This window comes from Salinarimonas rosea DSM 21201 (assembly GCF_000429045.1).
GTDB lineage: Bacteria > Pseudomonadota > Alphaproteobacteria > Rhizobiales > Beijerinckiaceae > Salinarimonas > Salinarimonas rosea.
This window is the reverse complement of the sequence record NZ_KE386843.1, coordinates 1-57,671: the sequence shown is the minus strand read 5'-3', so window position 1 is coordinate 57,671 and position 57,671 is coordinate 1. Positions and strand designations below refer to the sequence as shown.

38 protein-coding genes and 1 pseudogene (1 of these 39 running past the window's edge) are annotated in these 57,671 nt (G+C 71.1%); 15 read left to right on the top strand and 24 right to left on the bottom strand.

The window, feature by feature from the left end:
• Positions 1–910: the 3' portion of a D-alanyl-D-alanine carboxypeptidase family protein gene (locus G407_RS29995; protein WP_052341871.1), read on the top strand. 122 nt of this gene lie to the left of the window's left edge; only the last 910 of its 1,032 coding nucleotides appear in the window; its start codon lies off the left edge, out of view; its stop codon occupies positions 908–910.
• Between the two features lie 161 nt (positions 911–1,071).
• Here the strand turns inward: G407_RS29995 and G407_RS0124630 are convergent.
• The 4 genes and pseudogenes from G407_RS0124630 to G407_RS29990 form a co-directional block, all read right to left on the bottom strand.
• Positions 1,072–1,308, bottom strand: a pseudogene (locus tag G407_RS0124630) (cation transporting ATPase C-terminal domain-containing protein); the annotation flags it as partial.
• Positions 1,309–1,664: 356 nt separating this feature from the next.
• The gene (locus tag G407_RS0124625) at positions 1,665–2,255 is read right to left on the bottom strand and encodes a TerD family protein (protein ID WP_280742989.1); all 591 of its coding nucleotides are present in this window, start codon (positions 2,253–2,255) and stop codon (positions 1,665–1,667) included.
• Between the two features lie 87 nt (positions 2,256–2,342).
• Positions 2,343–2,486, bottom strand: a complete 144-nt coding sequence (locus G407_RS31965; RefSeq protein ID WP_156917720.1) for a hypothetical protein — start codon at positions 2,484–2,486, stop codon at positions 2,343–2,345.
• Positions 2,477–3,325, bottom strand: a complete 849-nt coding sequence (locus tag G407_RS29990) for a calcium/sodium antiporter (protein ID WP_052341870.1) — start codon at positions 3,323–3,325, stop codon at positions 2,477–2,479. The genes G407_RS31965 and G407_RS29990 overlap by 10 nt, the downstream gene beginning before the upstream one ends.
• 635 nt (positions 3,326–3,960) lie before the next feature.
• On the opposite strand from G407_RS29990, the gene G407_RS29985 reads away from it, so the two are divergent.
• The gene (locus G407_RS29985; protein ID WP_169728836.1) at positions 3,961–4,353 is read left to right on the top strand and encodes a metal ABC transporter substrate-binding protein; all 393 of its coding nucleotides are present in this window, start codon (positions 3,961–3,963) and stop codon (positions 4,351–4,353) included.
• On the opposite strand, the gene G407_RS31960 is transcribed toward G407_RS29985, so the two are convergent.
• From G407_RS31960 to G407_RS29965, 6 genes are all read right to left on the bottom strand, one after another.
• On the bottom strand, positions 4,350–4,508 hold the full coding sequence (locus G407_RS31960; RefSeq protein WP_156917719.1) for a hypothetical protein: 159 nt from the start codon (positions 4,506–4,508) through the stop codon (positions 4,350–4,352). The genes G407_RS29985 and G407_RS31960 overlap by 4 nt on opposite strands.
• Before the next feature lie 71 nt (positions 4,509–4,579).
• Entirely contained in the window at positions 4,580–5,257 is a 678-nt protein-coding gene (locus G407_RS31460; protein ID WP_169728835.1) for an exopolysaccharide biosynthesis protein, read from the bottom strand.
• Positions 5,254–5,559: a hypothetical protein gene (locus G407_RS32220; protein WP_043540529.1), complete on the bottom strand. Its 306-nt coding sequence runs from the start codon at positions 5,557–5,559 to the stop codon at positions 5,254–5,256. Before G407_RS32220 ends, G407_RS31460 begins: the two co-directional genes overlap by 4 nt.
• A gap of 27 nt (positions 5,560–5,586) precedes the next feature.
• Positions 5,587–5,919 carry an ATPase inhibitor subunit zeta gene (locus tag G407_RS29970; protein WP_084327795.1) on the bottom strand — a complete coding sequence of 111 codons (333 nt, stop codon included), beginning with the start codon at positions 5,917–5,919 and terminating at the stop codon, positions 5,587–5,589.
• 1,392 nt (positions 5,920–7,311) lie between these two features.
• Positions 7,312–8,040 (bottom strand): endonuclease/exonuclease/phosphatase family protein, encoded by a 729-nt coding sequence (locus G407_RS0124590; RefSeq protein ID WP_029032933.1) that lies wholly within the window; start codon positions 8,038–8,040, stop codon positions 7,312–7,314.
• A complete protein-coding gene (locus tag G407_RS29965) occupies positions 8,037–8,837 on the bottom strand; it encodes a helix-turn-helix transcriptional regulator (RefSeq protein WP_052341867.1) in 801 nt (266 codons plus the stop codon). Before G407_RS29965 ends, G407_RS0124590 begins: the two co-directional genes overlap by 4 nt.
• An 18-nt stretch (positions 8,838–8,855) precedes the next feature.
• Between G407_RS29965 and G407_RS31955 the strand changes: the two genes are divergently transcribed.
• From G407_RS31955 to G407_RS30865, 3 genes are all read left to right on the top strand, one after another.
• The gene (locus tag G407_RS31955; protein ID WP_156917718.1) at positions 8,856–9,413 is read left to right on the top strand and encodes a hypothetical protein; all 558 of its coding nucleotides are present in this window, start codon (positions 8,856–8,858) and stop codon (positions 9,411–9,413) included.
• Positions 9,410–9,772: a hypothetical protein gene (locus G407_RS0124575; protein WP_156917717.1), complete on the top strand. Its 363-nt coding sequence runs from the start codon at positions 9,410–9,412 to the stop codon at positions 9,770–9,772. The genes G407_RS31955 and G407_RS0124575 overlap by 4 nt, the downstream gene beginning before the upstream one ends.
• 322 nt (positions 9,773–10,094) lie before the next feature.
• Positions 10,095–11,186 carry a COG3904 family protein gene (locus tag G407_RS30865; RefSeq protein WP_156917716.1) on the top strand — a complete coding sequence of 364 codons (1,092 nt, stop codon included), beginning with the start codon at positions 10,095–10,097 and terminating at the stop codon, positions 11,184–11,186.
• Positions 11,187–11,247: 61 nt separating this feature from the next.
• Here the strand turns inward: G407_RS30865 and G407_RS0124565 are convergent, their stop codons facing one another.
• From G407_RS0124565 to G407_RS29935, 8 genes are all read right to left on the bottom strand, one after another.
• A complete protein-coding gene (locus tag G407_RS0124565) occupies positions 11,248–11,766 on the bottom strand; it encodes a hypothetical protein (RefSeq protein ID WP_029032931.1) in 519 nt (172 codons plus the stop codon).
• 221 nt (positions 11,767–11,987) lie between these two features.
• A complete protein-coding gene (locus G407_RS0124560) occupies positions 11,988–13,295 on the bottom strand; it encodes an McrC family protein (RefSeq protein ID WP_029032930.1) in 1,308 nt (435 codons plus the stop codon).
• Positions 13,292–14,797 (bottom strand): AAA family ATPase, encoded by a 1,506-nt coding sequence (locus G407_RS29955; protein WP_156917715.1) that lies wholly within the window; start codon positions 14,795–14,797, stop codon positions 13,292–13,294. Before G407_RS29955 ends, G407_RS0124560 begins: the two co-directional genes overlap by 4 nt.
• Positions 14,798–14,906: 109 nt before the next feature.
• Entirely contained in the window at positions 14,907–15,152 is a 246-nt protein-coding gene (locus G407_RS29950) for a hypothetical protein (protein ID WP_043540528.1), read from the bottom strand.
• 44 nt (positions 15,153–15,196) lie between these two features.
• A complete protein-coding gene (locus G407_RS0124550) occupies positions 15,197–18,373 on the bottom strand; it encodes a UvrD-helicase domain-containing protein (protein WP_043540527.1) in 3,177 nt (1,058 codons plus the stop codon).
• Positions 18,373–21,039 carry a PD-(D/E)XK nuclease family protein gene (locus G407_RS29945; RefSeq protein ID WP_043540526.1) on the bottom strand — a complete coding sequence of 889 codons (2,667 nt, stop codon included), beginning with the start codon at positions 21,037–21,039 and terminating at the stop codon, positions 18,373–18,375. The genes G407_RS0124550 and G407_RS29945 overlap by 1 nt, the downstream gene beginning before the upstream one ends.
• Positions 21,040–21,170: 131 nt before the next feature.
• Positions 21,171–22,424, bottom strand: a complete 1,254-nt coding sequence (locus tag G407_RS32410; RefSeq protein ID WP_210163161.1) for a PGN_0703 family putative restriction endonuclease — start codon at positions 22,422–22,424, stop codon at positions 21,171–21,173.
• Between the two features lie 93 nt (positions 22,425–22,517).
• Positions 22,518–23,186, bottom strand: coding sequence for a recombinase family protein (locus G407_RS29935; protein ID WP_084327793.1), 669 nt, complete (start codon positions 23,184–23,186; stop codon positions 22,518–22,520).
• A gap of 90 nt (positions 23,187–23,276) precedes the next feature.
• Between G407_RS29935 and G407_RS29930 the strand changes: the two genes are divergently transcribed.
• The 8 genes from G407_RS29930 to G407_RS31950 all read left to right on the top strand — a co-directional run bounded on the left by G407_RS29930 (position 23,277) and on the right by G407_RS31950 (position 44,076).
• Positions 23,277–25,196: an ADP-ribosylglycohydrolase family protein gene (locus G407_RS29930; protein ID WP_245259174.1), complete on the top strand. Its 1,920-nt coding sequence runs from the start codon at positions 23,277–23,279 to the stop codon at positions 25,194–25,196.
• Positions 25,197–25,414: 218 nt separating this feature from the next.
• A complete protein-coding gene (locus tag G407_RS0124525) occupies positions 25,415–32,959 on the top strand; it encodes a sacsin N-terminal ATP-binding-like domain-containing protein (RefSeq protein ID WP_029032928.1) in 7,545 nt (2,514 codons plus the stop codon).
• A complete protein-coding gene (locus G407_RS0124520) occupies positions 32,956–35,628 on the top strand; it encodes a DEAD/DEAH box helicase (RefSeq protein WP_029032927.1) in 2,673 nt (890 codons plus the stop codon). The genes G407_RS0124525 and G407_RS0124520 overlap by 4 nt, the downstream gene beginning before the upstream one ends.
• An 84-nt stretch (positions 35,629–35,712) precedes the next feature.
• Positions 35,713–37,839, top strand: coding sequence for an anti-phage ZorAB system protein ZorA (zorA, locus tag G407_RS29920; RefSeq protein ID WP_043540523.1), 2,127 nt, complete (start codon positions 35,713–35,715; stop codon positions 37,837–37,839).
• Between the two features lie 12 nt (positions 37,840–37,851).
• Positions 37,852–38,715, top strand: coding sequence for an OmpA/MotB family protein (locus G407_RS0124510; RefSeq protein WP_029032926.1), 864 nt, complete (start codon positions 37,852–37,854; stop codon positions 38,713–38,715).
• Positions 38,712–40,094, top strand: a complete 1,383-nt coding sequence (locus tag G407_RS0124505; RefSeq protein ID WP_029032925.1) for an EH signature domain-containing protein — start codon at positions 38,712–38,714, stop codon at positions 40,092–40,094. The genes G407_RS0124510 and G407_RS0124505 overlap by 4 nt, the downstream gene beginning before the upstream one ends.
• Positions 40,095–40,098: 4 nt before the next feature.
• Positions 40,099–43,062, top strand: a complete 2,964-nt coding sequence (locus tag G407_RS29915; protein ID WP_052341863.1) for a DEAD/DEAH box helicase — start codon at positions 40,099–40,101, stop codon at positions 43,060–43,062.
• Positions 43,063–43,092: 30 nt separating this feature from the next.
• Complete coding sequence (locus G407_RS31950; RefSeq protein WP_156917714.1) at positions 43,093–44,076, top strand: ASCH domain-containing protein; 984 nt, start codon at positions 43,093–43,095, stop codon at positions 44,074–44,076.
• Here G407_RS31950 and G407_RS0124495 read toward each other — a convergent pair.
• The 3 genes from G407_RS0124495 to G407_RS32930 are packed head-to-tail and all read right to left on the bottom strand — an operon-like array spanning position 44,003 to position 48,546.
• Entirely contained in the window at positions 44,003–46,120 is a 2,118-nt protein-coding gene (locus G407_RS0124495; RefSeq protein ID WP_029032924.1) for a UvrD-helicase domain-containing protein, read from the bottom strand. The two genes, G407_RS31950 and G407_RS0124495, sit on opposite strands and share 74 nt — an antisense overlap.
• Before the next feature lie 35 nt (positions 46,121–46,155).
• Positions 46,156–48,243: a UvrD-helicase domain-containing protein gene (locus G407_RS0124490; protein WP_029032923.1), complete on the bottom strand. Its 2,088-nt coding sequence runs from the start codon at positions 48,241–48,243 to the stop codon at positions 46,156–46,158.
• 15 nt (positions 48,244–48,258) lie between these two features.
• On the bottom strand, positions 48,259–48,546 hold the full coding sequence (locus tag G407_RS32930) for an HNH endonuclease (protein ID WP_425337525.1): 288 nt from the start codon (positions 48,544–48,546) through the stop codon (positions 48,259–48,261).
• Here G407_RS32930 and G407_RS32705 point away from each other — a divergent pair.
• The gene (locus tag G407_RS32705) at positions 48,445–48,705 is read left to right on the top strand and encodes a hypothetical protein (RefSeq protein WP_245259173.1); all 261 of its coding nucleotides are present in this window, start codon (positions 48,445–48,447) and stop codon (positions 48,703–48,705) included. The two genes, G407_RS32930 and G407_RS32705, sit on opposite strands and share 102 nt — an antisense overlap.
• Before the next feature lie 360 nt (positions 48,706–49,065).
• Here the strand turns inward: G407_RS32705 and G407_RS0124485 are convergent, their stop codons facing one another.
• The 3 genes from G407_RS0124485 to G407_RS29900 form a co-directional block, all read right to left on the bottom strand.
• Positions 49,066–51,696 (bottom strand): site-specific DNA-methyltransferase, encoded by a 2,631-nt coding sequence (locus G407_RS0124485; protein ID WP_245259172.1) that lies wholly within the window; start codon positions 51,694–51,696, stop codon positions 49,066–49,068.
• Positions 51,697–52,037: 341 nt separating this feature from the next.
• Positions 52,038–52,952, bottom strand: a complete 915-nt coding sequence (locus G407_RS30855) for a hypothetical protein (RefSeq protein WP_052341862.1) — start codon at positions 52,950–52,952, stop codon at positions 52,038–52,040.
• Positions 52,949–55,993 (bottom strand): BPTD_3080 family restriction endonuclease, encoded by a 3,045-nt coding sequence (locus tag G407_RS29900; RefSeq protein ID WP_043540522.1) that lies wholly within the window; start codon positions 55,991–55,993, stop codon positions 52,949–52,951. The genes G407_RS30855 and G407_RS29900 overlap by 4 nt, the downstream gene beginning before the upstream one ends.
• Before the next feature lie 479 nt (positions 55,994–56,472).
• On the opposite strand from G407_RS29900, the gene G407_RS0124470 reads away from it, so the two are divergent.
• A complete protein-coding gene (locus G407_RS0124470; RefSeq protein ID WP_029030530.1) occupies positions 56,473–57,654 on the top strand; it encodes an IS110 family RNA-guided transposase in 1,182 nt (393 codons plus the stop codon).
• The last annotated feature ends 17 nt before the right edge of the window (positions 57,655–57,671 follow it).

Sequence of the window (57,671 nt, the reverse complement as noted above, 5' to 3'; positions counted from 1 at the left end):
CGTCGACGGCGTCACCGGCGGCACGCTGCACGCGGAGGACGCCGACGCGCCGCGCTATCCGGCGTCCCTCACCAAGGTCATGACGCTCTACCTCGTGTTCGAGGAGCTCGAGTCCGGTCGCCTGCGGCTCGACACGCCGCTTCGCGTTTCCGCCGAGGCCGCCGCCGAGCCGCCCTCGAAGATCGGGCTCGAGCCCGGCGAGACCATCGCCGTCGAGGACGCGATCCTCGCCCTCGTCACCAAGTCCGCCAACGACGTCGCCGCCGTGGTCTCGGAGAATCTCGGCGGCTCGAAGGAGGCCTTCGCGCGGCGGATGACGGCGCGCGCGCGGGCGCTCGGCATGCGCAACACCACCTTCGCCAACGCCTCCGGCCTGCCCGACCCGCGCCAGGTCACGACTGCGCGCGACATGGCGCGGCTCGCGCTCGCCTTGCAGGAGCGCTTCCCCGAGCAATACCGCTATTTCTCGACGCGCTCGTTCTCCTTCGAGGGCGAGCGATACCGTAACCACAATCGCCTGCTCGGGCGCGTCGAGGGCGTCGACGGCGTAAAGACGGGCTTCATTCGCGCCTCCGGCTTCAACCTGATGACGAACGCCAAGGCCGACGGCCGCCACGTCGTCGCCGTGGTGATGGGCGGGCGGACCGGCGCGCATCGCGACGGCGTCGTCGCCGATCTCGTCGGGCGGTACCTGCCGGAGGCCGCGTCGGAGATCGCGTTCGTGCGTCCGCCGCAGCGTCCGGAGGGGCTCGGCGTCGCCGAGGCACCGTTCGCGAAGGTCGCAGCCGCAGCGGGCGCCGGAGGGCGGCCCGCGGCGCGCTCGCTGCGCAGCGGCGGCGCGGCGCCGCCCTCCGCGGCGCGCGCCTATGCGGCGGACGGGCGGCCCGTAGCGCCGGAGCCGGCGCCGTGAGCGCCGGCGTTGGCTGCTCGACCCTGAAGACCCCGCGCGCAGCCTCTCGCTCCCGGCCGATGACCCCGGGACATGGACGCGCGCGGCTCGAGACGCTCGGCGACTGCACGGCGAGAGCCGGGCCGGCATTCCGGACCCGTGAAGCCGGCGACAGTGCCTCACTAGGTCGGCTTCGCCCCCCGCCGCAGCCGGCGCCCGAGCGCCTTCTCGAACTCGAGCGCCGCGAAGAGCAGGATGCCCGCCGCGAGGACGGCGAGGCCCTCCACGATCCCCAGCGGGCGCGTCGCGAACACGGCATTCATGAAGGGCGCGTAGGTGAACACGAGCTGGAGCAACGCCACGGCGGCGATGGCGACGAGGACCGCGCGGGTTCCGAGCACGCCGCGCCAGCGCCTCGGCGCGGTCCGGCATGTCGCTGTGGCAGACTACGTTTAGGTTCTGGTCGGAGGCTGCGGTGCGACAAGCGGTCGCGCCCTCGTTGTCGATCCCGGCACGACTTGGTTTCGCTCGGCGCTCGCGAGAACACCTGCGCCTCGAGAACGGCGCGCGCCCTGCCTCGCCCGCGTGACGATCTCCGGGCGGGCGGTGTCGGGCGAGCCGCCGGGGAACGGCGGCTCGCGTCCGTACTCTGAGATCAGCAGGGATGCGCTTGGCCTCATCCCGGACCGCCATCTCGGCGATCAGCGCGATGCCGAGCACCGGCCGGGTGACCACGGACCCGTCGCGCACGAACCGACTCAAGGTCGAACCCGCGTCAGGCTATGGCGACGCCGTGATGCGCCGCGAGCGGCCCGAGCCCGCCGGCAAAGCCCTGGCCGACCGCCTTGAACTTCCAGTCGGCACCGTGCCGGTAGACCTCGCCGAAGATCATCGCGGTCTCGACGGAGGCGTCCTCGGAGAGGTCGTACCGGGCGATCTCGGCGCCGCCGGTCGCGTTCACGACGCGGATGAACGCGTTCGAGACCTGACCGAAGTTCTGCTTGCGGCTCTCGCCTTCGTGGATCGTCACGGCGAACACCAGCTTGGCGACCTCGGCGGGCACCTGCGAGAGGTCGATCCGGACCTGCTCATCGTCACCCTCGCCCGCACCGGTGCGGTTGTCGCCCGCGTGCTCGACCGAGCCGTCGCCGCCCACCTTGTTGTTGTAGAACACGAAGTCGCCGCTGTTGCGGACCTTGCCGTCCTCCTTGACCAGGAACACGCTGGTGTCGAGGTCGAAGTCGGCGCCGTCGGTCGCGCGCGCGTCCCAACCGAGACCGACGATCACCTTGGCGAGGCCGGGAGCCTCCTTGGTCAGGGAGACGTTCCCGCCCTTGGCTAGTGAAACACCCATGTTGTCGTCCATTCTGCTCGAAGGCCGCCGCTCGCGGCGCCTTCGTCCGGGGGAGAGGAGCGCCGAGGCGCGCCGTTCGACGCCGCAGGACCGCGCTCGTCAGGCGAGAATCAGGTCCTGGTAGGCGAAGGCGACGAAGCCCACATAGGCCGCGATCATCAGGATGCCGGCTGTGCGCCCGATCCGGGAAACGGTCAGCATCCAGGCCGCGAAGGCGACCGTCACGCCGGCCATCACCCACATGTCGAGATCGGCGAGGCCGGGTCGACGGCGAGCGGCTTGAGCATCGCCGTGATGCCGACGATCGACAGGATGTTGAAGGCGTTCGAGCCGACGATGTTGCCGATGATCATGTTGGTCTGACGCTTCAGCGCCGCGGCGATGCAGGTCGAGAGCTCGGGCAGCGACGTCCCGACGGCGACGACGGTAAGACCGATCACGGCCTCCGGCACGCCGATGGCGTTGCCGGCGGCGACTGCGCCCTGCACCAGCATCTCTGAGCCCGCGACGAGGGCGGTCAGGCCGGCGACGAAGAAGCCGAGGCCCTTGCCCATCGTGTCTATGCCCTTCGCGTCGGCGTCCTCGTCGTGCTCGTCCGCCTCCCCCGCTCCCGCGTCGGTCCAGTACTGGTAGGCGACGAAGGCCGCGAGGATGGCGAACATGCCGAAGCCGGCCCAGCGGGGCACGACGCCGTAGATCATCAGCGCGACCAGAATGATCGTCGCGCCCACCATGATCAGCACGTCGCGCATCAGCTCGGACGGCTTGCCCCTGATGGTGAACACGATCGCGGTCGCGCCGAGGATGAGCAGGATGTTGGCGATGTTCGAGCCGACGACGTTGCCGAGCGAGATGCCCGGGAAGCCGGTGAGGTTGGCGTTGACGGAGGTGAACAGCTCGGGCGCCGAGGTGCCGAAGGCGACGATGGTCGCGCCGATGAAGAGCTTCGAGAGGCCCGCGCGCTCCGCGATGAAGGCGGCCGCGTCGATGGTCCAGTCGCCTCCCTTGATGAGCAGGTAGAGACCGAAGGCGATGGCGCCGAAGGAGAGGACCGTGAGCTGGTAGTCGCCGAGCTCGTTCATGGAGGACTCCGTGGGAGGAGAGCGGGGAAGTCGGGGGTGCGAGCGCCAGGCGCACTCCGGCCGATGTTCGCCGCCGGGCACGGGATGGTTGCGGACGCGGGCGCCATGCGCGGCCTATGCCGTCCGTCCCGGGGTCGGGCCCCGTCGATCCCAACCTCGCGGGACCGCGGCTGAGCGGATCGCGATGTCGAGGTCGCGGGTTCGTCGCGGAACGGGACCGATCGATGGGCGCCCATACCTAGACAGGCGAGCCGGGCGGCCGGCCTGCCGAGCGGGACCGTGCGACGGGTTGCGATGCGCCTCTCCTAGCCGGTTGTGCGATGTCGATACGGTCCGACATCGCGAGTGCGCCGGCAGCGCTCGCCAGAGGGGCCCGGACCCAAGGTGCGCTGCAGATGGAGACGACCACGCTTCCGCGCAAGAACCTCCCGAAAATTCCTTCTAGCGCCCCGTGTGGCCGAGCAGGCGAAGCCGTTTCCGACCCCGCCCCTCACAGACCCGGACGTGCGGATTTCCCGCGTCCGGTTCTTCGCATCCGAGGTTCGCTCAGGGCGCATCGTATCGAATGACGACTTGGCTCTCGGGAGGGCATGCCGCTGGAGCAACGCGTGGAAGCGCGCCCACGGGAGGTTGCCTTGTCATCCCCGCCTCCTCAGCCATTCGCGGTGGGCGGCGAGGCGGTCAAGGTCCGCGCCCTGATGGGGCCCGGCGTCGACCCGCACGCCTATCGCCAGACCCGCACCGACACCGCCGCGCTCGCCGGCGCCGACCTCGTCCTGTGGAACGGCTCTATCTCGAGGCGCAGATGGAGGAGTTCCTACTCGACCTCGCCGGGCGCCAGCCGATCGTCGCCGTGGCGGAGGCGCTGCCGGAGAACCTGCTCGTCGACCACAGGCCGCTACGACCCCCACGTCTGGATGAACCCGAACCTCTGGTCGCGCGTGGTGATCGCCGTGCGCGACGCTCTCGTCGCCGTCGTGCCCGAGCAGGAGGCGACCCTTGTGACGGCGAGGGCCTGCCGCTGCTAGCCGAGCAGGTTGAGCAGAACCTGGCGCAGCGCGTCCGCATTCGCCGCGATCGATTGCATCGCCTCGATGTCCCCGTCGAGCGCGAGACGCCGGCGGCGTGCCTCAGGGGCGACGAGGAGCTGGATGTCGAGCAAGTCCTCGCTGGAGAAGCGCATGCGACCCGGCGCTTGAGAGGGCGGCCGCCCTCCAGCTTGCCGATCTAATAGTTACGAGCGCCCTCAGAGACTTACCAGAAGTTGGCAACTGCGCCCTCGATCAAGGCCGCTCCGGCAACGACGAGGATTCCCGTCCATCCGAGGGCGAAGAGGCTGACGACGAGGCCGGCGAGGATCATCAGGCCGTCGCGCGCCATAATGCCGAGGCTCAACGCGACGAGGGCCAGCGCTGGCGCGATATTCCCGAACGGGATCGGCAGTATGATCGCCACCGCGAGCAGGAGGACCGGGATCGCGAGGGCGACCCGTGCCCGCCGCCCGGCGAGGGGCGCCAACCGGCCCTCTTCGAGCAGGAGCTCGGCGCGGGATAGCCCCGGCAGGGTGCGCCCAATCACGCTACGCAACGCGCGGCCGGGCACCCCGCGCCGGCGCAAAAACGACGGCACACAAAGGGTCCGCGCCCCCACCATGATCTGGAGCGCGACGAAGGCGATCAGGCACCCGAAGGTCATCCCGAATGGCCCCGGAACCGGAATTAGGGTCGCAAGGGTCAGGAGCAGCAGCGCGAGACCGAGGCCGTCCTCGCCGAGGCGATCGAACAGGGTGCCGATAGTCGTATGGGGGCCGCGGAGCAGGCGTGCCGCATCGAACACGCGTGTCGTGACCGGACCGCGTCCGACGCGGATCCTGCGGAGTCGCCCAGCGCCGCGGTGAGGAACGCCGAGCGCCGGATCCAGCGTGCTCGTCACGCTTCGGGCTCCGCCAGGAACGGGCGAGCGGCCTCGAGGGCTGCCGAACAGTCCGGGGCGACCTCGGCGAGCAGGCGCACGGGATCGCTCGCCCCGATCCAGACCTCGTAGACCTGCGACAGCGCCCGGACCGGGTCGCCGGCCACTCGGTCCACGACTGATGGGATCGCGCCCTGCGTGCAGCCCGCGATTACGCTCACGATCTCCTGCGGCGCCTGCGCAGCGGAGAGTCGTTCGGCGAGTTCGGCCTGAATCGGATCGACGAGGAAAAACGAGATTAGAGCGGCGAAGATGGAGTCCATGGCGAGTTCCTCGATCGGAGACGGCGGTCAATCGGTGACGTGGGTTTGCTGCAGCGCCTCGCGGTGGGCGCGATTGAGCCGCTCTCGAACCTCACCGGATCTTTCGGGCATGCCGGAAAGCCGGAGGTCCTCGACGATCTTGCGCACGACGTCCTCGTCGCCCGGCACCTCGAGATCGCTCATGTGGACCTTCGCCGAGTAGGCGGTCAGGTCGGAGCCGGACAGGCCCATCAGCCGACCCGCCCAAAGGGTGACGAGCACGTTGCTGCGGGCGACTACGTTGTCGCGCGTGCCGTCGTCCGTGCACCAGGACGTCGCGGACGAAGCAGGCGGGATCATCGATGGTAAATCGACGGGCATCTGGCGATGCTCCAACGGGGCACCCGGCTACAGGCGACGAGACGGGTGGAAGGCGCGGACATGCGAGAGCGTTGCGACGGGCGAGGCGGCCCACGCGTCGAAGCACCATTGAGGAAGGGTGACATCACGTGGTCCTCGAAGCCGGCAAGCGATGTCGATATTGGTCCGACATCGCGAGCGCGCCGGCAGCGCTCGCCAGAGGGGCCCGGACCACGGGTAAGACGGAGGTGGTCATTGCGGGGCGATCCGTCAAGCTGTGGTGACACGCCTTGCGCCGCGCACGCGGATGCGCGCGGCGCGACAGACCGCCACAGGCGCGATGATGCTTAGTGTGCCGGTTCAGATCGTGGAGACGTCTGGGCCAAACGGAACGCGCGGTGGGGCCGCGGAACGGGTCGGAGCGTTCGGTGCAGGTTCGGGTGATTTAGCGCCGTGTGGCTCGTAAGCGCCGCCTCGACGCTGTCGATCACCGGCGGGTTGTGAAACGAGGCCGCGCATGGCTTCGCCGGCGCGCAGCACGCGCCGGGCGCCGATGACGATGATCCAGGCGTCCTTCGGCAGGGCCGCGTCCGCGAGCGCGGTCGCCAAGCGACGAGCCCCGCTGCGAATGCGAACTCCATGAAACGAGTGGCGCTACGCGGAGCAAGCGGAATGCGCGTCCGCGAGTTCCACGCCTCCCGGAACTCCCGGTGCCCGCGCCCGCGCGGACCTACGGTCGGGAGTGTTCCCCTTGCCCGAGGCGGTGGCCGTGACAGCGCCTACGGCGCCGCCGGTCGATGGAGCCTGCCCGCTGCCATCTCCGGCGTGGTCCCTTCGAACGGAACGCAGCGGCAGGGCGCCTGTTGGGATGGCGCAGCTGTCCCCTCGAGACCGGCACGAGACGAGCGCTGCGCCTGAGAATTCAGAAGAGGAGAAGACCGATGCGACGGAGGGACTCGCTACTCCGATCGCCCGCAAACCCTTGCGGATCAACGGATCACGGTTGGCGACACTCGCCACCGTGAAACATAACACGGATACACCGGCTCGACGATTGAAGCAAGACGGGCGGCTCGGAAACAGCAGAGATTGACCGATCAAGGTTGCCGAGTGGTTCGCGATCGGCCAGACCAGCTCGGTCCGATCCGAGCGGCCTCTCGGATCGCCGAAAACCGCGGCGCCCGCTCGGAGAACATGGTGATTGCCGAGCTTCGGCAATAGGGACGGATGACCTGTCGTTCGGATAAGGTTAACAAATCATACCGGGCGGCCTGAGCGCTACCAGCTCCTGTCCGCGGCCTGCCTGCCTCGCCTGGTCTTGCCCGGGAGCAAGGTACCTGCGCCCACCGCAGGCATAAGGATGCATCTCTTCGCGGCCACGGAGAAGCGTTCGCTCCGGCACAGGCGCGGCGTTCACGGACCCGATACGGAGACCGCGATCCCGCTGTGGTCGCTCAGCACCGCCCCGTCCCGCCGCCCCTCCCAGGCGGCGCACACCTGCGTGCGCTCGGCCCAGCCCTCCGGCACGAGCACGTGATCGATCGGCGGATGGGCCAGCCGCCCTGGCGGCACGAGCGGCGTGCGCGTCGCGCAGGCGAGCCCGCAGCCGCACATGGCCTTCTCCAGGGCTGCGCGCCCCTGACGGGTCCCGTAGTAGTGCGCGCCGCCGAGATCCGTGTTGAGGTCGCCCGCGACCACGAGCGCGGCGTCCGGCCAAGCGTTCCGCAGCGCCTGCCATTCCCGGCCCTGCTCGGGGATCACGCGATGGTGCTCGCTCCAGTTCCGAACGGGGACGCCCGGCGGAGCGCGGCCCCGGTCGGAGTGCCAGGGCAGGACGGTCCCGAACACCAGAAGGTCGCCCGACGGCGCGGCGAGGACGGCCGCCGCGGTGCGCTCGGGATCGGCCGTCGCCGGTCGCGCGCGGACGGGAAAGCGTGTCCAGATCGTGACCCAGCGCTCGCCGGCGCGGCGATCCGGGCGGGGGGCGGCGTGCACCGGCTCGTGGGTCGGCCCGAGATCGACCGCATCGTGCGTCTCCGTCAGGACCCACACGTCGCAATCCGCCTCCTCAAGAATGCGTCGGCGCAGCGCGTTCTTCGCCGCGCCCATGGCGTAGCTCAGGTTCCAGGTGCCGATCCTCACGTCCCCGCCTCCTCGCCGTCCGCAGAAGCGCGGCGCGCGCGCTCGATGAGCGCGCGGTAGCGCGCGGCGAGCTCAGGCGGCTCGACCACGCGCACGGCGTCGCCCCAGGTGAACAGGTGCCAACCCATCTCGTCGAGCCCCGAGGCGCGAAAGCGCACGAGAAGCGAGCCGTCCGGCTCGTCCTCGAACGTCTGCGTGGCGTGGAACAGGAAGGCGCGCGCGTCGGCCGCGGCCGAGGGCGCGAAGCGCCAGGCCACGTCGAAGGCGCGCCCGTCCCAGAAGACGCCGAAGGAGCGATCGACGAAGGCGGCGAGATCGAAGGCGAGGTCGGGCGCGAAGGCTTCGTCGAGGAGCTCGACCGCCTCGATGTTGGCCAGGACGTAGGTGCGCGCCTCGTTCACCTTCGGATGCGGGTTGGTGGCGACGAGATAGCGGCGCGGTCCCCACAGGAAGCCGTGGGGATGCAGGATCGGCCTTGAGACCGCGCCCGTGTCGCGGCGCCGATAGCGCAGGCGCACGGTCCGCATCTCGAGGACGGCTCGCTGCAGCGCCTCGAAGATGCCCGGCCCGATCGCCTCGCGTGGGCCGGGGCGCAGGCCGAAGCCCGCCGCGGCCGCGAGCGCCTCGACGTCGGGCTCCATCCGCCGCAGCGCCGCGCGCGGGGTGATGGCCTCCAGCTTGAGGAGGAGGCGCCCGAGAACGGTCGCCTCTCGCCCGGCCCCGTCGCGCTCCAGGCGCGCGATCGCCCGCCGAAGCTCCGTCAGCTCCTCGACGCTCGGGCCGGCGAAGGCCGCCAAGTCGCGCGCTCGCCCGAGATGCTGTCCGCTGCCATTCCGCTAATCGCCTCCGGCGATCGTCTGCGTTCTGCGTTGATCGAGAACTTCAAGGCACAGTTGCTGGCCGCAGCCGCCGAGCGAGGCTGGTCGTTGCTTCCCGAAGACACCGGCAAGATCGCATGGTCCGGCTTTGAAATCCGCTTCGGGGCTGCGGATCGCGTGGGCTTTCGTTTGCGCTTCAACGACGAGCGTCGAGCTGCAGCTGATTTCGGCGTGCGGGGGTTAGGGCCGGACGACGCGGATTACGCCAAAGTCCGAGAGGCCATGAACGCCGCTTTCGGAGCGGGCCAGAACAATCAAGCGTGGCCCTGGCTCCGGCGAGCAGATTCGAACGATGCTCTTCTACCGGTCGAGCCCAACTGGCACTCGAACGCCGCGCCCTGGATGAGCATCGCCGACGGTACGCTCGCGACGGTCATGCTGGCGGCGGCGCAGCGCGTGTACGACATCCTGGGTCCGCTGGGGCTCGTCGGGCTCTCGAGCGGCGCCTCCGAGAACGCCGCCCAGCCGAGCGTGATCGCGACCGACAGCGCTTGAGGGTCGACGCCGGCCTGGCGAAGGAGATTGTCATGAAGCTTGGGGATTCCTGCCCTCTCGACGGGTGCGACGGCGCGCTGCACAGGATAAGTGGCGCGGTGCTCGCCGAGGTCGCGGCCATGCCGGTGACGCTGCATTCGCCGACCCTTCCCAAGGCGCTGCTCAAGGCTCCGATCCCGACGGCCGGCGAGCGGGCGGCGCTCGTCGCGCGCGACCGTGCCCACCTCATCTGTCCGATCTGCGACGCCTACGCGCTCGGTGCCGAGTTCGAGAACGGGGCGCCGATCGAGGATGCGACGGGACGGTCGACGACCATCCACGAGATTTTTGACGCGCGCGACGCCGCGCGACGCGGCTGAGGCGCGCCGGTCAGCTCTGCGGCGCGACGATGACGAGCTTCTCCGGCGAGAGTGCCGGATCGCCGCTATAGCGGTAGGCGACGAGCGGGCCGCCTTTGCCGACGCTCCATGCGAGGCAGCCCGACTTTTGATGCGCAGCGCCGCGGCACGAGGCGGCCGTCAGCGGCGACGATCACGTCGAGATCGCGGCGGTGCGCCTCGGTCATCCCGTCGGGCTGATGCTTGCCGGAGCGATGGTCAGCGGCTTCCGTCCTTGTCAGCGCACGCGGCGATGCTTTACCGCTTCGCAAGCAGGATGTCGCTCGTAAAGGTCGTTTAGACAATGAAGTTTGGGGTTGTTTTCCTCCTCACCATGATCGGGGCTCTCTGGGGAGAAATCTGCCAAGCGGAGTCGATGCGCTTCGAATATCAAGGCAGCGGCGGGAACTGCGTCGGTTGCGAATGGGTCATTGCCGACGGCGTCATCACGTCCGAAACACCGGAGGATTTCGAGCGCTTCGTCGAGGACGAGTTCGGGGGCTCAGGAGGACCCATTCTCTACCTCAACTCGGGCGGGGGCAATCTCGCCGCAGGGCTGCGTCTCGGAGAGCTCATTCGGCAGTACGGTTTCTCGACCGCCGTCGGCACCTCGGTGCGCAGCCGCGTGTCGAGCCATGCCCACGAGATCGTCCCGGGCGTCTGCGCCTCCGCGTGCGCCTACGCCTTCCTCGGGGGCGTCTCGCGTTCCGCGCAGCCGGGCGAGATCGGCGTGCACCAGTTCTACGACGGGTCCGCCCTCGCCAACCCGACGGAAAAAGCATTCGATGCCTACGACCTGTCGAGCCAGCAGATCATGACCGGCGTGGTCCTCGAGTATGTCGTGCGCATGGGCGCCGGCGCCGAGATCGTCACGTCGGCGGCGATGACGCCGCCGGGAGATCTGCGCTTCTTCGATCAGGACGAGCTGATCGCCTTCCGGGTGACGTGGAGCCCCTGGGAGTTCGAGTCCTGGCGGATCGAGCCCTACAAGTCCGGCGTCGTGGCCTTCACGAAAACCCGAGACGAGACCGGAACGGTGACCGTCTTCTGCCGGCAACCGGGTGTCCTGACGGCCCTCGTCTCGGAGAAGGACGAAAACGCGAGCCGGCGGCTTCAGGAGCCGAATGCGTTCGATCCTCTCAGCATCGTGGAGGGAATGGACGCGTTCGGACATGTCGTGCCCAACACCATGATGCGGACTTTCGCGCGTAACGGGCAGTGGAACTTGGAAGTGACGGTGCCGAACTTCAGCATGGCGCGCGTCCCCGCTCGAGGCGAGACCGTGGACCTCGACGTGTCCAACCACGCCCCTCGCGTCTCGCACGGCCTGAGCCGCTTCCTGCCGCGAACGTCCTTCGCGGAAACCGTCGGCGTCGCCCTGCGGAACTGCATTTGACTGGGGCGATGCGGATACGCCCGCGCCTGGGGGCTCGACGCGCAGAGGCAGGCCTTGCTCTTCAGCACGGACTGCTGCTCTCGTAGATCTCGACCATCGCCGAGAGAGGATCGGGCCGGATGTCGACCGTGAGGGCACGCCTCGTATCGGGGTCGGTCCAGACGGCTTCGACCCGCGCGACGCCGTACTCGAAGCGGGGCGAAACGCGCTGCGGCGGTCCGAAGAGCTCGATCCTGTTGTCGATGAGGTAAAGCGCCGGCTCTCCTGCCCAGGAGTGTCTGACGACGTGGCAGACGCGCCCCTCGATCACACCCAGCGTTACCTGCATCGGCAACGGGGTATTCGAATCGATCCTCCACGAGCCACTGCGGCCCGCCTCGTAGGTCGGCGTTTCCGCCGTCAGAAACGTTACGTCCGCCCTCTCGGCGACGTCGACGCTGCCGAGATCGTCAAGCTCCCGGAGAGCTTCTTCGATCGTCATTCCAATATCGAAGCCGTAGTGTGGCAGAAATCTCTCTTCCTGCGCCGCGAATGCCTGAGATGTGAACGCGCAGAAAAGAAGCGCATAGGTCGTCTTCAACTTCGATGTCTCCTGAAGCGCCCGGCGTGCTTGCAGCCGGCTGCGGCGTCGTCGCCGGGCTTGTGAGCCGCTTCATGAAGGCGTCCAAGCAATGATGCAAGCAGCCGGGCTTGGCTGTACGGAGCGTACGTCGGGTCGGAGGCGGCGATGTCGGCTCGGTCCGATCGAGCCGGCTGTCGGTCGGCCGTTCCCCCAGAAGTGAACCCATCGGTGCTCCGAATTCAGAGCCCGGTCGCGGCCGCGAGGCTGGGCGTGCCGATCATGGACGCCAGTCCTGTCCTCAAGCGCTCGAGCGCGTCGTCCTCGCGTGTCAGATCGTGCGTGAGGATCGCGATCTCGTCCGCGCAATCGGCCACGCGATGACGGCTCGAGAGCCCTTCATCGGCGCCGAGACCAGGGTGGTGCGGGTACAGCAGGGCGAGACGCGGGCAGGCATAGAGGCGGCCGTAGGCCATCATCTGGTAGACGTCGGCCTGGGAGACGCCCTGTTTAGCGTCGTCGATCCGCGGCGCGAGACGCTTCCACTTGGTGTCGGCGACGAGCAGGATGGCGTCTCCCCGCCGGATGATCAGGTCGGGACGGGTCTGGAACGCCTCCGTCCCGGTCGCGACGTGCGTCAGGCAGAAGCGGCGTCCTCCCTGGGCCACGACCGTCAAGCCCTCGGGGCGCAGCGCGCGGGCGAGCAGGCGGGCGATGTAGGCCTCGAACAGCGCGTTCATGTCGAAGAGGAGCGAGAACCCGCGCCGAGGTTCGAACGAGGTCGTCTGGTAGCGGCCCCCTAGCAGCAGCTGCGCGAGCTCCACCAGATCGCGCCAGCGCATGTTGCCGCGGTCGAGATGGATCCGGTCGAAGGGGAGGCGCCCGGGCGGCGCAAGCGCGACGTCCGCATAGACGAAAGCGAGCTCGCGCAGGAGCCGCCGTGTCCCCTCCCGGCGCGCGTGACCGGCGAGGACGCCGACAGCGGCCCTCATGACCTGGTTGAGCGCGATGTCCGGCGAGAGCGCGTCGTAGCGGCAGGCGAGCTTCTGGGGCGTCGCGAGCAGCGTGGTAGACTGGCGGATCAGGTCGAGACGGCCGCGCAAGGCGGTCAGGTCGCCCTCCTCGGGAACGTAGGCCCGGGGCATTCCGCGGCGTACCGCCTCCGTCAGGCGCTCGGCGAAAAGGCGGATGAGGATCTCGAGAAGATCCTCCCGCTGCTCATCGAGCGCGGTGAGCCGACCGGCGGCGAGGTCGAGATCGAGCGCGACGGCGAGCATGCGCACGAGCCGGCGACGGACCGCGCCCTCGCCGTCCAGACCGTCAATCTTCGGCAGGATCTCGAGCGAGCAGCCCTCGGCAGCGATCACTCCGACGATGTTCCGGGCGCGTAGCCCCGTGCGGCCATGTTCCAGGACGCCCGTCCCGCTCGCGCCGGCGAGCGGCGAGATGCGGGCGGTGGCGGCGATACGGTCCGCCGCGAAGCGCGGGATCTCCTCCGGCCCTTCGCCATAGGCGATGTGCGCCCACTCCGAGACGCTGCGCCGGATCATGCGGCGCCGTAGGCGTCGAGGGGAAAGCTGTCCCGGACGCGCCAGCTCACGCGCGGCTCGGCGCCGTCGTCGTCGAGCCCCGGCGGTGGTTTCAGCTTGATGCGCTCCAGGAACCGCTGGCCCGTCGGATCGCCGAGCACCAGCGCGACCTTGCCCCAGTCCTCGAAGAAGTACTCCTGCAGGAGCGGGATGACCTTGAGGCGCATCGCCTCGTCGACCTCCGCCCGGGTGTGGCAGGCCATGAGGTAGGCGTGGCCGATCTGGCGCTCGCGGTCGACGAGGTACTCGATCCGCTCGTTGACGCGCCGGAGGAACTCGCCGAGGTCGATCCCTGTCGCCGCGCTCGCGGCCGCCAGCAGCTCCGGGCGCGGCATCAGCTCGCGGAAGACGAAACGCCGCCTCAGCGCGGTGTCGAGGAGCGCGATGGAGCGATCGGCGGTGTTCATCGTGCCGACGATGTGGAGGTTGTCCGGCACGCCGAAGGCGTCGCCGGAATAGGGCAGCGTCAGGCGGATCTCGTTCTCGCCGCCGAGGCGCTTGTCGGGCTCAAGCAGGGTGATGAGCTCGCCGAGCACCTTCGAGACGTTGGCGCGGTTGATCTCGTCGACGACGAGCACGAACTGGTCCGGCGGCAGATCGTCCTCGATGGCCTCGCCGGGGAGGAGACGGGCGAGGGCCTCGCGCTTGATATGGTCGTCGGAGAGCCGGTAGCAGGATTGCTGCGTGAACGGCTTGGCGTAAATCTCGTCGACGCCGAGAGGCTCGTCGAGCTTCAGGAGCCAGCGGACGTCGCGGCGATGGTTGTACGTTCGGAAACCCGTCGGGTCGTAACGGTAGTCGCCCGTGATCTCGCCGATGGCGCGGAAGGCATGGTTGCCGGCCGGGACCACGACGAGATCGCCTTCGCGCATGTGGCCACGGAAGCTCCAAACCTGGACCACGTTGCCACTGTTGCCGCTCACTCCCGGTTCGATCTCGTTCCAGCGCGCTTTGACGGCCTCGTAGTCCTTGTAGACCGGATCCGACCAGTCCACCTCACCGCCCCAGCCCAGCACGACGTAGCCGCCGGCGAGCGCACCTTCGTAGACCTCGTCCTCGACGCCGGCTCGGCCGAGCGACATCTTGAAGACCCGCCGCTCGCCCATGTCGAAGGGCGCGCTGCCGCCGCGCTTACGCGCCTGTTCGGCGCGGGCGCAGATCTCCCGGAAGACGCCCTTCACGGGGGCGAGGCGAAAGCCGGGACCGTCGCCGTCCGAGACTTCGCCACCGGTGTCCGGCGAGACCGGTCGGAGGCCCTCCACGAAGTCCTCGTAGGAATAGGATTGGTGGAAGGTGACGAAGCGGCTTTGACCGGCTTCCCGCAGCTTCGCGTAGCGGGCCATCAGCTCCGATCGCTTCTCCGGGACCTCTCCGTCGCACAGGCGAACCGCCTCGGCGGCAGTGGCGTAGGTCTTGCCGGTTCCGGGAGGGCCGTAGAGGATCAGATTCGTCGGGGTGGGCACGTCGACGTCGCCCAGGACGTCGGGACCGGGCGCGAGGTTGGGGGCGTCACGGAAACGGCGATAGCTTTCCAGCGCGTTCCGGAAGCCGTTCAGCCGATGTCGAGAGCCGTCAGAGTTCGGCATCAAGGCCCGATAGGCCGTGCCGCCTTCCTGATAGTTCCTTCGTCAGATCGGCAAGCGCGGAGCGCAGCTGTTCCAGCTTGTCCGTTTCGTAGGCGGCATCGATGTCCGCGAACGGGCTTCCGAGCGCCTGCATCCGCCTTTCGATGGCGCTCACGTAGCTGATGCGGATCCTGGTCGCGGACGGCGCCCGTCCGCTCATCTCCAGCCATGCCTTGAACTCGTCTCTCCTCAACGCCGCCCCTCCGAATTCCCCATCGCAGAAACAAAACGCTCCCGTCAGACGGGCGCGTCGACCTCGACCCGCACGATCCGCCCCACCACCGGCTGGTGCAGCCACAGCTCCCCGCACGGCCGCCCGGTCGCCCGCGTCACCGCGCGCGCGTAGAGCCCCGCCTGCCCCGCAAAGGCGGCGAGGCGGGCGTCGCCGGTTTCGACGCCGCCGGGGAAGCTCTTGTGGTCGACGATGGCGAGGCGATCGCCCGCGTCGACCAGGAGGTCGATGCGCCCGGCGAGCACCCGGTCGCCGTCCGGCATGTGCACCGGCCATTCCGGGGCGAGGCCCGCGTCCGGATAGTGCGCGGCGAGGAAGGCGGCGAGGCGGCGGGACATCTCGAGGAGATCGTCGGGCGCGAGCGGCGCGGCGCCCCAGGCGGCGATCAGGCGGGCGGCGCGGGCGCGGCGGCTCGGCGGATCGAGGGCGGGGTCGTCGCAGGCGAGGAAGCGGTGGCAGGCCTCGCCGATCGCCTGCATGTCGGGCCGGCCCGCGAGGGCGAAGCGCGGGCCTAGATCGATCGTCTCGACAATCCGCGCGCTCTCGGCCGCGACCCCGCTCGGCGCGATCCGCAGCGGCGGATAGGTGCGGCGCGCCACCACCGGGCGGAGGTGATCGACGGGCGCGGGCGCCGCGGAGCCCTCTGCCCGCGGGGTCGGCTCGCCGCGGCATGGGAACGAACGCTTCCCCACGCGCACCATGCCCTCGGCGAAGGAGACGAGCGGCGTCCCGGCCCCGTCGGTCAGCTCGTCGAGCCAGGCGCGGTCCTTGCCGGTGAGGGCGAAGACCAGCGTGTCGCGGGCGCGGGTGAGGCCGACATAGAGGAGCCGCACGCGCTCCAGCCGCTCGGAGGCGAGCGCGGCGACGCCCTCCGGGCTCGTCGCGGCGGTCTCGTCGAGGCCGACGCCCTTCTTCTGGTCGCCGTATGGCCAGGGCCAGTAGCGAAGCACGCGGCCCGCGAGCGGGTCGCGCCAGTCGGGCGTCGCGCCCGTCGCGTTCTCGGCGCGCAGGCCGAAGGGCGAGCCCTTGGCCTCGGATTCGAACTCGGTCAGCACCACGATCGGCCATTCCAAGCCCTTGGCGCGGTGATAGGTGAGCACGTGGACGGCGTCGGGGTGCCGGCTCTTGGGGCGGTCCGCCTTCTCGAGCGCGCCGAGCCAGGCGCAGAGGCCGACCAGCGTGGCGGGCGCGCGCTCGGCCCGGCACTCCTCCTCGTAGGTGGATGCGAGTGCGCGCAAAGCCTCGAGGTCGTGCCAGCGCTCCTCGAGCATGCCCCACGACCCGACGAGGGCGACGAGGCCCGGCAGATGCAGCACCGCGTCCAGCATCTCGGCCGGTGTGAGCTGGGCGGCGCGCTCCCGCAGCGCCTCGAGCTCACCGGCGAAGGGCAGCGCGGCGCGCAACGCCGCGCCGGCGTCCTCGGCGAAGGAGGCGGCGAGCCAGTCCTCGTCGTCGCGGGCGAAGCGGCACAATTCGGCGAGCGCCAGCCTGTCCGATGGATCGGCGACCGCACGCAAGGCGGCCGTCATCAGCTCCGCCTGCGGCGTGGCGAGAAGCCCCGCGCGGTCGACGGCGACGCGCAGGCCCGCATCCGCGAGCGCCTGCGCGATCTTCTCGACCTGGTCGTTGCTCCGGCACAGCACGGCGACGTCGCCGCCGCGGGCGGGGCGGGTCTTCTCCGTGCCCTTGATCCCGACCGGCCATGCCTCGGGCTCGGCGAGAAGCCCGGCGACATGGGCGGCGAGCGCGGCGGTGCGCTCGCCGGCGTTCTTCCCCGCCATGCTCCAGACGGAGAAGGCGGCGGGCGCCCCGTCGGCGTCCTCGCGCGCCGCCCCGTCGAAGGCGATCTCCTCGTCCTTCATGCCGACGCTACGGAAGGGTGGCAGGAAGGCCTCGTTGACGAGATCGACGATCGGCGTGCGCGAGCGCCAGGACTTGCGAAGATAACGTGTCGCGCCGCCCGTCCCCGCCGTGATCCCCTGCGCCGCGGCGAGCGTCAGCTCCGGGTCCGCGTCGCGGAAGCCGAAGATCGACTGCTTCGGATCGCCGACCCAGACGCTGACCGGCACGATCCGTGCGAGCGCCGAGAAGATCGCCACCTGGATCGGGCTCGAATCCTGGAACTCGTCGACGAAGACGGCGTCGATCAGCTCCTTGAGGCGCTCGCGGTTCGCGGGATCGCGCAGGATGTCGAGCGCGAGCATCTCCTGGTCGACGAAGTCGACGAGGCCGCGCTCGCGCTTGTGGGCGGCGTAGGCCGTCATGCAGCGCGCGGCGCAGGCGAACAGAGCCGCGACGAAGGCCGCGAGGTCCGCGCTGAGGCGCGGATGGCGGGGATGCGCGGCAGCGGCGGTCTTCACGTCGTCGAAGAGGTGGGCGTCCGCCTTCGTCTTGCCGATCTTGGACAGGCGAGCCCAGTCGCTCCACTTGAGCCGATCACCGCGGCGGAGGGTCTCGTGTGCGGTCCGGACCGAGGCGACGTCGGTCCGCCCGCCTTTCGTGAGGCCGTCGAAAACCGCTGGCGTGACTGCCGCGCAAAGGTCGGAAACGGCATTCGCGAGCGCCCGATCGAGGCTCTCGGCCGTCTCGCCGGGATGAGGAGCAGCCAGGCAGCGTCGAAGCCCGGCAATCGAGTGCTCCGCGCACCGGTCCATATCGGCGGCGCCGAGCCCGTTCAGCTGAGCCGCGGCGACGATGCGCCGTACGTCGCCGCGCCACCCCTTCTTCATGGAGCCGTGTTGCTCCCGATCGTCGTCATCAATGTCGAGCAGCTCCGCGATCGCGCCGATCTCGGCCGCGTGCGCCTCCATCGCCTCGCCGGTGGCGCGGGCGAAGAGCACGGCCTGCCGGTCCTCGGCGATCACTTCGGCGAGCGGGGAGCGGCCCAGCGCGAAGGCGAAGGTCTCGATCAGCGTGCCGCAGACGCTGTTCACCGTGCCGATCCGAGCCGTGAGCATCGCGGCGGCGATGTCCGCCCTGCCCTGCTCGATGAGCTTTGTGCGAATGCGCGCCGAGAGCTCGCCGGCGGCCTTCTTGGTGAAGGTCGCGGCGAGCAGGCGGTCTGGCTCGAGATCGCCCGCGATGGCGCGGGCGATCTCCTCGACGAGGCTGTAGGTCTTGCCGGTGCCGGCCGAGGCGATCAGCGAATCGACGCGGCCGAAAGCGGGCGGGGTGTGGCTCATCACGCGCTCCTCACCCGGCACAGGCCTCGATAATCGCAATACTTGCATTCCACCTCGCGCACGAGCGGTAGGTCCTGCGGCTCGTACGCCTCGCAGCCCTCCACCCCGCGGGCGACGAGACGCCCGCCTTCCGCCGCCTCGCGCCAGAGGCGGTAGGTCTCGCGCATGGCCGCCCAGGTCTCGGGGAGCGTGCGGGCGGCCGCCACCTCGTAGCCGGCCAGCCCCTCCCCGGCGGGCGTCGCGAAGAGGCGCTGGCGCAGGAGGAAGTATCCCGCCCGCGCGCCGACGCCGCCCCGCACCGCGGCGTAGGTCGCGAGCTGGATGGCGCGGCCGTCCTCGATCTCCTCGCGTCGGCGCTTCGGGCTGCGGGTCCATTTGAGATCGACGATCACGATGCCGCCGCGCGCGTCCTGCGCGACGAGGTCGATCTTGCCGTGCACGGGCAGCCCCTCGACCTTGGTATCGAACGGCTCCTCGGTGGCGACGACGGTCAGGCCGTTGTCGTCGAGGAGCGTCGCCAGCGTCGCCATCGCCTCCGGCAGGCGGCGGCGGGCGAAGGCGAGGTCGATCGCCGCCGCGGGATGGCGCAAGGGCGCGGCGAGCATGTCGATCAGCGCGTCGAGCCGCGCTTGCGTCGCCTCGGCGGCGGCGTCCGGCGCCGGCGGCGGGCCGGGCCGGAAGATCTCGACCGAGAGGGCATGGGCGAGGTTGCCGATCAGCCGCTCCTCGTCGCCGATCGCCCGCGCCTGGCCGGGATAGAGCCCCGCGACGTGGCGCAGCGCCCACGCGAGCGGGCATGCGGCGAGGGTCTCGAAGGCGGTCGCCGACTGCCGGCGCCCGGCGAGCCGGGCGGCGAAGTCGGCCGGCGTCGGCCACAGGAACCGGGCGCTCGGCGGCGCGTTCGCCGTCGCTGGGAGGCGGGCGAGGTCCCGGCCGCACAGATGCGTCGCGGGGGCGGCGAGCGCCTCCTCGAGGCGGGCGCGCGTGCCGAGCACCTTCAACGCGGGCGCGATCCGGTGGGCGAGCGGGTGCAGCGCGTCCTCGTCGTGCGCCTCGAGGCCGGGCGCGACGAGGAGGATGCGCTCGCGGGCGCACAGCACCGCCCGCTCCCACGCGGCGGCTGCCGCGGCGGCGGCGCGGGCGGGCGTGTCGGGACGGACGCCGACGGCTTCGAGCGCCTCGCGCTCGGCCTTGGTCCACGGGCTCTGCGCCGCGGCGTCCCCGGGCGCGACGAAGTTCCACCAGACGAGCGTATCGACCGGGCCCCAAACGGCGCCCGGATGGGCGACGCAGCGCCAGGGCGCGGCCTCGGCGACGGCCGCCGGATCGGCCTCGCCCACGTCCAGCGCCTCGTCGACGATGCGCGCGACGAGCGTGCGCGGATAGTGCGCGCGCCCGAGCGCGACGAGGGCGCGGCGGACGTCGTCGGCGAGGCGCGCGGTGGCGAGGAAGAGGGGATCTTGCGTCGTGGCGTGGCGGGCGACGGCCCAGGAGGCGGCGCGGTCGCAGATCGCGAGCGCCTGCGCGGCCGGCATGCCGGCGACCGGGTCGGCGCAATCCGGATCGGCCCAGGCGCGCCAGCGCTCGAGACGGCGCGCGGCGTGGGCGGCGTCGCCCTCGGCGTCCGCGAGCGCGTCGGCCTCGATCGTCTTCCACGCCTCGCGCCATGCCTCGCCGCCCCGACCCGGCGCCTCCTCCAGCGCTCGCGCGAGACGCCCGGCGGCGCGGCGGGCGATCGGCCCGTCGGGAAACGTCAGGAGCTGCATCAGCGCGTGCGGATCGAACGGCGCCCAGGCGACGGCGAAGCCGAGATGGAGCACCTGCAGCGTGCCGCGGCGCGGCGAGCGCAGGCTGCGCCCCGCCCGGGGCTGGCCCGCGGCGGCGAGCCCGTGGTCGAGCAGCCGGCTGTCGCCGCCCTCCGCGACCAGAGTCGCGGTCGCGCCGGCGGGCGCCCCGTCGACCCATTGCCCGACGAGCTCGGCGGCGAGCGGCGCGCTGGCGCAGGCGGCGAGCGTGAGGCTGCCATCCGGCGCGCCGGCGACGCCGCCGCCCTCCACCAGCCAGCGCTGGAGCCGCCCGAGGGCGGTCTCGGCGGGCGCCGCCGGGGCGAAGGCCATCTCCTCGACGACCACGCCCAGAGCCTCCAGCCGATCGACGAGACGACGCAGCCCCGGCGGCAGGTGCGCGCGACGATCGACCAGCCGCACCCGGCCGAGGCGCGCGACGCAGGGCGCGTCGATCTCGGGGATGAGCCGCGCGATCCGGTCCGGCAGCCCCGCGGGGAGCCCCTGCGCCGCCCGCTCGGCGGCGGCGAGATCCGCGAGGCGCGGCGGGGCGAGGTCGTGGTCCGCCGTCCACCCGGCCTCGACGAGCCCGTCGCGCCAGCGCAGCAGCACCCGCGCCGTCGCCCACGCGTCCGCCTCGATCGAGCGCGCCCAGAACCGCCCCGGCCCCGCCGCCTCAAGCGCCCGCTGCCACGCGGCGATACGGGTCACCGCGCTCGCCGTCGGGGCCGAGAGGCCGCAGAACGTCTCCAGGATGTCCACGAGCCCCATCGGCCCGACGACCGGCGACCCGAGCGCCCCCGTCGCTCCGCCGCAGCCGTCCGGCGCGCCGCCGGCGTCGAGGGAGAGGCCGAGGACGACGTCCAGGCGGGGAATTGGCATGAGGGTCCAATCTCTTCCGTGATCGGCGCTTGGGCGCGAGCGAATCGGGACGTTGCGCGATGAACTGTGCTGAACCCTACGAATGCGATCGACTTGCCGCAACGTCGCGTACAGCGCTTCTCACAGCCGGATCACGGCGCGAGGCCGAACCGGGCCGCGAGCGCGCCCGCATGCTCCCGAAGGCGCGCGTCTTCCGAGGCCCCCCAGCAGGCGAGAAGGTCGGCGTACGACAGCGCGGCGAAGCGGACCTCGTCGCCCGTGACGCGATCCGCGAACCGGGCGATCTCCGCCCGATGCTCGTCGATCGCCTCGCGCGGAACGGCCGCACCGTCGGGCCAGGAGACGGGCTCGGCGTAGAGGTAGACGAGTAGCGGGGTCTTCCCCTCGTGCGCTTCCCGATGCACGGCGGAGCGCAGGCCGAAGGCGTGCTTCACGAGCTGCGCCGCGTCGAGGCGGCGGAAGCCGGCGGCGCCGGCGCGCAGGTCGTCCCGCATCGCCTCGTAGCGCCCCATCCGCTCGCCCCAGACCGGGCGGTCGTAGGCGTCGGAAAGGTCGGGGGCGCTCTTCGCGCGGTACGGCTCGTAACGCTTCGACTCGATGCCGAGGAGCGCCGTCTCCGTTTCGACCAGGACGTCGAGGCAGGGATGCCGTCCGCCCGCCCAGGGGAAGCGTACGACCGCCTCGAGCGCGACGGACCCGGCGCCGGCGCATTCGGGAACGTTCGGCAGCTGGGGCAGGCGCGCCGGGTCTGCCAGGAACGGGCCGAAGGCGTTGGCGGCGAGCGCCGAGGACGATTCGGGGCTGAGGAACTTTCCGCTGGCGATCTCCCCTCCCGGCGCGGCGCCGAGCGCGTCGATCACGCGATCCGCGGGAACGCTCGGCAGCAGCGAGGCGCGGGCGAGGGCCGTGCGTAGGATCTCCATCGAGCGGCGGTAGCGCGCGGCGCGCTCCGGCGCCGGCACGGGCAGGCGTGCGACACGCGCGGGATCGGAATTGTCCTCGTTGTCGGCGAGCTTGATCAGGATCGCCCCGACGTCCTCGCTCTCCGCGAGCGCACGAATCTTGTCGCCGTAGGCGCCGCCGTCCTTGCGGGTGAGCGCGACGACGCGCGCCACGACGGCCTCCGGGTAGCCCATGGCGCGAAGATCGTCCTGCGTCGTCTGGGTATCCTCGACGACGTCGTGGAGCAGCGCCGCGTGAAGCACGGCCTCGCGCTCCCCCTCCGGGACGAGCCAGGGGCAGCGCTCCAGCCAGGCGCACGTGCGTTCCCGCACCCGAACGAGGTGCCCGACATAGGGCTCGCCCGCCTTGTCGACCTGGCCCGCATGGGCGCGCGTCACGAAGGCGAGCGTTTCGTCGAGGGTGGGGCTGGTCGGGAGGGGCATGAGGAAGCCATCTTCGATAGTCGAGAAGGGGACCATCCGACGGAAGTTCTTTACGCTTCGTAGCATGGCGGCCGCCGTCGTTGCGGCAAGGGCTCAGCTCGACCACATCGTCTGCCGGAGCATCTTGCGGACGGTCTCCTCGGTCCAGGCCTTCCCGGTCTTCGTCCGCACGCCCTCGGAGTTCAGGAGGGCGGCGATGGCCGCGTAGCGCCCGCGGGTCTGCACGATGCGCTCGGCGGCCTCGATCAGCTTCGCCTCGGCCTCTTCGCGGAACTCGGAACGTTGCGCGACGTCGAGCTCGCGCCAGTCCTCGAAGTGGCGGATCGGATCGAAGAGCGTTCCGTCGACGGCGACCGGCGTCGGCTCGATCGGGATGGGCTCGTAGCCGAGCTCGCGCGCGATGCGATCGAGCTGCGGATGCCGGCGCCAATGGCTAGTGCCGTAATCGAACCGTACGTAGACGAGCAGCGGCTCCCGCCCCGCGCAGCGCGCTCGCGCCCTGGCCAGCGCCTCGCCGCAGGCGTCGGTGACGCGATCCGTGCGCAGGTCGATGAACGACACCTCCTCGACGAGCGCCACCGCGTTCTCCCGCGTCCACCCTCGGACGCGCTCCATCTGGTACCGAATCGTGCGGCTCGCCTTCGCCGCCTCCTCCGCATCGCGCGGGAGGCGCGTGAAGCCCGCCCAGTTCACCGGCCGCGTCCAGTAGAAGCCCACCGCCGCGTCCCGGCCTCTCGACTCCCGACCATCCACGTCCCGCATCGCCCCCTCCGATTCCGGAAAACTCCAGCGGCTCCTGCCGCCGCGCTTAGAGGAACGATAAACCGGGGCATGTCAGATGGAGGTATGGATATGATGCACAACCGAAACGACACGCTCCGCATCGCCGAGATCGCCTGGCCCGACAGCATCGGCATGATCGGCGTGACCTTCGCCCCCGGCAAGACCCAGTCCGGCGCGCTTTCCGGCGCGCACGCCCGCGATCTCGCGACGGACCTCGACATGATCGCCGCCTGGAACGCCGCGGCCGTGGTGACGCTCGTCGAGCCCTTCGAGCTCGAGGCGCTGCGGATCCCCACTCTCGGGGAGGAGGTGCGCCGGCGCTTCATGGAATGGCACCACCATCCGATCGTCGACGGCGATGTCCCGGACGCGGCCTTCGAGGCGGGCTGGCCCGACCTGTCCGCACGCCTGCGGCGCCTCCTCGATTGCGGCGGGCGCGTCCTCGTCCATTGCAAGGGCGGGCTCGGACGCGCGGGGTCGGTGGCCGCGCGGCTTCTGGTCGAGGCGGGCGTCGCGGCCGATAGGGCGATGGAGATGGTCCGCGCGGTGCGGCCGGGAGCCATTGAGACCCGGTCCCAGGAGCTCTGGGTCGCCCGGCCGGTCGCGCCTGCTGGAGGCGAGACAGCCGATGTGGAGGAGCGCCGGCGCGACCGGGCGATCGGCGCGTTGCTGGGCCTCGCCGTCGGCGACGCGGTGGGGGCCGCGATCGAGTTCTCGCCCCGGCCAGGCGCGGCGGTCCTCTCCGACATAATGGGTGGCGGCCCGTTCGGCCTGGAACCCGGCCAGTGGACGGACGATACGGCACTGGCGCTGGCGCTCGCGGACAGCCTGCTGGCCGATCCCGACCTCGACCCCGCCGACCTGATGACGCGCTTCGTCTCGTGGTGGCGCGAGGGGACCTATTCCTGCACGGGCGAGTGCTTCGACATCGGCAACGCGACGCGGGGCGCGCTCGGCTTCTTCGAGCGGACCAGCGAACCGATCGCCGGCTCGACCCGCCCGGAGCACTCGGGCAACGGCGCGCTGATGCGGCTCGCTCCGGTCGCCATCCGCCACTGGAGCGACCCCGCACAGCTCGCGCGCGTCGCGGCGCTCCAGACCCGCACGACCCACGGCTCGCCCGACACGCTCGAGGCGTCCGTGATCTACGCCGAGCTGATCGCCCGCGCCATCGCCGGCGAGCGGGTGCAGGCGGTGCTGACGGCGCCCGTGACGGAGCGTGTGCAAGGCGGCTTTCTCGGGCTGCCGCGCGATGCGATCCGCGGATCCGGCTGGGTGGTTCATTCCCTCCAGGCGGCGCTCTGGGCGGTGGCCCGCACGACGGCCTTCCGCGACGCCGTCCTGCTCGCCGCTAATCTCGGTGAGGATTCCGACACCACCGCAGCAGTCGCCGGCCAGCTCGCCGGGGCGCTCTACGGCGCCTCCGGCATCCCGGGCGATTGGCTCGAGCGGCTCGCCTGGCGCGAGCGGATCGAGTTCGTCGCCGCCGCGCTCCTTTCGGAGAGCCTCGGCGAGCCAGCGACCAACGACGACCACGACGAGGAGAACCGCCCCATGCATGCCCCCGTGAGCCCGACCACCCTGACCTCCAACGAGCTCGAAGCCGCCAACCGCGCCGAGGCCACGGCGCTCCTCATCCGCGCCGGCTACCGGGTCTATCGGCCCGAGGCGGACTGCTACGGCGAGGATCTCGTCGTGCGCGCTCCCGACGGCGCGCTGAGGCCGGTGCAGCTGAAGGGCCGCCCGACAGTGGACAAGAAGCGCTACGGCAGGGACGGCGGCATCTGGATGCTCTTCCCCGACCCTAACGGCGGCGCCGCCTTCGCCCGGGAGTGGTACCTCGTGCCCCACGAGACGCTCTATGCCTGGGTCGAGGCGCGGCACGGGCACGCCGCGGGCTGGAAGGAAGCCTGGAGCTATCCGGGCGTCTCGCAGGCGCTGCGAGAGTTTCTCGCGCCGTATGCCAACGCGCGCTGGGCGGCGGGCTGAAGGCGCGGCGGCGCGGGTAGCGCCGGGATCACGTCGGCGCCGTCCTGCCACCCGGCAAAAGCTACCAGGTTCCAACATTTCATATGGCATCATCCGAATCGGGATCAGCACCGATTTCCTGACCCGGCCTTTTGAACAACACTTATAAGCGGTCTGCCCTCCATGCGACTCGATGCGCTTCGTCCGGCATCCGGCGCAGCTGCGAAAGCGACGACATCATGCCGGCTTACGAGCTCGATCACAGCGCCGCCATCAACGCGATCCGCAACGACCTGAAGGACCGCTACCCCACGCGGTTCGCGATCCTGAAGGAGCTGATCCAGAACGCGGACGACGCGGAGGCCGGGAAGCTCGCGCTGCATCTGCTCGCGGGGCTCGACGCCGAGGCCGACAATGCGCTGCTGCGGGGGCCGGGGCTGCTCGTCGTCAACGACGGCGTCTTCGAGGCGAAAGACGCGAAAGGGATCAAGCACCTCTCCGCGAGCAGCAAGACGCAGGACGCCCGCAGCGCCGGGAAGTTCGGCCTGGGGCAGAAGGCGGTGTTCCACCTGTGCGACGCGTTCGTGGTCGCGCCGGTAGGGCATGCGGGGGGCCTCGCCCCGTTCGTGGTCAATCCGTTCCTCGGCATCGAGGCGGCGGCGGCGACAACCGGGGCCTGGGACGACGTCGCGTCGGATCTGGCCCGGATCGAGCGCGCGACGCGGGCGCTCGGCTTTCCGGAGCGCGCGCTCGCGCTGTGGCTGCCCCTGCGGCGGCGCGACCTGCGGCCCGGCGAGCTGCTGACCTTCGCCGAGCCGTGCTTCGACGCGCAGGAGGACCGGCTGCGCCTGATGGCGGATTTCCTCCGCGACCCGGGCGAGCTCGCGCTCATCCTCGCGGCATCGCGCCATCTGGAGCGTCTCAAGATCGGCGGCGACGGCGCCGTGGCCCTGGCGCTCGACCGCGCCGGGGGGCGCCAGGCGGCGCTGGCGGAGGCGGACGAGGACGGGCCCGATCCGAGCGCGCGCGAGAAGAACCCCGACGTCGACCGCGCGTTCTCGGGCGCGATCACGCGGACGTGGCGCGGCGCCGCCGTCGGCCTGCCCTTCGCCGGCCTGGAGCGTCTCGCGTACGCCGAGCCGACATTGCGCGCCATCAAGTCGGGCGAGAGCTGGCCCAGCCGGCTGACCGCGGACGCAACGCCCGTGCCCGAGAAGGCCGAGCCTCACGCCGCGGCGATCCTCGTGCGCACGCAAGCGGATCGGCCGACGCTCGATATCTCCTGGGGCGTCTTCCTGCCGATCGGCGAGACGGACGCGATCCCGCTCCCCGTCGAGGGGCCGGAGGCGAACACGGCCTATCGCCTGCTGCTGCACGGCTATTTCTTCGTCGACGCGGGACGTCGGGGCATTGACGGGTTCGAGGCGTCGGACGAGGCGCCCGCAACCGTGCCGATTCGCTGGAACCGCGCCCTGCGGGATCGCCTCCTGCTGCCGCTCGTGCCGCGCCTCCTCCGCGACGCGCTCGAGCAAGGGCTCGTCGGGCCGGCGGATCTGGCGCGGATCGTCGAGGCGCTCGTCTCGCACGCATGGACCGAACGCCACGGGCGGGCCGTCTGCGCCGAGGCCGTGCTGGCGGAGGTCTGGCGCGAGCCGGGCGGGCTCGCCTGGGACGTCCTCGCCCCCCACGCACGCTTGTGGCCGCTACCCGCGTCGCTGCTCGCCGGGCCCGAACTCGCGGCGCTGCTGCCGGGCCTGCCGGCCTTCGTCGCCGCGCGCGGCTTGTCGATCTGCGCCGCCGACCCGCAGGGAGGCGCGCGCGCCCTCGTCCGCCCCGCCCCAGGCTGGTCGCCCGAGGAGTTGGCGGACCTCCTCGCGCTCGTGCCCGCCTCCGCGCTCAAGACGCCGCGGCTCGCCGCGGCGCTCGTGTCGCTGCTCGATGTCGCGGGCGTCGCCCCCGGGACGGAGCCGGTCGGAGCGCGCCTGCGCGAGCTCGTGCGCCGCGCGATGGGCGAGGAGGGCTCCTTCGCGCCCACGGAGACAATGCGCGCGATCGTCCGCCGCATTCCGCCCGGCTCCGTCGCCTACATCCCCGAGCGGGCCGCGCATCGGGACATTCTCGCCGCCCTCGCGGCGGCTCCCGTCGACGTTCTCGTCGCCCGCGAGGAGTGGCGCGCCGAGGGCGCCGTCTCGCGCCTGGAGAATCGGGGCGCCCTCCTGCCGCTCTTGCGCGCCCTGGAGCGGTTCGTTCTGGACGAGCGCGACGCCGCCCGCGCGGCCGACGCCGTCGTCGCCGCCGACCGGCTCATCGAGGCGAGCGGACGCACGCTCGGCGCGCTCGCCAAGGATCCGGACTTCCGCGACGTCCGCCTGGTCCCGGTGACGCGCCAGGCCGCCCAGCAGCGCGTCTCGCTGTCCCTCGGCGAGCTGGACCGCGCGGCGGAGGCCGGGGCGCTCTATCTCGGCGTGCCGCCGACCCGGACGAACGCGAAAGCGCTGCTTCAGGCGCTCCCCGGGCTCGAGCTCTACGTCGCCGCCGGCGTGCACGCCGATCTCCTCGGGACGCTGAGAAGCCGCGACTGGCGCCTGTCGACGGACGCGATGGTCGCCTGCATCGACAGGGCTCGGCGGTTCGGAGACGGGCCGGCGCGGCGCGCGCTCCTGAAGGCCATCGCCGCCGATGGCGCGCTCGGCCCGGACCGTTGGAGCGCGGTGCGGCGGCTGGCCGCCGGCATCGCCGAGGCCGGCGACCCTCGTGCGCGCGTCCACATCGTCGATCCCGCGCTCGCTCCGCTGCTGGAGCGGCTGATCCCCGCGTCGCAGAACGTGTTCGTCGCGCCCCGCGACGTGGTGAGCGCGATCGACGAGCAGGATCGCCCCGCGATCGGGCTCGCGCCCATCGATCCCGAGACGCTCGAGCGCATTCTCCGCGCCGCGCTGGAAGCGGGGCGGCTCCCTCTCTCTCCGGAGGACGCGACGGCGCTGCTGGAGGCGCCGCTCTCCGACGCCCTCCTGGCCGACCTTCCCCTGCACGAGACGGAAGCGGGCCGCTTCGTCGCGCTCGACGAGACGGTCTGCCGCGCCGCCGACCGCCGCGTTCCCGATTTCCTGAGGCCCGTTCTCCAACGGGTGCGCCCCGCGGCGAGCGCGCTCGCCCGCGCCCAGCAGGAGCGTGTCGTGCCGCCTCACGATGCGCAGGCGGAGCTGCGCGCGGCCCTCGCCGGCCTCTCGATGGGCCTCCTCGACGCCGACGCCTTGCGCGGCGTCGTGCTCGACGCGCTCGGCGACCTCGAAGGGCCGCTCGACGGCGTGCTGCGCGAGCGCTTGCGTGCGCGCGCCTGGCTGCGGCTCGGCGATCGGCTGGTCGCGCCTCAGGACGTGCTGCGTCTCCCTCAGGCGGTCGACGAGGCCTGCCGCCGCCTGCTCGGCCGGGACGACGAGGCGAGCTTTCACGCGGCGGCGAGCCTGCCGGCGCAGGTGCGCGAGCATCCCGGCTTCGCGCGACTCCAGAGCGAGGTCCTGCCGAGCGACGCCGATTCGATCGACGCGCTGGCGCTCCAGGTCGAGGCGCTCGGCGTTCTCGGGCTCCCGGTCGCATGGGAGGCCGACACCGCGCGCGACCTCGGCGCGCTCGCCGCGCACGGCGTCGACCTGCACCTGCCCGGCTGGCCCTTGGGGCGCGCGGTGATGGACGGGCCGGAGGCGGTCGTCTCCGGCCGGGCGGCCGTCCTGCGCAGCCTGCGCGCCGCAGAGACGTTCGAGGACCCCGAAGCGGCCGCCGAGACCATGGCCGTGCTGGCGCGTCCGGCGGCGCAGACCGGTCATGCGGCCGAGGCGGCGCGGCGCTGCTATCGACGCCTGTTCGAGGCGCTCGGCGGTCTGCCCGAGGCGCAGCGCCGCGCGATCGTCGCGCGCATCGACGTGCCGACCCGGGACGGGTCCTGGCGCAGCGGCCGCGCCGTGGCCGCCCGAGGCCACGGGCTCGCGCCGTCCTGCCTTCTGGACGAGAGCTTTGCAGACGCGCTGGCCAAGGCATCGGACGCGGCGGACGGGCCCGAGAGCGGCCCCGACCGCGACCAGCCTCGGGTCATCGATGCCGCCGCCCACGGCGACCTCGATCGGCGCTCGGCCGAGAGCTTCGCCTTCTTCCTCGAGCGGCTGCGCGGACGCGTTCCGCCGGAACTGGCGCTCACGCTCCTGGCGCTCGCCGGGCGCTCCGAGCCGATGCGCGAGGCGATGCGCGCCTGGACCGGTCAGGCGATCTCCGGCATCGGCGAGCATATCGGCCGCATCGACGCCGCCCTCGAGCCGGCCCTGTCGGGATTTCGCCTCGAGGAGGAGATCGCGGCGCGCCGCATCGTGCTCGAGCCGGCGCGAGCGGCCGTCTCGCGCCAGGTCGCCCTATCCGGCGAGCCGTTCGACGCCCCCATCGGCGACGACAAGGCGCTCGTCGTGGGCGCCGGCCACGAGAACGGCGCGCCCGTGCGCGATCCGGACGGCGCGCGCCTGCGGCTGCACGTGGTGCAGGTGCAGGAGCGCGCGCTCGACGGCCTCTCGGCCCAGGACGTGATCGAGGCGGTGCGCGGGCTCGTGCGCATCGTGACCGAGGAGTGCCTCGCGCTGCACATGGACGCCCAGCGCGCCGCCGTCGCCACGCTGCCGGGGATGCAGGGCGGTCCGTCGCAGGATCTCGTCGAGCACACTCAGGCGGCGCTGCGGGAGGCGTTGCCGACCCTGCTCCGGCAGGTCAAACCGAAGGCGGACGCCGTGATAGGCCCGCTCGTCGCCCGTTACGAGGCGGCGACGCGGCAGCGGCTTCTGGTGACGAGCAAGCCGGATCCGGACGCCCGCCGCCGCAGCGAGCGCGAGCTCTGGGACGCGCTCGTCCGGCTGCCGGAAGCGCAAGCGAGCCTGCTCGCCCTCGTTCGCTACCGCCTCGTCGAGTTCGGCTACGACCCGAGCCGCGCGGTCTTCGAGCTGTTCCAGAACGCCGACGACGCGACGCGCCAGCGCGACGGCGCCGACGCGCCGAGGGCCTTCCGCCTGGAGGCCTCGGCGAGCGGCTTCGAGGCCGTGCATTGGGGCCGGCCGATCAACGAGCGCGGCCGCGACCGCGATGCGGGCGAGCGGCTGGGCCATCACCGCGACCTCGAGAACATGCTGATGCTCCACGGCTCCGACAAGCCGGGCGAGCGCACGACGACGGGCAAGTACGGCCTGGGCTTCAAGGTCGTGCACGGGCTCGCGAGCGAGGTGCGGGTCGCCTCGGCCCTCCTCGGCGTGCGGATCGTGGGCGGCATGCTGCCGCTGCAATGGCCCGAGGGCGCGCGGGCCGCGGCGCGGCACAGGCGCGACGACGCCGAGGCGACCCTCGTGAGCCTCTCCTTCGACGCGGACGCGGTCGCGAACGGGCGGGAGGCGGTCGCCGTTTTCGCGCGCGCGGCGCCCTGGGTTCCGCTCTTCGCCAAGGCGATCCGGCGCGTCGAGATCGTGGAGGAGGAGCGGTCCGTGTCCTTCGAGCGGGCGGATGTCGAGCGGCCGCTCGCGGGCGTTCCCGGCGCGCGCGTCGTCTCGGTGGTGGGAGATCGCACCTACGACGCCCTGATGCTCGACCTGGAGGACGGCTTCCGCATGGCGGTCTCGCTCGGCGAGAGCGGGCCGGTTCGGTTCCCGAAGGGTCCGCGCCTGTGGTGGACCGCGCCGCTGGAGCACGCGGTCGAGAGCGGCTGGATGATCGACGGCCCGTTCCGCCTCAGCCCCAACCGCACGGCTCTGGCCGACGACCCGGAGGATCGCGAGGAGGCGTTCGCGCGCATGGGCCAGGCGCTCGGGCGGCGGCTGAAGGACCTCGTGCGCGCGACCTCGGACTGGACGGGTTTCTGCGCGCATATCGGCCGCGACCCCGGCGAGGCGACGCGCGAGCGCTTCCTCGAGCGGCTGTGGGGCCTGTTCCGCGTCGATCTCGACGATCCGCTCGCGCAGCATCTGCACGGCGAGGGATGCGGAGTCGCGGCGCTCGCGGCGGAGGCGCCCGTCGCGCCGACCGGCGTGCCGGCGCCGTTCCCGCAGCACGTCCGCCTCGGCGAGGGGATGGTCGAGGCGGTGGACGCCCTCGCGGACGAAGGCCTTCTGCGAACCTTGGCCGGTCTTGGGATCGCGGACGACCTGCCGCCGCTGGTCTCGCGCGCCGCCGCGCACGACCTGCGCCGGCTCGGCGCCGAGCCGCAGCGGCTCGGCATGGCGAGCCTGATCGACCGCGTGCTCGGCGCGCAGGCGCGGGTGTCACCCACCGTCGCCGCCGAGCTGGGCGCGCTGGTCGACCCGAGCGCGCTGACGAGACCGCCGCTCCAGGTCGAGTACGCGGAGATCCTCGCAGCCGCACGCCGGGCTCATCTCACCGATCGGACCGGCGCGTGGCGTCGCGCCGGCGTCCTCGTGGCGCCCCGCTCGGGAGACGATGCGGAAAACCTGCGCGCGCGCTTCGCCCCGCCCGACCGCGTCCTGGACGACAGCTACGACCGGAACGCTCTCGGCTTCGTGCTGATCGCCCGATCGGGCTACGGCCCGAACGGCGAAACCCTGCGCGCCTGGGCGAGCACGGCGCAGAGCCCCGATGCACGAGAGGCGGTGCTCGCCTATCTCGTCGACCACGACGAGAGGCACGACTTCAAGGACGCGCTGCTGCGCGACCCGCCGCATTGGATGCGTCCGCTCGAAGGGCTCGCCGCTGGAGACCTGACGGCTGCCTGGACGCGCGAGCGCCGTAACACCCTCCTCGCGAAGTTGATCGGCGACGAGCGCGAGTTCTGGTCCCCCGCCCCGATCACACCGACCCTCGTCGACGTCGTCGCCCCGACCGCGTCGGCGGAGGAGTGTCTCGGCGCGATCTGGGATTGGTGGGAGGAGAACCGGGAGGCGCTCGTGCGGCGCTACGAGGAGCGTACCTATCCCCGCGATCTCGCCCCCGCCTCGCTGCCGCGCGCCGCCGGCCGCACCGGCCTCGCCGAGCGGGACCGCTGGTTCTCCTTCCTCGCGCTCGCCTGCTTCCAGGGCTTCGGCGGTGCGCAGGACGGACAGCACCGCTCCTTCCTCGAGCGCGCCGCCGCCGAGGGCTGGTGGAGCGAAATCGGGCGCGCCGACGCGCCGGACGATCCGGCCGTGTGGCACCGGCGCCTGCGCGCGTGGTCGGGGGCCGAGGAGCTCGACCTCTCGCACTGGCGCTGGCGCCGCGCGCTCGTCGACCTCTATAAGATCGGCCGCTGGCTGCCGACCTACGCCTGGATCGCGACCGTCTTCCCACAGGCGGTCCGGTCGTCGGGACCCGTGAGCCTGTCGAATATCCTGACGCCCTCCTACTCGCCGATCTTCCGCGAGGCCGGCATCGAGGCCGCCCCGCTGGTGCGGACTTTGGGGCTCGGCGCGAATTGGATGATCCGCGAGCTCGGGCGCACCGGATTCTGGACAGTCGAGGAGCGGGCGGCGGCGGCGCCCTACGGCTGGTGCGGGACCGCGCGGGTGCGCAAACTGCTGAATCGGCTCGGGGCCGGGCTCGAGGACGAGGCGGACATGGATGTGAGCCCCGCGATCTGGCACTTCGTGTCGCAGCATCTCGGCGACCGCGCGGACGCCCTGCTGCGCGACGGAGACCTGCCTCTGCAGACGATCGCTCGAAAGGAGTTCCAAGGCGAGCTCGCCGGTTGCCTCCGGGGCGATCCCGACGAGCCCTGGGAGTACGTGATCGGGGACGACGAGGACGAAGGCGTGGCCGAGGAGAGCCTGGCATGACCCCCACCTTCGAGCCGGGCGCCGCCGTCCGTCACGATCGCCACGGCGAGGGCGTCGTCGTCGTTCAGGCGGGCGATCTCGTCGTCGTCGAGTTCGAGAGCGCGATCCAGCGCGTCCCGGCAGGCGAGCTGAGGCCGGCCGCGAGCCTCGCCGCGGCGCTGGCCGGCGGGGCGCTCGGCGATCCCGTTGAGGCGGTTCTGCGGGGGCAGGCGCTCGCGATCGGGTCGGTGAACGACCAATGGGGCGTGTTCTCGCGCTCGCGCGTGCAAATCCTGCCGCATCAGCTCTGGGTCTGCCGCAAGGTGACGAGCACCTGGCCGTTCCGCTGGCTGGTCGCCGACGATGTCGGGCTCGGCAAGACGATCGAGGCGGGGCTCGTGCTGATGCCGCTCATCGCCTCGGGCCGCGTCCGCCGCCTGCTCGTGCTCGCGCCGGCGAAGCTCGTGCCGCAATGGCGCGCGCGCCTCAAGACGATGTTCGACATCAGGCTCCAGCAATACGTCTCCGCCTCCGACAGCGCGCGGAGCAATTTCTGGGACACGGCGACGATGGCGGTCGCCTCCTTCCATACGCTGCGCTCCGACAGCCGCGGCGCGCGCGGTCGCTTGCTCGACGCCGAGGGGTGGGACCTCGTCATCGTGGACGAGGCGCACCACCTCAATCTCGACGAGCGCAGCGGCGACACGCTGGCCTACGGCCTGCTTCGCGAGCTGCGCGACCGCGGCAAGATCGAGAGCCTGATCCTGTTCACCGGGACGCCGCACCGCGGCAAGGACTGGGGATTCTTCGGCCTCATGAACCTGCTGCGGCCGGACCTGTTCGATCCGCAGGCGGACCGCGCAGAGCAGCTTCCGCGCCTGTCGCAGGCGATGATCCGCAACAACAAGGCCACCGTGACCGACCTGCGCGGACGCCGGCTGTTCGAGCCCGTGCGCACGCAGAGCCGCGACTACGCCTACTCGCCGCATGAACGCGAGTTCTACGACACGCTCAGCGCCTTCATCCTCGACGGCCGCGCCTATGCGATCAGCCTCGGCGGACGCGCGCAGACCGCGCGCATGCTCGTCCTCGTGACGCTCCAGAAGCTCGCTGCGAGCTCGGTCGCCGCGATCCTGAGCGCGCTCGGCAAGCGGCGGGCCAAGCTCGCGTCGATGCTCGCCGGCGCCCGCGCCGGAGGCGCGTCGCAGACGGCGGGCCCGGAGGAGGCCGACGACGAAGACGCCGCCGGCGATTTCGCGGAGCTCTTGCTCGCCGACGAGATCTCGCGGCTGGACGAGCTGCTCGCGCTCGGGCGTGCGATTCCGCGCGAGACCAAGATCGAGCGCATGCTGGGCCTTCTCGAGAACGAGATCGCGGCGGGCGAGCAGGTCCTGTTCTTCACGGAATACAAGGCGACGCAGGCGCTCGTCGTCAACGCCCTGCAGGAGCGTTTCGGCTTCGGCAGCGCCACCTTCATCAACGGCGACGAACGTCTCGACGGCGTCGCGACGCCGCTCGGTCCGCGGACGCTCTCGGTCGGGCGCGAGGCCGCCGCCGACGACTTCAACGGCGGGGCGGTGCGCTTCCTCGTTTCGACAGAGGCGGGCGGGGAGGGCATCGATCTCCAGGAGCGCTGCTCGACGCTGGTGCACGTCGACATGCCCTGGAACCCGATGCGGCTGCACCAGCGCGTCGGCCGGCTCTCCCGCTACGGGCAGACGAAGACCGTCGACGTCTTCCTGATGCGAAACCCCGACACAGTCGAGGCGCGGATCTGGGACCTTCTGACGGAGAAGCTGCAACGCATCCAGGACGCGCTCTCGAACGCGATGGAGGAGCGCGAGGACATCACCCAGCTCGTCATCGGGATCGCCGGAGAGGCGTTCTTCGACGAGCTCTACGCGGGCGCGCAGGGCCGCTCCGGGGAGAGCCTCGCCGCCTGGTTCGACCGAACCGCGAGCACCTTCGGCGGGCGCGACGTGATCGACACGGCGCGCGACCTGTTCGGCAACGTCGCCCGGTTCGACTTCCAGGCGGTCGGCCGCGACGTGCCGCAAGTCGACCTGCCGGCGCTCGAGCCCTTCTTCGCCGGCGTGCTCGCGCATCATGGCCGGCGCGTCGCACGCGCGGAGGACGGCGCGCTCGCCTTCAAGACGCCGGACGCCTGGCGCAGCCGGTCGTGGAGCGTCGACGAGCGCTACGAGGGGCTCGTCTTCGACCGCACCCTGAAGGGCGAGGGCGCCGCGACCCGCGTCCTCGGGGTGGGGCACCAGCTCGTCAACCTCGCGCTAGACGACGCACGCGCGCTGGAGGTCCGCTCCGCCCGCCTCGACGGCCTCGAGGCGCCGCTCCTGATCGCGTCCGTGAGGGATGCGGTGACCGGGCTCGGCGCGACGGCGCGCCGCGTCGTGCTCGGCGCGACCGAGCGCGGCGCGGGAGAGGTCGAGATCCTTGCCGACTGGGAGCTGCTGGTTCGTCTCAACCATATCGCGACCGTCGGACGCCGCCGCGCCGCCCGCCCGCACGAGGCGGAGGACGCGAGCGACGCGGCTCGCGTGTCCGCACGGCTCCTCGCGGCGCTGGCGCAGGCCCTCCCGACCCGGGTGGGGCTGTTCGCCCGGCCCGAGGCGAGCGCCGAAATGCTGCTTCTGCCCGCTGGACCTCCGGCCGAGCCGGAGCCGTCCGGCTGACGGAGCGGCAATGGGGCTTTCGACGCGCCGCGAAAGCTCGTACAGGAAGCCGAACACTGACACCATGTGGGCGCGAGCTGCTGGATGTTTCTCTTCACACAAGGCTTGCTTTGGACCTGGCCGATTCGCGCGGCCCTGTTCCTCGGGCTCGTGGGCGGCGTCGTGTACGCCCTGGCGCTGGTCTGGCCCGTGCTCGATGCGCGCATCCTGGTCGAGACGCTGGACGCCGCCATGCGCCGCGGCGAGATCGAGGGCGTCAGCCGGCCGCAATTCGTGTTCGCCCTCGCCGCCGGGATCGCGGCGCTGGCTGCCGGGCTGGCCGCCGCCTATCTCGTCATGCACGCGCTCCTTCTCCCGCTCGCGGTCGCGGCGGCGCGGGGCCGGATCGCCCGCCATCCGACGACCGTCGCCTTCGCCGAGGCGTTCCCCGCGGTTTCCGCGCAGCTCGGGCGCCATCCCCTCCTGGGGCATGCCTGGTCGGAATTCGCGGAGACGCTCGTCGAGCCCCGTGAGCCGGGGGGCGTCTATCGCAATACGGTGCGGCCGTCCGCCTTCTTCAACCTCGCTCTCGCGCGCGAGCGACTGTTCGGCCTCAAGATGATGGGGGCGATCCCGGGCTGGTTCGTCGGCGTGGGCCTACTTTTGACCTTTGTCGGCCTCGTCCTCGCGCTGGCCAAGGCCGGCGCGGCGGCGAGCGCGGACGACGCCGACGCCATGCAGCGGGCGACCCGCGAGCTGCTTCAGGTCGCGACCTTCAAGTTCGCGACCTCGATCGCCGGCCTGGGCTGCTCGATCGCGCTCTCGATTCTCTTCCGGGTGTACACGATCTGGATGGAGGGCGCCTTCGACGCCTTCTGCCGGGCGGTGGAGAAGAACCTGCTTTACGCCGCGCCGCAGGCGCAGGCGGCGGAGATGACGCAGCTGATGCGCGACCAGGCGGCGGAGCTGAAGGCGATCAACTCGGAAGCCTTCTTTGCGCGCATGGGCGAGAGCCTGGCGCCGCGCATCGACACGGCCTTCGCCTCGGCGATCGCGCCCGTCACGTCCAGCATCGATACGGCGATGGAGCGGCTCGCCGCCTCGAGCGAGAGCGGCGTCTCCGATCTGGTCGAGAAGTTCACGCAGAGCGTGCAAGGCGGGGCCGGCGCCGAGCTGCGGGAGCTCGCGGGCGCGCTCCAGGCGCTGCAGGGGTCACTCGGCGAGGTCCAGCGGGCCATCGGCGCGAGCGGCGTCGAGTTCGAGACGCGCATGATCGCCGCGGCCGGACGGCTCGACGGGCTCGTCTCCGCGGCCGGCGCGACCTTGGGCGAGAACGCGCAGAAGAGCCAGGCCGCGATGACCGAGGTGCTCGAGGCCATTCGCGAGACCATGGCGGGGGCCGACGCCCGGATCGGAGAGGCGCTGGGCAGCGCCGCCGACGGCGCGTCCGGCCGACTCGAGGCGGCGATGGCGCGCGTGCTGGAGCGGCTCGAGGCGCAGGCCGGCGAGTTCGGCGGCAGGCTCGGCGCCTTCGGGCAGACGCTCTCCGACCAGCTCGACCAGACCCGCGACAAAGCGGCGGAGGCCCAGGCCGCCGCCGCGGCCGCCGTCGCGCAGGCCTCCGCAGAGGCGGCGAAGGCGCTGCGGGACGGGCTCGCCGACGCCATGGAGGCCATCAATGCAGAGGTCGAGCGCTTCGCGGCCGCGATCCGCGACGGCCACGGCGCGCTCGCCGAGCAGGTGCGCGCGTCGGGCGAGGTCGCGGCCCAGTCGCGCGCCGCCGCCGCCGCCTTCGGGTCGAGCGCCCGCGAGGTCGAGGCCGCAGCGGCGCCGTTCGCGAAGGCCGGCGAGCAGATCGCGGGGGCGAGCGAGCGGGTGGCGAGCGACGTCGCGCGCTCCGTGGAGACGCTCGAAGCCGGGCGGCAGGCGGCGCAGACCCTCGCCGAGGCGCTGACCCGGCACAACGAGCAGCTCGCCCGCACCTGGTCGGACTACGCGGCCCGGTTCGAGGGCGTCGACCGCTCGCTCGCAGAGGCGCTGAAGGCGATCTCGGAGGCGAGCGCGGCGCAGGGCGAGGTGATTGCCGGGCGTGTGCGCGAGATCGACGAGGCGTTCGCGAAGGCGATCGACAAGCTCGGCCCGTCCCTCGAGACGCTCGGCGAGAACGTCGATCGTCTCGGCGAGGACGTCGAGGCCCTCCGCGACACGTTCGGCCGGCAGGCCGCCGAGTAGGAGTGAGCGCGCATGCTGGCCGAGGACGAATCCGGAGCCGCCGCCGAGGAGGGCGAGAACTATTTCGTGTCGATGACCGACATGATGATCGGCGTGCTGTTCGTGTTCCTGATCATGCTGATGGTCTTCGCGCTGGATTTCCGCACGCAGACGGACGTGCAGCAGGGCGCGCTGGAGGAGGCGCGCCGGCTCGCCGCGAGCGTGCGCGACCTCCAGGCCGAGATCGCCGCCGAGATCGGCGCGATCGACGAGGCGGCGGAGGCGCGCCGGGAGCTGCTCCTCGACATCAAGGAGAGCCTGGAGGCCCGTGACATCGACGTCACGATCAGCCCCCGCAGCGACGTGCTGCGCATCGGCGAGCGGGCGGTGCGCTTCGCCTCGGGCGATCCCGCCCTGCGCGGTGAGGCGGCGGCGAACGTCGCGACCATCGCCGGCGTGCTGGAGCGGGCGCTCGAGCCCTATGTCGCCTGTCGCGCCGAGAGCGGGACGCCGGCCTGCCGGGAGACGGGCCGGCCGTCGATCGAGACGGTCTTCATCGAAGGCCACACCGACCGCACGGGCGTCGACCGCGCCAACTGGACGCTCTCGGCGGAGCGCGCCGCGAACACGTACCAGGAGATGGTGCGCGCCGCCGGCGGCCTCACGGCCTATCTCAACCGAACCGGCGAGCCGGTCCTGTCGATCTCGGGCTACGCCTCCTCACGCCCGATCGATCGCGGCGACGATGAAAACGCCTTCGCACAGAACCGCCGCATCGACCTGCGCTTCGTCATGGAGAACGACACGCGCGAGCGAATCGAGCGCCTCCAGCGCCGCACTGGTGAGCTGGAGGGCGAGATCGAGGCCCTCATCCGCGCCATCGAGAGCGAGCCGTGAGCGCCTTCCTGAAAGCCGCGATCCGCGCCGCGCGCGAGCGGCCGCCCCCGCCGCGCTTCCCTCCGGTCCCGGCGACGGCGGCCGCCGCCGCGCGCCTGAGGGAACCCGACGTCCTCGGGGCGCCCCGCGAGGCCGCGGACTACGACGCGCTCGCCCGCGATTTCCTCGCCAGGCTCACCCGCAACGCCGCGCTCACGGCGCGCGAGCTGGCGAAGCTGCCCTGGTGCCTTTGGAGCACGCAGCCGGCGATCGCCGCGGATCCCGCCGCGCTCACCGCCGCGCTCGCCGCGATCGAAGCGGCGCCCCGTCCGCGGCCCCTGCGGGCGCTCGCCGCCTCCTTCCTGATCAGCTTCGATCCCGAGCGACCCGGCATGCGCGCGGTGGCGCACATGCTGTCGCGCACAGTCGAGCGCCTCGGGCGACCTTGGGACGCGTTGCACGGCTTCTTCGCCCTGTTCGACCCCGGCGTCGGTCCGCGCCGCATCGCCGCGCAGGCGCTGGCCGAGCGGCGCGCGCCGAGCCTGCTCCTGCGCGAGCGCGGGCTCGGTCCGCTCGCGGCGCGCTCGGCCTACGCCCGCGCCTGCGCCGGGGAGGCCCTGAGGCTCCTCGCCCGCGACACGGCGATCGCTCCCGCGGATCGGCTCGCTCTCGTGCGCGATCTCGCGCTCGACGAGCGCGGCAAGCTCGTCTTTGAGGGCCAGGGGCCGGACGTCGCCGACGCTCTCACTCTGCCCTTCGCGACGAGCCCGCCCGACAAGCCGGTGCGCGACCGCTCCCTCGCGCTCCTCCTCGACCTGTTCAAGGACCCGCGCCTGCCGGACGGCCGTTGGGCGCGCATGCCGAAGGCGGCCGCGATCGTGCGCGGCTGGTTGATCGAGCAGACGCTGCGGCAGTTCCTGGACATCGTGGATCGGGTCAGCCGCGGGCAGGCGCATATGTGGGGGCCGCGGCGCAAGTTCTGGGAGGCGGTCCACCGGGCGGGGCTGATCTCGGAGGCTTGGGTCGTGTTCGAGGCGACCGGGGCGCAGGAGGCGCGCCGCGCCTACGGCAAGGACGTCGGCTTCGCCACCTTCTCGGGCGTCCAGGCCGGACAGGCGGTCCTGCTGCTGCGGATCGGGCGCGGTGTCGTGGTCGAGTGGAGCCACAGCGGCAAGTGCATCGTGCTGAGCGACGGGGAGACGCGGGACGCGCCTCGCCTCTATCAGCCGGCCTACGTCGCAACGAACCTCAAATGGCCTCACGCGACCGACAGCCTCGATCGGGCCGTCTTCGCCGTCACGCATTGGCCCCACGAAGGCCCCAACAGCTGGCAGCGCAAGGTCGCGCGCAAGCTCCACCAAATGACCGGCGTGCTCGTGCCGGCCTCCGAGTACGAGTGAGCCGATGGCGCGGTTCTCAGCGACGGCGACGCCGGACGGCGTCCGGATCGAGGCCTCGGAGCGGAGGCTGCTCGTTCGCCGCCCGGTCCCCGTCGTGGCCTGGGCGACGCTGCCGGGCGCCCCGGGCGCCGCCGGGCGCCTGATCGCGGCGGCGGTCGAGGACGGCGCGGCGCGGCGCGACGGCGAGGGCGTTCTCCTCCCGCACGCCGCCGCCGTCGCGCTCCCCGGGTCGCTCGCCGACGCGCTCGGCCTTCCGCCGCTCGCCGCGCTCTCCGCGACGCTCTCCTACGACGGGCGCGTGGAGGAGCCGAAAGGGCGCATCCGCATCCGCTGGTACGACGCGAACCTGCGCGTCGTCCAGGCGACGCGCACCGGCGCGTTCATCACGATCGCCTCCGAGCCGAGCCGGCTGTCGGAGCCGGTCTTCGCGCTGGCCCAGGCGGTGGACGGCTACAACGCGACTGTCGGCGCATCGCCGGAGGCGCGCATCGCCGCGTGGGGGCCGGTGCAGGACGCGCTCGCCCGCGCCACCGGCCGGGAGGTCCGCGCCGACGAATACCTTTCGAGCCTCACCATCTACCAGGCCGGCGCCTTCGCCCTCGACGTGCGCGAGACGCGCAACGGCCCGGACTTCGTGCCCGTCCTGATGAGCCGCGCCAAGGCGCGCTCGACCGAGGACGACGCGCCCGCCGCAGAGGAGGGCGAGGAGCCCGAGGGGGAGCTGCGCGACGCCCTCGCCGACGCGCTGCTGCCACCGGAATGGCAGAAGCGCTTCGCCGAGGAGCGCTTCGCCGCCGTCGGCGCCCGCGAAGCCTATGTGCTCGGCCGCAACGTCTATTGCGTCGTCTCCCCCGAGCTGAAGGCCGCGCTCGAGGTCGTCAGGCGCATGCGCGGCGCCGATGTCGCGACCCGGCGCGCCTTCGTGCGCAACCCGCGCCCCGCCCTTGCGGAGGCGACCGGTCGCGAGGATGCGGGCGGGCTCTTCGTGGAGACGGAGCACTATTCCGAGCGGGTTCTCGGCCTTGGCCTCTGGACCCGGCCGGCGCTGCCGTGGCTGCAGGCGAAGGCGGGACAATGGCTGCCGGAGGGCTTCCTCGTCGCCCTGGGCGGGCGGCGCTTCGTCGTGAGCGAGGCGGAGCTCGACGGCGCGAAGACGGCCGTAGCGGCGGCCCGCGCCGAGGGCGAGGCGGCGGTCGTGGTCGGCGGGGCCGCCTATCCGATCGACGAGGTCGAGGCGGCGATCGAAAAGGCGACGCGCATCGACACGCCGGGGCCGGCGGCCGAGGAGACCGCCGACGCGCCCGACGAGGTCGTGCCCGATGCGCCGCCGGAGCCCGTCGGCCGAGAGGGTCTGATCATCGCCGACAACCTCGAGGACGTCGGCTACGCCGTCGCGGGCCCGCCGCGACCCGCGCTGATCGACGCCGCTCTACCGGGGCCGCCGCTCGTCGCCACGCGCCCGAAGGCGCACCAGCGGGAGGGCTTCGACTGGCTGCTCGCCGCTTGGCGCGCCGGGCTTCCCGGCGTGCTCCTCGCCGACGACATGGGCCTCGGCAAGACGTTTCAGGCGCTCGCCTTCCTCGCCTGGGCGCGGGAGAACCGGCGCGCGGGGGCGGCCCGTCTCGCACCTCGCCAGCGCGGGCCGGTACTGGTCGTCGCGCCGACAGCGCTCCTGCAGAACTGGATCGCGGAGGCCGAGCGCCATCTCGCCCCTCACGCGCTCGGCGAGCGCGTGGACGCTTTCGGCTCCGGCCTGCGCCGGATCAAGCGGCCCAAGGACACCGGCTGGACGCCGGAGACCGCGATCGACCTCGACGTGCTCGGTACGGCCGATTGGGTGCTGACCACCTACGAGACCCTCGCCGATAACCACCGCGCCTTCGCCCGCATCGCCTGGTCGATCGCGGTGTTCGACGAGATGCAGAAGATCAAGGACCCGCGCACCATCAACACCCACGCCGCCAAAACGATGAACGCCGATTTCGTGCTCGGGCTTACCGGCACGCCGATCGAGAACCGGCTCGAGGACCTGTGGTGCATCATGGACCGGGTGGCGCCGGGCCTGCTCGGGGCGCTGAGGGAGTTCAGCGGGCGCTATTCGGAAGCCGATCCAGAGGCGCTCGCCGCCCTCAAGACGAAGCTCGATGCGTCGGCCCCGACGGCGCCCGCGCCAATGCTGCGGCGGATGAAGGAGGATCACGTCGAGGGCCTTCCCCCGCGCACGGTGCGCGCCTACGAGACGCCAATGCCCGACGACCAGGCCCGCGCCTATCTCGAGGTCGTGCGCGCGGCGCGTGCCGGCGGGCGCGACCGCGGCGCCATGCTGAAGGCCATCCACGCCCTGCGCGGCGTCTCGCTGCACCCCCACGGCGCGGATGGGCTCGACCCCTACGACCCCGCCTCGGCCCGGTCGTGGGCCGAGCGCTCCGCACGCCTTTCGCGCGTGCTCGCCGTGCTGCGGGAGATCGAGGGGCGCGGCGAGAAGGCGATCGTCTTCGTAGAGGATCGCGCCGTGCAGAAGGCCTTCGCCGCCGGAGCCGCCACCCTGTTTGGCCTCGCGGCCGAGCCCGCCATCGTCAACGGCGAGACGCCGGGTGCGAAGCGGCTCGCCATCGTCGACCGGTTCCAGGCCGGCTCGCCGGGCTTCGACCTGCTCGTGCTCTCGCCCAAAGCCGCCGGTGTCGGCCTCACCATCACGGCGGCGAACCATGTCCTCCACCTCTCGCGCTGGTGGAATCCGGCGGTGGAGGACCAGTGCAACGACCGCTGCTACCGCATCGGCCAGGACAAGCCGGTCACCGTCCACCTGCCCCTCGCCATCCACCCCGAGCTGTGCGAGGCGTCCTTCGACGTGACGCTGGACCGGCTCCTCGCCCGCAAGCGGGCCCTCTCGCGGGGAATGCTCGCGCCACCGGTGGCAGAAGGGGATGTGGATGCGCTGTTCGGGGGGAGTGTCGACGCCTCGTAGCCTTTCCCACCGAGACAAAAGGAGAACCCGATGAAGGGCCTGACCATCCGCGAACTGTGGATCGACCTGATCCTCGACGGACAGAAAACCTGGGAGCTGCGCACGAGCGCAACCGCCAATCGCGGAAAGATCGCGCTCGTGCGCAAGGGCTCCGGGCTGATCGAGGGCGTCGCGACCCTCGTCGACGTACTCCCGCCGCTCGACCGGCGTGGGCTTGCGGAGAGCTTCGAGCTGCACCGCATCCCGCCCGAGGAGCAGGAGAACGCGATCGCCAACGATTGGCTGACGCCGTGGGTGTTCGTCGATCCGCTCCGCTTCGCGGCGCCGGTTGCGTATCGGCACCCGAACGGGGCGGTGCGCTTCTTCGATCTGGCGGAGGAGGTGCGGGCGGGGGTGGAGCGGGCGCGGCGGCGGCACGCTGCCGAGCGAAGCGGCGCGCTCCCCGAGCCGGCTCCTGTGGCGCACGGCGGGGAAGCGACCGCCATGCAGCCGCCCGATGACACCCGGACCCGACGCTCCTCGAAAGACCGGAACCCGATCAAAATCGATCCCGCCCTGGAGCGTCTCCTGGTCGATCTCGCCGAAAAACGAGGCCTCTTCGTCGAGCCGCTTTCAGATCCGAACACCAAGCTGATACGGATACACAGAGCAAGAACGGGCGACAGCCCAATCGTTTTCGTCCACCGGACGCAGCCGTCCAGACCCGCCTTCAAGTTTCTGCTGGAGCCCCGGCTAGACGCGGCGGTCGCAGAGCGCGTCGGCCGTGTGACGGGCGTCACGCGCGCCATCAACAGAAACAGAGGTGATCACGTCTTCAGCCATAGCGGGTTCGGCAAGAAAACAGCCGATGGCGAAGCGCTGAGGGTGGGTAGTCCGGCGCGATGGCGCGGAAGTCGCCCTTCGAGCGCTGCTCGACATCGTCGCCGAAGGGTAACACTTTTCACCCCAACCCCGCCTCCCCCAAGAACGGCGACGGGATCGCCGGCTCGTCGCCGATCCGCCCGCTCGACGTGAGGACGAGCCTCCGCTTGGCGCGGGTCATCGCCACGTAGAACAGCCGCCGCTCCGCCTCGCGGGCCTCGAGGCTCGCGGCGCGGCGGAGCGGCCAGACGCCGTCGACGACGTCGAGCATGACCACCGTGTCGAATTCCTTGCCCTTGGCGCGCAGCGCCGTCATCAGGTGGATCGGGCGCCGCCAGGTCTCGTCGGCATCGTCCTCCTCGCCGGGAAGCCGGGCCAGCGTCTCGCGGGCGGCCTCGAGGTCGTCGAGGAAGGTCTGGAAGTCGTCGCCGTAGCGCTCGGCGTATTCCGCGAGATAGAGGAACGGCGGGTCGGCGTGGAAGATGTCCTCCTGGCTCTTGCCGTAATCCTGGTCGAGCCCGTCGAACCCGGCGCCGAGCGCCACGATCGCGCCGCGCACGTCGGCGGCGGCGAAGAGCCGGCGGATCGCCTCGGCGAAGGACAGGCTCGCCCCGCCGTCCTCGTTCACCACCCCTTTAAGCGGCCCGCGGTGGTCGGCGAGCGCATCGAGCGCCTCGGCGTAGCTTTTCGGCTTCGCGGCCGCGAGGTGGCGGCGCAGCCCGTCGCGCTCGGCCCTCTTGAGCGGCCAACGCTTGACGAGGTCGCACAGGCCGAGCACGTCGTCGAGCAGCGTCGGCGAACGGAAGCTCGCGCGGGCGAAGGCGCAGGCCTGGAGCGCGTGGCGCAGCTTGTCGAAGCTGTGGCTGAGGAACACCTGCAGGTCTTCCGCCGCGCAGAAGGGGATGTTTTCGCGGGCCATCATCACCTGGTAGGGGATGAGCTGCGCGCGCTTGCGCGAGAGGATCGCGAGCCGCGCGCCGGGCCGCTGCGCGGCGACGAAGGCGCGCACTTCCGCCATCACCGCGTCGAGCGAGCCCGTGAAGGTCGGCGCGTTGAAGACGTCGATCTCGGCGTCGACCGTCTGCATGGCGACGACGCGCTTCGGCTCGCGCCGCGTGTTGTTGACGATGAGCCGCTGCGAGGCGGCGACGATGTTGCGTGGGCAGCGATAGTTGCGCTCCAGCACGTAGGTGGCGAAAGCGCGCTCGAAATGCTCGTGCGGCTTCAGGATATAATGCGGGCTCGCGCCGCGCCATTCGAAGATCGCCTGGTCGTCGTCGCCCACGAGCGTGACGTCCGCCACGTGCAGCTCGACGATCGCGCGTGTGAGCGCGAGGTCGAGGGGGTTGATGTCCTGGAACTCGTCGACGAGCACCTGCCCGTAGCGCGAGCCGCCGGTGGGGCGGCGCCCCTCCGCGATCTGCCGGCGCACATCGAGAAAGGCCACGTATTTCTGGTCCTCCATCGTGAACATCGCCTGGTCGAGCATCGTGCGGCAGCACTCCTTCCAGAACGGGATCACGGCCTCGAGGAACGTCTCGAGGCGCGTGTCCTCGAGGATCTTCAGCTCGTGCAGGCGATCCACGATCGCCTCCAGCCGGGCAAGCAGGCCGAGCCGCATCAGATCGTCGATGCGATCGTTCGCCTGGCCGAAGCCCTCCGCCTCGTGGTCGAAGCCGAGCGACTTCAGGTCGTCGATGAGCCCGGAGAGCACCTTGTCGATCACGAAGGGCCGCGAGGCGATCGCCGCCGCGATGGCCGGATAGGCCTTCCAGACCGGCTGGAGCGTGTTCTGGACGAGCTGCCGGCGCTCGTATTCGCCGGCGAGCAGGCGGGGGCTGTGGTGGTTGGCGCGCACGCGCCGCCAGCCCCAGCTGTTGAGGGTGACGACGTCGACCGACGAGGCGAGCGCGCCGAAATCGTCCGCCTTCAGCCGCGCGCGCAGCTCGTCGCGGGCGGCGCGGGTGAAGGTGACGACGAGAAAGCGGCCCTTGCCGTCGGCGCGCCGCGAGAGCTCGGCGCAGCGCCAAAGCAGCGATTGCGTCTTGCCGCTGCCCGCGGGCGCGAGCAGCCTGAGGCTGCCGGCGGGCGCCTCGACGAAGGCGCGCTGGAACGGGTCGAGCTGTGCGCGCCCGACATCGCTCGCCTCGGGCATGAGGGCCGGCCCCGGGCCGTGTCCGTCGATCTCGTGCGCCATGGCGCTCTCCTCCAAGTTCTTCTTCGTCTGCGCCGTCAGCCGCGCGCCGCCATGTCCGCCAGGAACTCCGACCCCGGCTCCACCCCCGTCACGATCAGCCGATCCCGCGCCCGCGTGCAGGCCACATACAGGAGGTGCCGCTCGGAGACGTACACCTCCTCGAGCTCCACCGCATCCGCCACCGCCTCGAGCCTTGCCGCGAGCGGCAGCACCTCGTCGTCGCAGGCCATCACGGCGACCGCCTTGAACTCCAGCCCCTTGGCGTGGTGCATGACGCCGAGCGAAGCGCGCGTGCCCGCCTCCTCGCCAACCGCGGTGAGCTCCAGGGCCGGGACGTCGGCGGCGGCGAGCGCTGCGCGGGCGCGGGGGAGCTGCGCCTCGTCGCGGACGAAGACGCCGACCTCGCCGGGCTCCAGGCCTTCGGCAATCGCCCCGCGCAGGAACGCGGCAACCGCCGAGATCTCCGCCGCCTCGTCCTCCAGAAGCGCCACCTCCGGCGCCGGTCCCTCGAACACCGAGACCGTGCCCGCGCGGGCGTCGGCTAGGCCGTCCACGTCCGTCACGGCGTCGGGCAGGAGCCGGTCGGCGGTGGAGCGGATCTGGCGGGAGGTGCGGTAGCAGACCTTGAGCGGCGCCGAGCGGCCGCGCACGTCGATGCCGAGGCCCTTCCAGGAGAAGGGCTGCTGGAAGATGCGCTGGCCGATGTCGCCGGCCAGGAACAGCGCGTTCTCGCCGTCCCCCGCGAGCGCCGCGAGAAAGCGCAGCTCCGGCGGGCCGCAATCCTGCGCCTCGTCCACGATCACGTGGGCGAAGGGTTTTTCCGCCCGCGCCGCGAGCCAGCCCGTCGCCACGGCGAACACCTCGGCGCGGGTGACGAGCGCCTGACGGGCAAGGATGGCGCGGGCCTCCGCGAAGACCGGCCAGAGCCGTTCGCGCTGCCGCGACCCGAGGCGCGCCTTGCGCCCGAGCCGGGGAACCGTGGCGTAGGCCTCGGCGTCGGGCAGGCGCCAGGCGTCGACGATGTGGGTCCATTCCGAGACGAGGAAGCGCTCGGAGGCCTCAACGCCCAGCCGCTCGGCGGCCTTCACGAGCGCCTCGCGCACCTGCTCGGGCCGGGCGACCCGCGGCCGGCGGCCCTCCGCCAGCTCGTAGTATTCCTCCGCGAGGACGGCGAGCGTGGTCACCGTGGTGCGCGGCACGATGCCGGGGCGCGCGCCGGCGAGCACGTCGAGCTTGGCGGCGAGCGCCTTGGCCAGCGCCGGCGCGAAGGTCGCGAGCAGCACGCGGCCGTCTCCCGGCGCGGAGGCGAGGCGCGCTGCACGGTGGAGGGCGACGACGGTCTTGCCGGTGCCGGCAGAGCCGAGCACGCGGGCGGGGCCGGCGAAGTCGCGCGCGACGACGGCTTCCTGGGACGGGTGCAGGAACACCGCCCAGCGCTCCCACGGCGCGGCCAGCGCCGCTTCGAGCGCTTCCGTGCTGTCGACGGCGACGAAGCGGCGGCGGGCGTCGGGGTGGGCGTAGCCGGCGGCTTCGGCCGGGACGGGCGCCGGCGCGGCGAGGCGGCCGGTGGCGGCGTATTCGAGGAGGGCTTCGGCCGCCTCCGCCGGCAGATGCGGGGCCAGCGCGAAGAAGCCGTCCTCGTCGGCGGCGCGGATGTCGGCGATCCAGTCCTCGGGGACGCCGACGCCGAAGAGGGCGTCGGGGTCGAGGGCGGCGAAGAGGGGGGGTGGCGCCGGAGCGGGCGCCTCCGGCTGGAAGAGATCGTGCTGGCGCGGCGGCGCGATCTCCTCCACCCTCTCGCGGATCTCGACGATCTGGATCGCGCCCGTCTTCGGATGCGCCTCGATCCGCCGCCGCGCTGCCCAGGCATAGGCGGCATCGTGGTGATCGACGTACGCCAGCAGCAAGGCGCCCTCGGTCCTGTGGACGACGAGCCGGATGTCCCGGCTCGCCCGCGCCGACCAGAAATTCGGATCCTTCGCCGCATCGATGCGGTGGAGCGACAGGCCCGGGCGGGTCGGGTCGGTCTGGAGGTCGAACGCCGCCGTCTTCACCGCCTTCTGTTCGTCCGCGGTGAGGCGGGCGAGCGCGACGGTAAAGGTCTCGGCGATGCGGAATATCATGCATCACCTTCCATATTATCGCTCTTCAGTTTTCGCGCGGAAAGTGGAAAGATGCTTTCGAAGGCATTCCACTGCGGGGTGCTCAGATTTATTCGGCGGAATTCGAATAGATCTTCCAGCTAGTTTTTCGTAGAGGCTTCCAGAAAGGTCGGAGGCGACGCGAACGACGACGCCACCATTTTCTGGTTCCAGAGACAACAAGTGGCCGTCGAAGAGCCGGTGGACGTCAACTCGCATGGCGATCCCGTTTCGCACATCGTTCGTCTTGATGCCAAGGTAGGGGTAGATGTGGGCAGCGTCCAAAACACCTTCTACGCGCGTCCCAGTGAAGGCGCACCGGTTGCCATAAGCTGCAAGAACCTTGCGACGAAAATCAGCTGCGCCGTCCCGTATCACCCTTTCAGACTCCTGCTTGCGGCGCTCGTCAACCAGCGCATCGACATCAAAGGGGAGCGGAAGTGACGGGAGAAAACTGTATCGGTCAATCAAGATTTGTCGAGGCCGGACGGCGACGATAAAGCCATTCTCAAGCTCTACGTCTAATTCTGGCTCTCTACGGTTCAGAAGAAATTTCAAGCATCCGAGATCGAGAGACCTGATGTCTCCGCTAGGTGTACGAAAAATGAAGGGTACTCGCCCGTCGAGCTCACGAGAGAATAGAACGATATTCTTTTCAAAAAATGCAGTACGGCCCGTACTTCCTACCGCAGTGTCCTTTAAATCTTCTGGCCTAAAGGGCTTATGAGTGCTCCTGGAAAAAGGAGAACTCGGCGTGGACCACTCAGGAACCTCGAACGGCACGTCTTCGGGTTCGCGCATCGTTCACACCCCAAAAACCTTCATCACCTCGTCTCCGAAGTGATTGATCACCTTCACCGCGATCCGGCCCGTGCTCGGCCTTCGGAACGCGCGCGACACCGGGCTATACAACGTCTCCCAGGCGTCGGCGTCAATCTCGGACTTCAACGCACTCTTCAGCGCCTTGTAGGGGTCCTGCGCCCCCAGGAAGTACGCTTGTCTCACGAAGAAGCTCTCCTCGTTGTAATCGTCGTCCACGAACCAGGCCGCCACGCCCTCCACGCCGTCGCTGCGGATCTGCCCCGTGTTCGGGTCGAACACGTCCACCCCGTGGACGCGCACGCGGATCAGCCCCTCGCCCGCGTCCTCCACCTCCACGTCCGGCTCGCCGAAGACGACGAAGAGGTTGCCCTTGCCGGTGTTCTTCAAATCCTCGGCCATGTGCAGGTCGGGGTTCATGCGCGCTTGCAGCACCGGCATCGGGCCCATGCGCTGCACCTCGGCCGCGTGGGCGTCGAAGGCGAAGGCGCAGACGATGAGCACGTCGAAGCGCGCGTCGGTGGCCTCGCGGGCGGCGGCGACGATGGCGGCGCGGGTGACGGTGCCGAATTCCGGGCCGATGAAGATCGCAGCGCGCCGCTCCGCCGCGCCCTCGGCGAAGGTGCCCGCCGCCCCGATCCACTCGCCCGGCCAGCCCTGGAGGGAGGTGAAGCGGATCGTGTCCGACTTCGCGTGCTGGTGGACGCCGGCCGTGCGCAGGTGCTCGATCACCATGGTGGCGAACTCGGTCGGCGGCGTGCCGCCGGTCTGCTTGATCCGCTTGCCCGTGCCTGCGTCGAGCTCGTCGATCAGCTCGTCGTCGAGATCGTCCGCGGGCACGACCCGGTGGGGCGACAGGCTCTCCACCGTGCAGGGCCCGGCGACGCGCACGCGGCCCTTGTCCTCGTAGGGGCGATCGTAGAGCAGCTCGACATCGGCGGCGCGCGCTATCGCGGCGTCGATCTCGCCCTGGCGCGCGATGCGCACCGTCCAGAACCGCTCCAGCGCGTCGGCCGCCGCGTGCGGCCAATCGGACGGCGCCTCGCGGGGGACCTCCCACTCGAGCAGCGCGCCCGCGGGCGCGTCCTCGCCGGAGGGGAGCTTATGGAGGCCGGGGGCGCCGAAGGTGATCTTTTTTCCCTCGCGCCCGCCGCTGGCGATCGGGAAGGGCTCGGGATGGCCGGCGAGCGCGGCGTTCAGCGCGGCAAGCGCGGCCTCGACCTGCGGCTGGAAGCGCTCGTGGATGACGTCGATCTCGGCATTGTTCGCGATCGACTTCAAGGTGACGTGCGGCGCGCGCTCGTAGACGAAACCCTGGCGGACGTCGCCGCGCGTGCCGTGCTCCGGCAGCACGCGCCCCGACACCTCCGCCTCCTTGCGCCGCCCCTCGGGGCTGTCGGCGAGGAGGTAGTAGGGATAGCGCGCGCCCATGATCCGCGCCCGGGCCAGCGCGAGCGCCACCCGCGAGGTGTCGATCGTGATCCAGCGCCGGCCCCATTGCTCGGCGACGAAAGCGGTGGTGCCGGACCCGCAGGTGGGGTCGAGCACGAGGTCGCCGGGGTCAGTGGCCATGAGGAGGCAGCGTTCGACGACTTTCGGAGATGTTTGGACGATGTATACCTTCCCGGTCGCACCGCCAACGTCATCCCAATAGTCACCCAGTCGCTGAACTGGGTAGTCGTCAAAGAAGTATTTGAGACGGATCTGGGTTTTCTGAAGCGCAATGCGCCCTGCTCGCTCGGCGCGCTTTAGACCCTCAGGTAAAATCTTCCAGTGTGCCGCGTTTCCCGGGTGAAATCGCTTTGCATGGATGAACACATCACATGTCGTGGTGGTTCTGATGCCGTCCGAGGTAAGCGGATAGGCGGAAAAGTCCGTTCTCTCGATAGTCGTCCCGGTTGTCGCCGAACCGTCACGGAGGAAGAATAGCGGCCGAAATTTAGCTTGGGACGCGACTTTCGAGCGCGAATACCAGAGCACATCATCGCTCGTCGATTGAAGAAAATTGCCGCTCTGACTTCCTGTTTTCTGAACAGCTATGGAGCAGATGAAATTCTCCTCCCCGAACACCTCATCCATCACCGCCCGGACGCGGTGCACGTTCTCGTCCCCGATCTGCACGAAGATCGATCCGCTCTCCGTCAGAAGCTCCCGCGCCACGGTCAGCCGGTCGCGCAGATAGGTGAGGTAGGAGTGGATGCCGTCCTTCCAGGTGTCGCGGAAGGCCTTCACCTGCTCGGGCTCGCGGGTGATGTCGGTGGCCTTGCCGTCCTTGACGTCGCGCGAGAGGGTGGAGACCTGCCAGTTGGAATTGAACTTGATGCCGTAGGGCGGGTCGAAATAGATCGCCTGCACCTTGCCCTTCAGCGCCTCGCGCTGGGCGAGCGAGGCCATGGCCTGGAGACTGTCGCCCAGGATCATCCGGTTCGTCCAGTGCTGCTCGTGCTGGTAGAACTCGAGCCGCGCCTCCGGGTCCGGCAGGCCGTTGAAGTCGGCGAAGAGATCGGGCGCGTCGGTCTTGGCCTGCGCGCCGGCGCTCGAGCGCCGCATCAGGTCCTGGATGATCGCCTTGGGGTGGATCTTCTCCTGGATGTAGAGCGGCGGCGCCTCGACCACGAGGTCCGACCAGTCCTGCGCGTCCTTCCCCCGCCAAACGAGCTGCGCGTCCCCGATCGAGACCTCGCCGGTCTTCGTCAGCTCCTCGATCTGCGCCTTCGAGAGCCGGATGCGCGCGCCGTTCCAGACGATCTGCGGATCGCGATCCCCGTCCCGCTCCCGCGTCTCCCCCGGCCCGAGCGGCCGCGCCCGCTCGAACCGCGCCGGCTCGACGGGGTTCTGCGCCTCCTGCGCCAGCGCGAAGCTCTGATGCTCGGCGGTCGGGATGTTCCTGCGCCGCTCGCCCTCGTGGGCGAGCGTCTCGACGCGGGTCGGGCCTTTGGGGGTGCGGGCCATCGGTATCAGTCCTGTCCGTAGGTCTCGGCGAGCGCCTCGGCGAAGCGCGCGACGGTGTCGTGCAGCCAGTCGGCCATGGCGGGCCAGTTCGCCTCGTCGGCCGTCTGGGTTCGCAAGCTGGTGGAGAAGGCCCCCTCGAAGGCGGCGCCGGTCGTCGCCTCGATGCGGCGGTCGAACTCGGCCCGACGGCCCTCCAGCCGCGGGAGGACCGCATCGTAGCCGAGACCTTGCCCGCCGCGCACGAAGGCGCCGACGCTGCTGGAGCCGAGATAGTACGAGATAACGAGATCGAGCGGCTCGATCTTGCGCCAGCGGTTGGAGGCGCGGTTCGGCGGGCCGTCCTTCAGCATGTCGGGATGGCGCGTGGTCACGAAGGTCCAGAACGCCAGGCGGCGCGCGGACGCGTCGTCGGCGCTGCGCGCCTCGCGGGTCTCGCTGACGACCTTCCGATCCCAATCGTTCGGCTTCTCGAGCACCTCGAACAGCGGCGCCATCGGCGAGGCGCCGATGCGGACCACCGAGACCTGTACGGCGAAGAACGCGAAGGGCTCGACCGTGTGCTCGTTGAGCCAGCGCACCGCAGAGAGATGCTCGTCGCGGAAGCGCGGCGCGACCCAGACGACGCGCTGTGCGCCGAGGCCCGTGAGATAGGTGAGGATCTGGCCGAGATGGCCGTGATCGCTCGCCTCGAGCTGGTTCTCGATGAGGACCACCGATCCGTCACGGCTCTCGCGCGCGACGATGTCGGCGCGGTAGGCGCCCACCGCGACCTCGGTCGCCTCGATGGCGAGCTCGAGCCCGAGCGCCTCGCCGAGCCGGCCCAGGTTCTCCGCGAGCCAGGGCGTGAAGGACGCCGCCTCGTTGGCCCAAGCCGCGCGGACGTCCACGCTCTCGAGCCGCCCCAGAGTGGGTATCGTCATGCCGGTTCCGTCTCGGTCTTGCGCGCATGCAGCGCGAGCTGCTCGTCCACCAGCCGCCCGAAGGCGGCCTCGATCTCATACACGTCGCGGAATTCCGCGAAATCCCACCGGCCCCACAGGCCGACATTGTTCACGCCCGGCACCCAGAGCGTCTTCATCGTCTCGGCTTTCAGCTGGGCGTCGATGCCGCGATAGCCCTTCGTTTCGACGACGAGGTTCAGCTCCTCGCCGTCTCCGAGGTCGATCCGCACGATGAAATCCGGCACGTAGCGCCGCACCACGCCGCCGTCGCGATAGGGCACCTCGAAGCCGAGCCCCTGGTTCTTGACGTAGGCGATCACCCGCGGATGCGCCTCCAACACCCGGGCGAGTTCCGCCTCCCACTCGCTGTCGCAGACGACGTAGTTGATGTGGCTCTTCTCCGGGTCCGTCTTCCAGAGGTCTGCCTTCGAGGTGGTGAAGCCGACGAAGCGCGAGGAGCCGCGCGGGTTGTACGGGTCCGGCACCGCCTTGATGCGGCTCTCGCCGGGGGCGGAGCGCTGGCAGGCGAGGTAGATCAGCTCGCAGGCCTTGTCGGCGAGCTCGAGATACATCACGGCCGCGCGCGGCACGCCGCCCTTGGTGACGAGATATCCCTCGTCGAGCCAGCGGCCGACGATGCGCTTAGCGTCGTTGAAGAGGTGATAGGGCGTGTCCGCGCCGGGCTCGGTGAGCTTCGTCTCGACGAAGCGCTTGGCGAGGTGGAACACGATCGTGCTCGGCCGCACGGCCTCGAGCACGGTCGGCGTGATCTCGACGTTCTCGCCCACGATGCCCGCCATCAGCACCGTGCACGGCCCCACCTCCTCGGGCGTGAGCGGGAGCCGGCTGTCCTCGCTGAAGGTCGCCTTCAGCCGCTCCGCCGGCAGGTCCCGGCGGTAGCCCTCGACCCGGGGATAGAGGATCTCCAGCCGCTCGCGCTCGCGCATGGCCTGGACGCGCGTCGTCGGCTTAGGCGGCGTCGGCGGGGCGACGACCTGCTTGCCGGTGAAGTCGAAGGGGATGCCGAAGATGTCGGCGTATTCGGCGTCGAACAGGCCCTGGTCGTTGAGCGCATACGACTGCCGGCGCAGCGCCCGCCCCACCACCTGCTCGCAGAGCAGCTGCGTGCCGAAGGCGCGCACGCCCAGAATATGAGTGACGGTGTTGGCGTCCCAGCCCTCGGTGAGCATGGAGACCGACACCACGCAGCGGATGTCGGCGCCGAGCCGCCCGGGCTTGCCCACCGTGTTCATCACCTCGCGCAGCAGATCGGCGTCCGACAGCGTGTCGGAGACGGCGCCCGCGCCCTCGCGCACCGCCTTCTCGCGCTTGAACGCCTCGATCTCCGGCCCGGCGATCTCCCGAAAGGCGGGGTCGAGCGCCTCGCCGCTTTCGAGCTGCATCGAGTCGATGAGCAGCGTCCTCGGGCGGGCGAGGCGCTGGCCGTATTGGTCGTAGTTGCGGAACAGCTCCAGGTGGCCCTGGTGCACGTTGAGAAGCTCGCCGTCCTCGTTCGGCCGGTCCCAGCCGGAGATCCACTCGTAGACCAGCTTCGAGATGGCCGTGTTCTGGCACACCACGATGAAGACCGGCGGCGTCTCGATCACGCCGTCCCAGAGCCGGAACGTCTTCTCGTAGTGGCTGTAGAGCAGGTTGAGCGCGGTGAGGAGCTTGTTGGGCAGCTTCAGCGGATCGAGGTCCCCCGCCTTGCCCGCCCCCTTCTTCGGCAGCTCCTTGCCGATATGGACCCACAGGTCGCGGAAGGTCGGCGTGTCGCCGCCGGTCGCGTTGTCCGCCACCGGCACGCGCGGCAGCTTCACGATCCCGCACTCGATGGCGTCCATCAGCGAGAAATCGGAGACCACCCAGGGAAACAGCGTGCCCTCGCGATAGCCCGAGCCGCGCAGGAAGAAGGGCGTCGCCGAGAGGTCGTAGACCGCGCGCAGCTTGCCCTTGCGGGCGAGCGCCTCGAGGCCGGAGATCCACAGCCGCGCCGCCTCGTTGTTCTGCTTCGCTTCCTCCTTGTCCTCGGCGGTGAGATCCTCCTCCGAGCGGGGCTTCTCGCGATAGCAGTGGTGCGCCTCGTCGTTGAGAACGACGACGTTCTTCAGCGCGAGGAGATCGCCGCAGACCCGGTGCAGCATTTCGCCCACGCTCTCGGTCGTCTCGATCGGCTCGCCCGTGCGCCCTTTGAGGAGCGCGCTGCCGACCTTGGAGATGTCGAGCGTCTTGCGGCGCTGGAAGGCGTGGTAGTTGGTGATGACGATCTTCGCCTTGGCGATGTCCGGCAGCATGTCCGGCGGCACGATCTCGCGCGAGGCATAGTAGGAATTCTCGTCGGCGGGGTTGAGCACCCGCAGCCGGTCGCGGATGGTGATGCCCGGTGCCACGATGAGGAACCCGCGGGCGTAGTGCGGTGAGCCGGGCGTGCGCGCCGCGTTCGCCGCCTGCCAGGCGATCAGCATGGCCATCACGGTGGTCTTGCCGGCGCCGGTGGCGAGCTTGAGCGCGATGCGCAGGAGATCGGGGTTCGCCGCCTCGTTGGCGCCCTTCAGGTGGTCCCAGTAGCGCTGGTAGCGCTTCTCCCGCCGGGCGACCTCGGCGAGCCAGATCGCCGTCTCCACCGCCTCGATCTGGCAGAAGAAGGGTTTCGGGCCCTGGAAGTCATGGCTGCGCCAATGCTGGAGGAGCCGCGCGGTGGTGGGCGTCACGCCCCAGTCGGCGGGGTTCTTCAGCGCGCGCCAGGAGGCGACGTGGCCTCGGATCTCGTTGATGATCGGGGTGGGGTTGTACTCCTGCCCATCCTCGGAGAACCCCTCCGCGTCCCCGAGCGAGAGCTCCGCCTGCTTGCCGCGGGCCTTCTTCTTGCGCGAGGGCGGGACCGGGGTGAGGAGCTTCGAGGGGCGTCGGCCCGGCTGCGGAGGCAGGTCGAGCGGCTGCCCGGTCTCGTCCAGCGCATGATGCCGGGAGGGCTCCGCGTAGGGGGAGTTGAGGATGGGGTTCTCGAAGAACGACGTCACGCGGGCACCAGCAATGAGGATCGAGCAGCGACCGGGAGTGTAGCCGCGCCTAACGTCGCGTTCCAGTAACTTCCGATCTCGACCGAGGTCATGTGGATCGGCACGCGGAGGGACTTCCTAAAAGCTCCCAATCGGAGCCCTCCTTCTTCCCTGCCGGGCATTGGAAATGAGTTTCCTTTCGGTCTGGGAGGGGGGGCGCTGCGGAGCATGCGCGGGTCCCGCAGCGTGCTGATCCACAATCTGCGAGCCGCTCACTCGGCCTTACCCAGTTGATGCGTTCCGGCCGCGACTCGGCCAGTCTGTCGGGACGCAGGCGATTTGGGCATGGTTATCACTCCGGCTGCCCTCGATGGCTCCGCCGGCTGCGCCACCCACATCGCCACCGGGGTTCGACTGCTGATTGCTCGATGCCGATCATGGCTCCGTAAGGCGATGCCGGCGAGACCCTGGATGCGGTTCGTCGACGTGGGGGAGGCGCCATGCGGATCTGTGTCGGTATCGACGTCGCCAAGGACGTCCATTGGGTTCATGCGGTCGATCAGGACGCGCGCGTCCTGATCGACCGCGCGGTTTCGAACGAGCAGGAGGCGCTCGAGGCGCTGGCCTCCGATCTCGTCGGCCTCGACGGCGAGGTGCGGGTCGGCCTCGACGTCACGGGCTCGATCGCCTGCTTCCTGGAGGCCGTGCTGATCGCCGCCGGCCTCGCGCTCGTCCACGTGCCCGGCATCGCGGTCAACCGCGCCGCCCAGGGTCATGCGGGCGGTGAGCGCAAGAGCGACCCGCGCGACGCGCGCGTCATCGCCGATCTCGTGCGCACCCGCGCCGACCTCCGGCCGATCCTGCCCGACGAGGAGACCACCGTCGCGATCCGGCTCCTCGTCTCCCGCCGCGGCGACCTCGTGCAGGACCAGACGCGACGCGTCTCGCGCCTGCGCCAGTTCCTCGCCTCGATCCACCCCGGCCTCGAGCGCAGCCTCGATCTCGGCGCCAAGGGGCCGCTCGTGCTGCTGACCCGCTTCGTCACGCCCGGCGAGATCCGCGCGGCCGGGAACGCCCGCATCGTCAAGCAGCTGCGCAAGACGCCGAGCCTGCGCGATCCCGAGCGCCTGGCCGAGATCGCTCTCTCCGCCGCCCGCGCGCAGACCATCGTCGTCCCGGGCGAGGCGACCCTCGCCCGGCTCGTGCGCGAGCTCGCCGTCGAGGCGCTGGCCGCACGCGAACGCATCGCCGAGATCGACAAGGAACTCGCAGCCCTCGTCGCCGCCCACCCTGACGGGGCCCTCATCCGAAGCCTGCCCGGAATGGGGGTCGTTCTCTCGGCGGAGTTCATCGCCGCGGCAGGCTCCATCGCCCGCTTCCGCTCGGCCGACGCCATGGCCTCGGCCGCAGGCCTCGCGCCAATCCTGCGGCAGTCCGGCAAGGCGCGCGCCCTCCGACGCGCCTTCGGCGGCGACAAGGCCCTCAAGCGCGTCTTCTACCAGAGCGCCTTCTGCGCCGTCGTCGCAAAGGACCCGACCTCCCGCGCCTACTACGACCGGAAGCGGCGCGAGGGACACAGGCATGTCCAGGCCCTCGTCGCCCTGGCGCGACGACGCGTGAACGTGCTCTGGGCCATCCTCAATCATCGCCAGCCCTTCGATCCGAGCTACAGAGCGGCTTGACATCGGCATTACTCAGC

Excerpts from the sequence above, each read along its gene's own strand:
- G407_RS0124625 (WP_280742989.1), bottom strand. The coding sequence starts at position 2,255 with ATGGACGACAACATGGGTGTTTCACTAGCCAAGGGCGGGAACGTCTCC.
- G407_RS31965 (WP_156917720.1), bottom strand. The coding sequence starts at position 2,486 with ATGTGGGTGATGGCCGGCGTGACGGTCGCCTTCGCGGCCTGGATGCTG.
- G407_RS29990 (WP_052341870.1), bottom strand. The coding sequence starts at position 3,325 with ATGAACGAGCTCGGCGACTACCAGCTCACGGTCCTCTCCTTCGGCGCC.
- G407_RS31960 (WP_156917719.1), bottom strand. The coding sequence starts at position 4,508 with ATGCGCTTCTCCAGCGAGGACTTGCTCGACATCCAGCTCCTCGTCGCC.
- G407_RS32220 (WP_043540529.1), bottom strand. The coding sequence starts at position 5,559 with ATGGACTCCATCTTCGCCGCTCTAATCTCGTTTTTCCTCGTCGATCCG.
- G407_RS29970 (WP_084327795.1), bottom strand. The coding sequence starts at position 5,919 with ATGCCCGTCGATTTACCATCGATGATCCCGCCTGCTTCGTCCGCGACG.
- G407_RS31955 (WP_156917718.1), top strand. The coding sequence starts at position 8,856 with ATGCTGTCCGCTGCCATTCCGCTAATCGCCTCCGGCGATCGTCTGCGT.
- G407_RS30865 (WP_156917716.1), top strand. The coding sequence starts at position 10,095 with ATGAAGTTTGGGGTTGTTTTCCTCCTCACCATGATCGGGGCTCTCTGG.
- G407_RS0124560 (WP_029032930.1), bottom strand. The coding sequence starts at position 13,295 with ATGATCCGGCGCAGCGTCTCGGAGTGGGCGCACATCGCCTATGGCGAA.
- G407_RS0124550 (WP_043540527.1), bottom strand. The coding sequence starts at position 18,373 with ATGAGCCACACCCCGCCCGCTTTCGGCCGCGTCGATTCGCTGATCGCC.
- G407_RS29945 (WP_043540526.1), bottom strand. The coding sequence starts at position 21,039 with ATGCCAATTCCCCGCCTGGACGTCGTCCTCGGCCTCTCCCTCGACGCC.
- G407_RS32410 (WP_210163161.1), bottom strand. The coding sequence starts at position 22,424 with ATGCCCCTCCCGACCAGCCCCACCCTCGACGAAACGCTCGCCTTCGTG.
- G407_RS29935 (WP_084327793.1), bottom strand. The coding sequence starts at position 23,186 with ATGCGGGACGTGGATGGTCGGGAGTCGAGAGGCCGGGACGCGGCGGTG.
- G407_RS29930 (WP_245259174.1), top strand. The coding sequence starts at position 23,277 with ATGATGCACAACCGAAACGACACGCTCCGCATCGCCGAGATCGCCTGG.
- G407_RS0124525 (WP_029032928.1), top strand. The coding sequence starts at position 25,415 with ATGCCGGCTTACGAGCTCGATCACAGCGCCGCCATCAACGCGATCCGC.
- G407_RS0124520 (WP_029032927.1), top strand. The coding sequence starts at position 32,956 with ATGACCCCCACCTTCGAGCCGGGCGCCGCCGTCCGTCACGATCGCCAC.
- zorA (WP_043540523.1), top strand. The coding sequence starts at position 35,713 with ATGTTTCTCTTCACACAAGGCTTGCTTTGGACCTGGCCGATTCGCGCG.
- G407_RS0124510 (WP_029032926.1), top strand. The coding sequence starts at position 37,852 with ATGCTGGCCGAGGACGAATCCGGAGCCGCCGCCGAGGAGGGCGAGAAC.
- G407_RS29915 (WP_052341863.1), top strand. The coding sequence starts at position 40,099 with ATGGCGCGGTTCTCAGCGACGGCGACGCCGGACGGCGTCCGGATCGAG.
- G407_RS31950 (WP_156917714.1), top strand. The coding sequence starts at position 43,093 with ATGAAGGGCCTGACCATCCGCGAACTGTGGATCGACCTGATCCTCGAC.
- G407_RS0124495 (WP_029032924.1), bottom strand. The coding sequence starts at position 46,120 with ATGGCGCACGAGATCGACGGACACGGCCCGGGGCCGGCCCTCATGCCC.
- G407_RS0124490 (WP_029032923.1), bottom strand. The coding sequence starts at position 48,243 with ATGATATTCCGCATCGCCGAGACCTTTACCGTCGCGCTCGCCCGCCTC.
- G407_RS30855 (WP_052341862.1), bottom strand. The coding sequence starts at position 52,952 with ATGACGATACCCACTCTGGGGCGGCTCGAGAGCGTGGACGTCCGCGCG.
- G407_RS0124470 (WP_029030530.1), top strand. The coding sequence starts at position 56,473 with ATGCGGATCTGTGTCGGTATCGACGTCGCCAAGGACGTCCATTGGGTT.